The sequence below is a fragment of the Cellvibrio sp. pealriver genome (assembly GCF_001183545.1).
Taxonomy (GTDB): domain Bacteria; phylum Pseudomonadota; class Gammaproteobacteria; order Pseudomonadales; family Cellvibrionaceae; genus Cellvibrio.
Map to the genome: position 1 here is coordinate 4,084,150 of NZ_KQ236688.1, position 57,671 is coordinate 4,141,820.

The following is a 57,671-nucleotide window of genomic DNA, read 5'->3' on the forward strand; positions in this document are numbered from 1 at the left end:
TAGCTCCGCATATCGCAGCACAGCAAGAAAAGCGCATTTTATCGGCAGATCGGTTAGCGGGTTTTTGTCGCGGCAGTTTGGGGCAGGCCGATTTCACGCTAATAGAAGGTGCGGGTGGCTGGCGCGTACCGTTAAACCCGCAAGAGACGCTGGCTGATGTGGCCAAGTTATTGCGCGTTCCGGTTATTTTGGTTGTCGGTGTGCGATTGGGGGGCATCAATCACGCGCTGCTCACTGTGGAGGCCATTCGTAACGATGGTTTGTTGTTAGCTGGTTGGGTCGCCAATTGTATTGATGCCGATATGCCGGTGTTGCATGAAAATATCCAGAGTTTGGCTACGCGCATTCCCGCCCCCTGTTTAGGTGTCATTCCCTGGTTGGCCGATGCGAAACCCGAAGCGGTGGCTGCCGAATTTATACCTGAATCGCTCTCTCAATTATTTTCATCATGATGCCTGTTTTTGCTATTGCATGTATTGCGCGCGCGTTGCGATTAAGCGTGTTGTCTGCCTTGCTGTTTTTAATAGCAAGTTGCACATCTGTACCTGCAAAGCAAAAAATACCTGTCGCCAATACGGAACACATTATTCATTTTGTTTATCGCGAATGGCACACCAGTATTTTGATCGATGCAAATACCGCTGCGCTTTACAGTAAGCACTTAAAAGCAGAGGCGTTGGGGCAGCGTTATATCCGCATCGGTTGGGGCGATGGCAATTATTTCACTGGGAAAAGTAAATCGGTCGGTGCAGCAACCAAAGCCTTAATCGCCTCCAGCCATTCAGCGTTGCAGGTGATTACTTACATGCAATCGCCTTTCGCATCCATTCCGGAAGAGACGCGTGTGGCTATCGCAATCAGTGACAAAGGTATGCGCAACTTGCTTCGTTATCTGGATGAGTCGTTTGCGCTGGATGAGTCCGGGCAGCCTATTCCCCTGCAGGCCTATGTTGAAGATGCGGGGCATTTTTATCGAGCGAGCGGCCATTACAGTGTGTTTAGTAATTGCAACACCTGGAGTGGTCGCGCGCTTCAAGCTGCAGGGTTGCCGGTGCGCAGCAGTTTGCAGTTAACGGCGCAGAGCGTATTCGAGCAGGCCAGTTATATATCCCATCACCAACAGGCACTTGGGTTGGTTGATCAGCTGGAATAGTCCCCGGTTATATCACTGCACTTTTTAAAGCTAACTCGTCTTAAAATCCCTATTTTGCATGGCAAATTCGCCTGTTTTTTAAGCGCATTGCGGCGTAAACTGTTAATAACAGTGGGGAAGTCTTTCTGATAGGTTTTTCCCGCGCCCCCAATCCACGTACTACTAACCGAGAGGGTATGCTGATGGACGTAGGTTCTGTCGTTAATCAAGGTTTGATTGGCATGCAAAAAAGCCAGTCATCCATGCTGCAATCTGCCCAGCAAATTGCTCAGGCAGGTACTACCCAGCGCGATAACCCGCAAGCGAACGATGTTGCTGAGCCGCTGATCAATATCAAAGTGCAAAGCCAGTTATTTGACAGTTCAGCCAAGGTAGTTAAAGCCGCCGATGAAGCCATCGGTACCTTGTTGGATGTGCGGGCCTGATACATCAGGCCTAATCGGGAGGTGAGTTGAGTGATCAATAATATCCAGTCTAACTACGCCAACACTGTTGCGCCTTTTGCGCCTGTGGGTCGTGCACCTGTTAGTCAGGAAACCACTGATCTGAAGTCATCTACTTTTCGCCCGGCCGAGCAGCTCGCGGAATCAGGGCGCGCACTTAATCGCCGCTTTCCTGATGAGCGCCCTAATGATGATGTGGAGCGTGACCGTGTCGAGCGCGGTGCTCGTAATAACGGTGATGACCCGGCGGCTCGCGAAGCTGCAGCAAAAAATAGAGCGGAGCAAGAGCGCCAGCAGGCGGAGCGTGACCAAATCGAAGTGCTCGCTGCGCGTGATCGTGAGGTGAGGGCGCATGAGCAAGCCCATGCTGCTGTTGCTGGCCAGTATGGCAGTAGTCCAACTTATTCGTTTGTGCGCGGTCCGGATGGTGTCAGCTACGCTGTCGGTGGCGAGGTTCAGATTGATACCAGCCCCATCCCCGGTGACCCCGAAGCTACCTTGCGCAAGGCTCAGCAATTGCGTCGTGCGGCGAATGCGCCCGCCGAGCCATCTTCGCAAGATGGTCGTGTGGCAGCGTTGGCGGCGCAAATGGAGCTGCAGGCGCGTACTGAATTGGCCGAGTTGAAGTCAGCAGAGGCGGAGCAGCGCCGCGAAGAAATTGCCGGTAGCGATGAGCTGCGCGAAAGTGGTCAGAGCGGTCAGAGCGATAGTGCCACGCAGCAAGCCACTTCCCGTGAGGCGAGCGATGCTGAGGTGCGTGCTCGTGACGAGCGTGAGCGCGAGAAACAGCGTATCGAAGAGGAAGAGGCTCGTTTGCAGGCGGATCAGGAGCGGTTCGAAACAGAGCAGCGCCTACTGGATCAGCGGCAAGCGCGGGCAGAGTTTTTTAATGAAGGTGCCCGTCGCAATATCGACTTGAATAGACGCTTGATTGAAATTGGTGTGCTGGGTTCTGATACCGGTATTGGGAGCTTCCTGAATAAAACAGTGTAAGGTTCATCTAATGGTCACTTTGCTGTTTTATGGTGTGGTGATTGTTGCAGTGTTGGCTTTTTGCTCGTATCGATCAATTAAACTGCCAGCCTGAGAAATATCCGACTTTAATGGCTATTTTCCTTGACCGCACCAATATCGCTCCCTATAATTCGCGGCCTCACTTGAGCAGTTGGCAAGTTTGAGTTTCAGTCGCGGGGTGGAGCAGCTTGGTAGCTCGTCGGGCTCATAACCCGAAGGTCGTTGGTTCAAATCCAGCCCCCGCAACCAAATTCTTTGCTTCTTGTTGTTTTCTTAAACAAGAAACAGGTAGAGAAAAAGGGATTTCCCGGCTCTCGCCAGAACCAAGAAGTATTGAGTTTGCTTCTCCATGAGGCAAACTCAAGTCGAGAAGCCCCTTTATGGGGCTTTTTTGTATTTGTTGTTTTCGGGGTTGGTGGTTGTCGGCATTAACCCTCCATCGTGCAGGCCTGCGCGATGACAACTGTAAACGTTCGAATGGGCCTTGTGCCCATTTTTGTTTTCTGGGCTGCCGCTTTTTGCAGCGCTTGATCTGAATGCGGACCAAAGCATGGCTTCCAAGCAAGAATTGTTAGAAAACCTTATCGCTCCTGTTGTCTCATCTCTGGGATGTGAACTTTGGGGGGTGGAATATTTGACACAGGGGCGTTACACCACTGTGCGAATTTTTATTGATGCAGCCAACGGCGTGTCACTTGATGATTGCGAGCGTGTCAGTCGTCAGGTTAGTAGTGTGTTTGATGTAGAAGATCCGATTGATGGTGAATATACCTTGGAGGTTTCATCTCCAGGGCTGGATCGTCCCCTTTATACAGAAGCGCATTACGCGCGTTATGTAGGTGAAACAATCAGTGTGCGTTTGCGTATTGTACGTGATGGCCGTCGCCGCTTTAAAGGCGTTATCACTAAAGTTGAAAATGGCGATGTGTTTTTGCAAGTGGATAATCAGGAAGTACAGGTGTCTATCGATGTTATTGATAGAGCCAATGTAGAGCCGCGCTACGAAGAATTGATGCGCGCACACAATTTAAGTGACAAAGACTAAGCGTTTAAAGGCAGCTTGTTTTTTAAACGAATGTGTAAAACGTGAGATGGAAAACGTAATTATCTAGAGCACTTATTTGTTGCGCTAGCTTGAGGAGTTAACAGAGGCAAACCAATGAACAAAGAAATTTTGCTGGTCGCTGATGCGGTATCCAATGAAAAAGGCGTTGATAAGGAATTAATTTTCCAGGCGATTGAAACTGCACTTGCTACTGCTACCAAAAAGCGTTTCGATGAGGACTCAACGATAGAAGTTAACATTAATCGCGCTACTGGCGATTACGAAACTTATCGCAGCTGGGAGTTGGTTGCTGACGATGTGATGGCCGAGCTGGGCACCCAGCTGTATTTAGATGAAGCACGCGATAAAGATGCTTCATTAAAAGTAGGCGACATTTATCGCGAAAAAATTGAGAACGCAGAATTTGGTCGTATCGCTGCGCAAACTGCAAAGCAAGTTATTGTGCAAAAAGTACGTGAAGCTGAACGTGCGCAAATGGTTGATGAATACCGTGACCGCATGGGTGATTTGATCAGTGGTACTGTGAAAAAAGTAACCCGTGACAGCATTATTGTTGACTTGGGTAATAACGCAGAAGGTGTGTTGCCACGGGATCAATTAATTGGTCGCGAAATTTTCCGTATGGGTGACCGCATTCGTGCTTTGTTGTTGGAAGTGCGCACTGAAGCGCGCGGCCCACAATTATTGCTGAGCCGCTCCAATCCACAGATGTTGGTGGAGCTGTTCAAAATTGAAGTGCCAGAAATTGCTGAAGAAGTTATCGAAATCAAAGGCGCTGCGCGCGACCCTGGGTTACGTGCAAAAATTGCAGTAAAAACGAATGACGGCCGCATTGATCCGGTTGGTGCTTGCGTTGGAATGCGCGGTTCGCGTGTTCAGGCGGTATCGAACGAATTGGGCGGTGAGCGCGTAGATATTGTGTTGTGGGATGATAACCCGGCGCAATTCGTGATCAATGCAATGTCTCCTGCTGAAATTGAATCCATTGTGGTTGATGAAGATGCCAATTCAATGGACTTGGCGGTGAATGAAGAAAATCTGGCGATGGCAATTGGTCGCGGCGGTCAAAACGTGCGTCTTGCATGTGAATTGACTGGCTGGAACATTAATGTGATGAGCATTGCTGATTGGCAAGCGAAACAAGAAGCGGAATCAGGCAGTTACATCAATATGTTCATGAGCGCACTGGATGTCGATGAAGATATCGCAGGTGTTCTCGTAGAAGAAGGTTTCACTACGCTTGAAGAAGTTGCTTACGTTCCACTTGAAGAAATGTTGGCAATTGATGGTTTTGATGAAGACATCGCGGAAGAATTGCGTGCACGTGCAAAAGATGCGCTGTTAACGCAAGCACTGGCTTCCGAAGAGCGAATTGAAGGTGTAGCGCCAGCGGAAGATTTGTTAGGTATGGAAGGCATGGACGGTGTGCTGGCCGCTGAATTGGCGCGCCGTGGAATTGTCACCATGGAAGACTTGGCAGAGCAATCCATTGATGAATTGGTGGATATTGAAGGTGTTGATGCGACTCGTGCCGCCGCACTGATTATGAAAGCGCGCGAGCCCTGGTTTGCCTGAGTGTGAGCCACAAGCGAAACCCAGTAGGCAACGAACAATCCCTGAGGAAAAACAATGGCAGAAGTAACCGTTAACGAACTCGCCAAGTCGATAGGTGCACCGGTCGAGCGTTTGCTCAAGCAGATGCAGGAAGCTGGTTTGCAACACAAGAATGCCGAGGCAAAAGTTTCTGATGATGAGAAGCAACGCCTGTTGAATTTTTTAAAGAGCAGTCATGGTGAAGCGGCTCTGGAACCTAAAAAAATTACTTTGCAGCGCAAAACCACTACCACCATCAAAACCGGTACAGGTAATGCAAAGAAAACCGTGAATGTTGAAGTGCGCAAAAAGCGCACTTACATCAAACGCGAGGATGAAGTGGCAGAATCCGCTGTTGTGGTTGAGTCTGAACCGGAAATTGAAGTGGCTCCTGAGCCAGCAGTTGTTGCTGAGGTTGCGCCTGCGCCAGTGCCAGAGCCTGTCGAGGTTGAGGTTTCTGAAGCCGTCGCCGCTGAGCCTGAAGCTGTGGATACGCCATCTACAGAAGCACCTTCACACCGTATTTCCTTTACTGATGGTATTGAAGAGAAGCGTCGCGCAGCAATTGAGCGTCGTCAGGCCGAAGAGGCTGCACGTCTTGCTGAGATAAAGGCACGTGAAGAAGCCAAGCGTGAGGCTGATGATAATCGTCGTAATTCTGCGCGCACGGAAAAGCCTGCTGATAAACCTGCCAATCAGGCTCCCGCTAAAAACACCAAACCAGACAATCGTGGTGCAGGTGGTGCGAACAAAGGTGCTAAGCCGGCAGTCGCGGTAATTGCTCCACCGGCAGAAAAAGAAGATACGCGTCATGGTCATGGGCACAAGAAACACCACCATAACCGTGATGATGATTTCGATGAAGAGGGCGGTGGTAAGCGCGGTGCAGGCAAGCCTGTTAAGAAAGGTGCAGCAACCCCGAAAAAAGCAGCAAAAATTGATCTGCTGGATTTTGTTGGTGATGACGGTGAAGACAGTGATGTATTAGCACGTCGTAGTCACATTCGCGCGCATCATAAAAAGACCAACAAGCACGCCTTCAAAAAGCCGACAACGCAAATCGTGCATGAAGTTGATGTGCCGGAAATGATCCCTGTTACCGAGTTGGCGCAACGGCTTACCATCAAAGTAAACGAGCTGATCAAACGCCTGATGAAAATGGGCGTGATGGCTTCTATGAACGAGTCTATCGATCAGGATACTGCGGTATTGATCGTGGAAGAATTGGGCCACAAAGCCAATCTTGTTAGTGAAAACGATATTGAGCATGCATTGGAAAAATCGCTGGAGACTGAAGGTGAGTTAACGACGCGTGCGCCAGTGGTAACCGTAATGGGTCACGTTGACCATGGTAAGACCTCACTGCTTGATTACATCCGCGAAGCCAAAGTGGCAGCAGGTGAAGCGGGCGGTATTACCCAGCATATCGGTGCTTATCGCGTATCAACTTCACGTGGTGAAATCACCTTCCTGGATACTCCAGGTCACGCCGCGTTTACCGCAATGCGTGCCCGTGGTGCCAAGGCGACTGACGTGGTTATTCTGGTAGTGGCCGCAGATGACGGTGTGATGCCGCAAACTGAAGAAGCAATCCTTCACGCCCGCGCTGCAAATGTGCCTATCGTGGTAGCGATCAACAAGTGCGATAAGCCATCGGCTGATCCTGATCGTGTAACCAATGAATTGGTTGTTAAAGGTGTTATCCCGGAAAACTACGGTGGCGATACCCAATTTATTCAGGTATCTGCCCATACTGGTCAAGGGATCGACGAGCTGCTGGAAGCTATTTCCTTGCAAGCAGAAGTATTGGAGTTAACGGCGGTTACTAATGCAGCCGCTAAAGGTGTGGTGATTGAATCGCGCGTCGATAAAGGCCGCGGTACTGTTGCGACAGTGTTGGTACAACAAGGCACTTTGAAGCAAGGTGATTTGTTGCTCGCAGGTCAGAGTTATGGGCGTGTTCGCGCCATGATGAACGAGCGTGGCGAACAAGTGAAAGAGGCTGGTCCATCGACTCCAGTTGAAATTTTGGGTCTGGATACTCCGCCGAGCGCTGGTGATGATTTCGTGGTGCTGGATGACGAGCGCAAAGCGCGTGAAGTGGCTGCATTCCGTGCCGAGAAAGAGCGTAAAGAGAAACTTGCGCGCTTCCAGGCTGCCAAGCTGGAGAATATGTTCTCCAACATGGAAGCTGGCCAGAAGAAGACACTGACTGTTGTCGTGAAAGCAGACGTACGTGGTTCTCTCGAAGCTATCCAGGCATCGTTGGCGGATATCGGTAACGAAGAAGTACAAGTGAATGTCATTTCTTCCGGTATTGGTGGAATCACTGAAAACGATGTGAACCTGGCGATTACCTCAGGTGCCATCATCGTGGGCTTTAATGTGCGTGCAGATGGTGCTACCCGTCGCTTGGCAGAGACCGAAGGCGTGGATATTCGCTACTACAGCATCATTTACCAATTGCTAGACGAAGTGAAAGCTGCCCTGAGCGGTATGCTTGATCCTGAGCGTGTGGAGACCATTGTTGGTATTGCCAACGTACGCGAAGTATTCAACTCGCCCAAATTTGGCCAAGTGGCGGGATGTATGGTGGTTGAGGGTACCGTGTACCGCAATAAGCCAATCCGTGTATTGCGCGACAATGTAGTGATTTTCACCGGCGAATTGGAATCGCTGCGCCGCTTTAAAGATGACGTTGCTGAAGTGCGCAATGGCTTCGAGTGCGGTATTGGTGTGAAGAACTACGACGTGAAAGTCGGTGATCAGATCGAAGTTTACGAAGTGAAAGAGGTTGCCCGTCAGCTTTAATGCATGAGGCAGTACCTGCGCCCCACCCCTGCGAGGGGGTGGGGCTTTGTTATTTTTAAATCCTCCCTAACCCTCCTTTTTCAAAGGAGAGAAATTAACTCCTCCTTTTTGAAAAAGGGGAGGTCGGAGGGGATTTTTACTACTGAGGTTAATGGCGAATGCCAAGAGAATTTACCCGTTCAGACCGCGTATCCGATGCAATCCAGCGTTTGTTGGCGCAAGTGATTCCGGCTGAAATCCGCGATCCGCGTATTGGTATGGTCAATATCAATGAGGTGACTGTCACTCGTGATATGGCTTTTGCCAAGGTCTATGTGACCTTTGTTGGTCGCGATGATGAAAAAGAAAGCCTAGAGGCGGCAGCTATCCTCAACAAAGCGAGCGGCTTCTTACGAACCTTTCTCGCAAAAGAGTTGAGTATGCGTACTGTGCCCAAGTTGCAATTTATTTATGACAAAACGTCAATCAAGGGACAGGTTTTGTCATCCCTGATTGATCGCGCGATGAAAGAAGATAGCCTGCATCAGCATGATGATGAGCCTTCATCAGATGGCGTTTCCCCATCATCAAACGATAAGGGCGAGTAAGCGGATGGCACGTAGAAAAGGCCGTCCTGTTGATGGCGTGTTGTTGCTGCATAAACCTGCTGGTATGACGTCTAATCATGCCTTGCAGCGAGCCAAGCGATTGTTTTTTGTGGAAAAAGCCGGACATACCGGCGCGCTTGATCCCTTGGCAACCGGTGTGTTGCCTCTGTGTTTTGGTGAAGCGACCAAATTTTCGCAGTTTTTGCTGGATGCCGATAAAGGCTATCGCACCTGTATTCGCTTGGGTGTCACCACTGATACTTGTGATGCTGATGGTGAGATCATCGAACAAAAGTCCACTGCAGGTATTACACTTGCCCAAGTAGAGGCTGCACTAAAACCCCTGCGCGGCGATATTTTACAAGTGCCTCCCATGTATTCTGCGCTGAAACTCAATGGCCAACCGCTGTATAAAATGGCGCGCCAGGGAGTTGAAGTGGAACGCGCGCCTCGCCCGGTCACTATCCACAAAATGGACATTCTGGCATTTCGTGCAGGTGAGGCGGCTGAAGTTGAGCTGGATATCCTTTGCACCAAAGGCACCTACATTCGCTCGATTGCGGTAGATTTGGGTGAGGCTCTGGGGTGCGGAGCCCATGTGAAAACCTTGCATCGCTCTCAAGCGGGGCTATTCACTGAATCCCAATGCGTCACCTTGGAAGAATTGGAAGCGCGCTTCGCTGCGGAACAAGAAGCCAAAGGTGATGATGCGGGCTTTGCTGTTTTGGATAGCCACCTGCTCAGTGCTGATGCGCCTGTCGCCAGCCTTCCCGCGATTGAGCTTCCTGCAAATAGTGCCTATTACTTTCGCTTGGGGAATCCGGTAATGGTCTCCAAGGTCTACCGATTTGGCGAGCAAGGTGCTATTGTGCGCGTCTTTTGTGCAGAAACCGAACAATCACCCCGCGTGTTTCTCGGGTTGGGTAGCATCACCGGTGAAGGTGGTGTTGCCCCCAAACGAATTTTGGCCAACCGCTCGGCAAACGAGGTTTAGGTTGGATAAGGATTTATCGATACGGCATTGCCCATCGATAAAAAGCCGCGGATGACATCCATTTTTTATGGAATGGATAATCACCGCAACAACCCTCCTGTAAATATGCACGGGCGGGCTGTAATTGAATCGCATATTAATGAGGAAAACATCATGGCACTGAGTGCTCAAGAAAAAGCGGCAATCGTTAAAGAGTATCAACAAGCAGAAGGTGACACTGGTTCACCTGAAGTCCAGGTAGCTCTGTTGACTGTAAACATCAACAAACTGCAAGGCCACTTCGCTGACCACAAGGCAGACCACCATTCACGTCGCGGTTTGATCCGCATGGTTAACTCCCGTCGTAAATTGTTGGACTACCTGAAAGGTAAAGACTCTTCTCGTTACGTTGCCCTGATTCAAAAATTAGGTCTGCGCCGTTAAGTTTGTCCAGTGCCCGCTCTGCGGGCACTTTTATTTTGTAACCTGATGTTCCGAGATGAAAAGTAGTAAATGGAGACGCGCTGGTGAGAAGGTGATTGGCGCAGCTGCAGGATGCACAGGTTGTTTTATTTTTATTGTGATGATGAAAAAGCAAACTTAAGACGCGTAACAATTAACGCAATTGATTTTTAGTGAAAACAAAGGATAAAAGAGTGAATCCGATTATTAAAAAGTTCCAATACGGCAACCAAACCGTAACCCTCGAAACTGGCCGTATCGCACGTCAAGCGACCGGTGCAGTACTGGCAACCATGGGTGAAGTGTCTGTACTTTGTACCGTTGTAGGTGCAAAACAAGCATCACCAGGCCAAGATTTCTTCCCACTGTCTGTGCATTATCAAGAGAAAAGTTATGCCGCTGGCCGTATTCCTGGCGGATATTTGAAGCGTGAAGGCCGTCCCTCCGAAAAAGAAACCCTGACCTCGCGTTTGATCGATCGTCCAATCCGTCCATTGTTCCCCGAAGGTTTCCTTAATGAAGTGCAAGTGGTTTGTACGGTTGTATCCACCGACAAACAATATGATCCCGATATCGTTTCTATGATTGGTACTTCAGCAGCGCTGGCGATTTCCGGCATCCCGTTTAATGGCCCGATTGGTGCTGCGCGTGTGGGGTACACCCAGGATGAAGGTTACATCCTCAACCCAAGCTTCAAGCAACTCGAAACCTCTGAGTTGGACATGGTAGTAGCGGGTACCAAAGACGCAGTATTGATGGTGGAATCCGAAGCAAAAGAATTGCCGGAAGACATTATGCTCGGTGCCGTTCTCTATGCTCACCAGGAGTTACAAGCTGTTGTGCAGGCGTGTGCAGAGTTGGCGCGCGATGCAGGAAAGCCGCGTTGGGATTGGCAGCCACCAGCGCCAAACACCGCTCTGACCGATGCATTGGTGAAAAACTTTGGCGATTCAATCGGCATGGCTTATCGCATTACCGACAAAGCCAAGCGTTATGACCGTTTAGGCGAATTGCGTTCCCAGGCTGTTGAAGAGTTGGCAACCGAAGCGACCGGCTTCTCTGCTGATGAGGTCAAAGCTGAATTCGGCATGGTGGAATACCGTTTGGTGCGCTCACGTATCGTAGCGGGCGAGCCACGTATCGATGGTCGCGACAACAAAACCGTTCGTCCAATTCAAGTAGAAGTGGGCGTACTGGGCAAAGCCCACGGCTCTGCACTGTTCACTCGCGGTGAAACACAAGCATTGGTTGTGGCGACCCTGGGTAACGCGCGCGATGCACAAATCATCGACTTCCTCGAAGGCACCAAAAAAGATTCCTTCCTGTTGCACTACAACTTCCCACCTTTCTCGGTAGGCGAATGTGGTCGCATGGGGGCAACTGGCCGTCGCGAAATTGGTCACGGCCGTTTGGCGCGTCGCGGTGTTGCCGCCGTTCTTCCTGCAGAGTCAGATTTCCCTTACACCCTGCGTGTAGTGAGTGAAATTACCGAATCTAACGGTTCAAGCTCTATGGCTTCTGTGTGTGGTTCTTCATTGGCACTGATGGATGCTGGTGTTCCGCTGAAAGCCCCGGTTGCTGGTATCGCGATGGGCTTGGTGAAAGAAGCCAACGGTTTTGCGGTATTGACCGACATTCTCGGCGACGAAGATCACCTGGGCGATATGGACTTTAAAGTAGCCGGTACCACCAGCGGTGTAACTGCACTGCAAATGGATATCAAAATCGAAGGCATCACCGAAGAGATTATGGAAATCGCACTGGAGCAAGCTCTGGCCGCACGTTTGCACATTCTCGGCGAGATGAACAAAGTGCTTGCGAAATCACGCGATGTGGTTAGCGAAAATGCACCGCGTTTTGAAACTATCAAGATTCATCCGGACAAGATCCGCGACATCATCGGTAAAGGCGGCGCGACTATCCGTGCAATCACCGAAGAAACCGGTTCTTCTATCGATATCGATGATGACGGTACCGTGAAGATTTACGCTGACAATACCGACGCATTAAACGCTGCAATTTATCGCGTACAAGGCATTGTTGCCGAAGCAGAAATTGGTGCAATTTACGAAGGCACTGTAGTGCGCATCGTAGACTTCGGCGCATTTGTTAACTTCCTGCCGGGCAAAGACGGCTTGGTTCATATCTCTCAAATCGCCGACGAGCGCGTAAACAGCGTGAGCGACTATTTGAAAGAAGGCCAGGTTGTTAAAGTGAAATGTTTGGATGTAGACCAACGCGGCCGCATCAAGCTTTCTATCAAAGAAGCCTTGGCGGAAGAATCTGGCGCAGCTCCTGCACCAGCAGCGGAAGTGACTGAAGAGTAATTCTTCTTTCTCTTTTCACTGGGTTAAACAAAAACGCCTGCATCGAAAGATGCGGGCGTTTTTATTTGCGAAGTGTTTTTAATTCCACGCCATAAACGGATTTAATAGCCGATACCAGCCGGTAAATTTCAGTGGTGCGTTTAATACGGTTAAGCAAATGCAGTCTTCATTTTGCAATGCGGTGGGGCTGTGTTTGTGGGTGGCATCGCGGGCGATGAAATCGCCTTGGGAATACACGCCCAGTTCATCGGAGAAGCTGCCGCTTAATATAACGGTGTATTCAAAACCTTTGTGGGTGTGCGTGGGAACTTTTGCGCCGGCGCTGATTTTTTGTAGCGCAACCTGAAAACCTTTCACATTAATAATTGATGTGAGATCGAACTTGCTGATTTCTTTGGTTTGGCGTTGCCAGGGCAAATCCTGTAACGATGCAGGCAAGTAGCGTAGCAATGGATTGGTATAGTGCTGCGTAATTCTGGCATCGTCCTGCACTTCCAGCTTGGGTTTCGGTGCTTGCGAATGGTCATGCGGCTCAAGCGTTGCCATGAGCGCATCAAACGCATCCTCTTCGGTGCTGGCAGGCTTGATGGTTTCCAATAATGCGCCACCCAAGTGATTGAAATTTTTCACCAGATCGCGGCATTCATGACAAAAACAAAGATGTACCGACACCGCCAATGCCTGCGGTAAGCTCAAGCTGCCCGCAGCATAGTTCATCAATGTCATATCATCGGGATGATGAGCGCTCATATCTCTTTAGCCTCAAACATAACGCGTAATTTCTGCAGAGAAAGGCGCAAACGGCCTTTTACTGTACCCAAAGGAATATTCAATTCCTCTGCCACTTCCTCGTGGGTTTTACCTTCGTAATACACTTTGCGCAGCGCGATCATTTGCTCTTCCGGTAAATGGGCAATGGCAGATTTCACAAACTTTTCAGTCGATAAATTCTGGATCGAACAAATGGTGGTATCTTCTGTTGGAATTTGCCACAACTCTTCGGTTTCGATCACCACTTCTGCGCGGGTGCGATTTAATTTACGTAACATGTCGATGCGTTGGTTGCGTGTGATCGTAAAAATCCACGTGGGAACCGACGCGAGCGATTCAGAATATTTTCCGGCGTTACGCCATACACTGGTCATCACTTCTTGTACCAGGGCTTCTGCATGTTGGCTGAAACCCTGATTGACCGCGTAGGCTTTAATGCGCGGTGCAAAATATTGATAGATCTGACGGAATGCCGCCTTGTCATCGCTCTCGGCGACGCGTGCCAAGAGTGCTCCCCAGTTGGGTGCATCGCTGTGGGCGGTAGAGTCATTCATCGACACGGCCTTGGTTGTTGTCATGTGAAGTCTCATTATCGCTTACCGTTAGGATTTATGTAGCTTTTTGCTCATAGTCAATACGCTTTGCCTCAACTGCCAGATCATTCCTGCTACTACTCCATTTGAACTTTTTCACATTTGGCCAACTTTCCTGGATTTTTAGTTTGTAAATTGATCGTTAAAAAAATCCCTCGCGTAAATCAACTCGCTAATGCTGCCCTGCACTTGCAAACCAAGTGCAGGGATTCCCTTTGATAACACATTAACAAGCTGCTGAGTTGATCAGTAGGAGGGTAAGGAAATGAAGCTAATGAAAGGCTTTTTGCTCGTGCTACTAAGCATATTCATGGTCGCCTGTGGTGGCGATGATGATAAAGATAAAGTGAGTATTTCGATCAACCCCGCTACCGCCACCATAAAGGCGGGTGCAACTCAAAGTTTCACTGCCAGTGTGACCGGCACCAAAAACACAGCGGTATCCTGGTCGGTGGTTGAAGCTAACGGCGGTAGTGTGACTTCAGCGGGTGTTTACACCGCACCTGCAGCAGCCGGTACTTATCATGTCACTGCAACCAGTGTTGCGGACAAGAAAAAAAGTGCGACTGCAACTGTCACCGTGACACCGTTGGAAAAAACCATGGTGCGCGTGTTCCATGCATCGCCCGATGCTCCCAAAGTGAATTTGTGGGTGAACGACGCGGTGGTGGCTTCTGCGTTGGATTACCAAAAATCAACTGGTTATTTGACGCTTGATGAAGGTACTTACAAGGTTGCTGTGGAAGGCATTATCCCTGGCGGTAATGCTGTGGTTATCGGCCCTGTGAATTTGTCCTTGGCGGGTAAAACAGATTACGACGTGATCGCAGTCAACAGCGTTAGCGCTATTGAACCTCTGGTGCTGAGCGATACCGGCAGTTTGAGCGATAACACCAAAGTGCGTGTGCGTGTTGCGCACTTGGCTGCAGCTGCACCGGCGGTAAAAGTATTCGTTACTGCGCCCGGTGCTGACTTGGCTTCATCTGCAGCGCTTGGGACTTTTGCATTTAAAGAAACCCTGGGTGCGGTAGAAGTAGCGGCGGGCGATTATCAAATCCGCGTGACTCTGGAAGACAACACTGTGGTGTTCGATTCCGGCACTGTAACCCTTGCCGCGGGTAAAGACTTGTTGGTTGGTGCGGTGCCTAATGTTGGTACTGGTTCATCACCCATCCAACTGGCGGTACTGGATGGTGATGCTGTGGCAATGATCAGCGACAAGAGCGCTGGTGCTGATTTGCGTGTCGTGCACAACTCTGCAGATGCACCTGCGGTTGATGTGACCGCGAACAATGGTGCAACTCCTGCAATTGCCAATTTGGCATTCCCTGAATCAACGGGTTATATCAATCTGCCAGCGGCCACTTACAACTTCAAAGTGACCCCTAACGCAGCAGCTGCTCCGGTGGTGATCAATGCCGATGTGCCACTTGCCAATGGTGCAGCCTATACCCTGATTGCAATGGGTTCATTGGCGACTATCGAGCCGGTATTGCTGACCGATGACAATCGCTCAGTTGCTACCGAAGCCAAAGTGCGTTTGGTGCATGGCTCTACCCTTGCGGGCAATGTTGATATTTATGTGACTGCCCCGGGTGCAGGTATTGCCAATGCAACACCGGCGTTCACTGCAGTTCCTTTCAAAGCGAGCACTGGTTATGTCAGCCTGGCAGCAGGTGACTATGATGTGGTGATCGCACCTGCCGGAACCAAAACCGAAGCCATCAAAGTGGATGTTGCGCTGGAAGCGGGTGGTGTTTATACCGCGATTGCCCGCGACGGTGCTGGCTTGACTGCCGCTTTGGGCGTTATTGGTCTGGATGGTCTTGCGCCCAACAAAACCCATGTGCGTGTATTCCACGCCTCTGCTGACGCGCCCAAAGTGAACCTGTGGGTGGATGGTGCTGTCGTGGCCTCCGGCCTTGATTACCAAAAATCGACTGGCTATCTGGAGTTGGATGCTGACACCTACAACGTTGCCGTTGAAGGCATTATCCCCACCGGCAATGCAGTAGTGATTGGCCCTGTGGATCTGGCACTGGAGCGCAATACCCGTTACGACGTGATCGCAGTCAACTCGGTTGCCAATATTGAGCCTTTGATCCTGACCGATATGGGCAAGCTCGCCAATGCTAACAACGTGCGTGTACGTGTCGCGCATTTGGCTGCCGCTGCGCCTGAAGTGAAAGTCCATGTGACCGCTCCTGGCGATGCCATCTCTGATGCAACCTCATTGGGTAGTTTCGCCTTCAAGGAAACCCTGGGCCCTGTGGAAGTGCCAGCCGGTACTTACCGCATCCGTGTGACCCTGCCTAATAACACTGTGGTGTTCGATTCCGGTTCAGTTGCGCTCACCAGCGGTAAAGACCTGCTGATTGGTGCTGTGCCTAACGTAGGTACTGGTTCATCGCCCATTCAATTGGCGGTGCTGGATGGTGCGAACGTAGCGGTATTGAGTGATGCAGCAGCCGGTGCCAAGTTGCGTGTAGTGCATGCATCAGCCAATGCCCCAGCGGTAGATGTAATTGCGAATGACGGTGCAACACCTGCTGTAAGTAATCTGGCGTTCCCGTCATTCACTAACTATCTGAACCTGCCTGCGGCTACCTACAACTTCAAAGTGGTACCCACTGGCACCACCACTCCGGTTGTTATCAATGCCAATGTTCCTCTGGCGAACGGCACTGAGTACACCTTGTTGGCAGTGGATGCGCTGGCGAACATCAAGCCACTGCTGTTAACTGACAACAACCGCAAAGTGGCGACTGAGGCGAAAGTGCGCTTGGTGCATGCATCAACTCTAGCGGGGAATGTGGACATCTATGTGGTGGCTGCAGGTGCTTCTATCGCTAATGCAACACCCGCATTCAGCAATGTGCCATTCCAGGCTGAAACAGGTTATGTATCGCTCGGGGCAGGTAATTACGATGTGATCATCACCCCAACCGGCACCAAAACTGAAGCGATCAAAGCCACGCTCACCTTCGCCAATGGCATGGTGTACACCGCCGTCGCGCGCGATGGTGCTAACCTGACCACACCTTTGTCTGTCATTGGTTTGGATGGATTAGCCCCTTGATTCTGACGGGCTCGCACTGAGCCCGTTATTCCGTTACCGATTCCCTCTTTTGCGCCCGGATACGTCCGGGCGTTTTTTATTTTCAGACTGGTATTTTGTTAATGGGCCGGGTTGCTGTTTTTATTTTTGTGTATTAGTGTAGTGATACACATAGATAAAAACAGGACGTTCCCATGAACCCATCCATTTCATTACAACACCTCCAGCGCGGTATTGGTGGTACCAGCATCCTTAATGGCCTTAATGTCGATGTTTATCCAGGCCAGGTTATCGCTTTGCTCGGTAAAAATGGCGCGGGCAAAACTACGTTGCTGGATACTATTTTGGGGTTTGGTTTTCCCTCGTTCGGCCAGGTCAAATTGTGGGGCGTGGATGCAACGGCTATTGCTGGCGATACCAAACAGCGCATCGGTTTTGTCCCGCAGCAGGATGAGTTGCTGCCGAGCCTTACCGTGGTTGAGCATCTCAACTTATTCAAAACGTTTCGCAGTAATTGGAATGATGCGCTGGTGAACCGTTTGCTCAATGAGTGGTTAATTCCATTGTCTACACCCGCGGGAAAAATGTCGGTAGGGCAGCGGCAAAAATTATCGATTCTATTGGCGATTGCGCACGAGCCGGAATTGCTCATTCTGGATGAACCTGTCGCGAGCCTTGACCCTCTGGCGCGCCGACAGTTTTTGCAGCAATTAGTGGATATTGCAGCTGACGAAAATCGCACCGTGATTTTTTCTACCCATATCGTCAGCGATGTGGAACGCGTCGCCAATCAGGTGTGGATGCTGCGCGACGGTAGCTTTTCGTATCAAGGTGAATTGGATGCGCTAAAAGAATCGGTCGCGCGTGTCAGTTTGGTTGCAGATGCGCCATTTCCAGAGAGTGTTAATTTGCCGCATTTGCTCACACAAAAAATTCACGGCAATCGCGCGCAGCTCACGTTTAAAGCTTGGGAGCCGGAGCGTGCCGAGCGGCTTGCGCAACAATTTTCAGCGCAAGTTGAAGTCGAGTATTTAGGTCTGGAAGATATTTTTCTGGAGATGAATACATGAGTGCGCCGTTGGTATTGCAACAATATTGGCAGCTGATACGAACACTCATGTTCCCATTGCGCGCAACGCGTTGGATGACTATCGGTTTTATGGGGTTGCTCGCACTGGGTGGTTTACTGCTATGGTGGTTTGACCAGCCGATTGTATTGATGATTGGCAGTGGTGCGCTTGTTGTGATCAGCATTCTGATTGGTGTGATGGTGCCGCCGCAAATGTTGTCGCTGGTTAGCAGCAAACAGCTGTCATGGATTCCCGGCTTGCGCAGTAAAACATTTTTCATTTTATTGTCGCTGTACAGCCTGATTGCATTAACTTCTGCGTTATTGTTTTCTTTTAAACCAAATGGGTATCCATTTTTAACCAGTATGGCTACCGCAATTACGCTGGTGGCAGTAATTGCTGCCGCAATGCTAATAACCAGTGTTTATTTTCAGGGGTTTCAGCCATTTATTTTTGCCTCTATTTGGCTGCTGTATTTCGCGGTAGAGCAGTTGGTACAAATTAATGCCCTTGTCTGCATTGCAGTGGGGTTGCTTGTGTGGGGCGCGCTCTATTGGTGGTGGTGCCGATGGATTCCCAAGAAATACCTTGTTAACTATATGACGTTATCGCCTGCAAAAATGCGTGAAATGCAGGAGCAAAAAGTGGGCGTGGTACAAGCGTTTAATTATTGGATGTCATCCACACCGAAAAGTCTGTGTGGAACCTTATTGATCGGCACCTCAGATGGATTAAAAGCGCAATTAAAATACGAATTGGGTCAGGTGATTGCGCTGTTGTTGATGGTGCTGCTGTGTTCATTTTTACTGCGCGGTATGACCGAGGCATTTTTTCTGAAGATGGCTCCAGTAATCATTTTTACGTTCATGTCCATGCGCAATGTACAGTTTCAGGTGCTGATTTATCGCAACCTGAATCGTGCCTGGATTTATTTTGACGGTTCGCGCATGCGTTTTTTTAATTACGTGGAAAGACAATATTTTCAGCATGTCGGCGTTGCCTATGGAGCTATGCTGTGCATTATCGTGGGCATAAATTTTGTGTTCGGTAATACCTTATCACTGTGTTTTCTAGCCACCATAGTAGTGATTAGTGGTTTATTTGCCGCACCACTATTTTATCTTGGTTGGATTATTTACCACAAAACAACTGCCAGCCTGAGTTGGTTGGGGTGGCTCTCTGGCATTATGGTTATCCTATTTATATTGCTGCTGACTTCGTTAAGTTTATTCTGGCAACCAGCCGCTGGTTTAGAATTGCAAAACAATTGGCGGCTGACTCTTGGAATGTTGATCGTATTGGTATGTATGCGTTACTGGGCAATGCGGGTGTGGAGTCGCATGAGTTTCTATCGGGTGAAAAATTAATGTTTACCCTTAACCCCCAATCCGGCATCCCCATCTATCGCCAGCTGGTAGAGCAAATTCGGCGCATGGTTGCCGGTGGTCAATTAAAAGCAGGCGATGAATTGCCTTCGGTGCGCGATCTTGCTGTTGAACATGCGGTAAATCCCATGACGATTTCCAAAGCCTACAGCCAATTGGAATTGGAAGGGGTACTGGTGCGCCAGCGCGGCAAGCCTATGCAAGTTGCCGCACAACAACACAGTGCCAATTCAGAGTATGCCCGCTTGCAGCATTTGCAGCCGCACATCGAACAATTGGTATTGGTTGCGAAGCAATTGGAAATTTCCGATAAAGTGTTGCTCGCCAGTTTGCGTGAGCAATTGGCGAAAAAATAATTCAATATTTCATAGGGATTTAGCGAATGAATATAAACAGGTTTGGCTCTGCGGCCTTGCTGCTACTGACAACACTTTATGGTTGCAGCCCCGCACCAGAGCATGCGGCAGGTAAAGCGGGGTTTATGAAAGCTTGCCCCGGTTTTGTGGAAACCGGGAAGCCGCCTTTGGTGTTTGGTGCCGAGTGCGGTGAGTTATCTGTTAAAGAAAATCCGGATGACCCTGCGAGCGCCGATATTCAATTATCGGTTCTGCGCTTACCGGCAATCAGTCCGGTGCCTAATACTGATCCATTGTTTTTAATTCAGGGTGGCCCCGGTGGTTCATCGATTGATATGGCGAACCAACTTCACGGATTTTTTGCCGATGTACGTAAAAATCGCGATCTGGTATTTGTGGATCAGCGCGGTACGGGTAAATCCAATCCATTGCGCTGCGAATCATTAAGTACAGATGACCAACTCTTGCCCGAGTCAGAACAACATCAAAAATATCTCAGCTTGTTAAAAAACTGTGCCGAAAAATACGCGGGGAGCAGCGGTTTTTATACCACGCCTTATGCAGCGCAGGATCTGGATTTAGTACGCAAGGCATTGGGTTACACGAGTATCAATCTCTGGGGTGGTTCTTATGGAACACGCGTCGCATTAGAGTACTCGCGCCGTTATCCGCAGCACGCACGCACGCTCATACTGGATGGTGTTGCACCGGTCAGCATTGCGCTGCCGAAATATTTTGCGCGCGACACCATGTTGGCATTGCACGCGGTGAATGATGAGTGTCTTGCGCAGCCGGATTGCGCTTCGGAATTTGGCAATATCGTGCAAAAAGCGGAATCCGTTTTTCAGTATTTGCAATCCATACAAGCTGACACAGGCGCTCTATCGATTTCATATGAACATCCACGCAATCAGCAAACCGAAACCCTGATGCTATCCCCGCGCACATTTTCATCACTGTTATTTATGTCGCTATATTCACGCGACCTGACCGTATTATTGCCACGTGCGATCAGTTATGCCGAACAAAAAGATTATCGTTTACTGGCTGCGCTTTCGGCATTGGCGAATGAGCAAATGCAACAAATGAATATCATGGAAGGTATGCGCTACAGCGTGATTTGCAACGAAGACTGGCCGCAAATATCCGCTGACGATATTGCCCAGAGCGCTCCATTTTTTGGGATGCACTTTGTAAAAGACATGCAGGCGATTTGTGAGTTTTGGCCCAAAGCAACACTGCCTGCTGATTATTGGGAACCAATAAAAAGTGAAGCGCCTGCACTGTTATTGTCTGGCAAGCATGATCCGGTTACGCCGGAATCCTGGGCAAAAGCGGTTGCTGAACACCTTCCCAATGCGCAGTTGCTGACAGCGAGCGGTGGCAATCATTCTATTTTTACTGAAGGTTGTATCCCGCAATTGATTGCACAGTTTATTGAACGCGCCTCCATGGAGGGTGTTAATAGCGAGTGTGTCAGCCACATCAAACCACTGCCGCTGGTGTTGGGAGCCAACCAGAAAAAATCAGCCAGCTCATCATCTGCAGGGAGCGAACAACCATGATCCGTGTTGAACATCTCAGTAAACATTTTGCGGCAAAAAAACTGTCTGGTTTTCAACTGCCGGTGTTTAAAAAATCGCATCAACCTGAAGTGATTACGGCATTGGATGATGTCAGTTTTACGTTGCGCGACGGTGAAATTACCGGTTTGTTGGGTTTGAATGGCGCAGGTAAATCGACATTGATGCGGTTGATTTACGGTTTGTTGCAGCCCAGTGCGGGCGATGTATGGGTGAATCATTTTCGGGTGAGCGATAACGCCAATGCGGCGCGCCAGCAATTAGGTGTGCTACCGGATGATACCGGATTGTATAAGCGTTTAACCGCGCGTGAAAACATTCGCTACTTTGGTGAATTGCAGGGAATGGCAGGGCAATCTTTGGAGCAAGCGATTGACCAGTTAATTGCATTGTTGGGAATGGAGTCTATCGCGGATAGGCGCGCGGAAGGGTTTTCATTGGGTGAGCGAATGAAAACCGCATTGGCGCGCGCGATTGTGCACCAGCCACAACATATTTTATTGGATGAGCCCACCAATGGTTTGGATGTGATTACCACCCGCGCGGTGCGGCGCTTGCTACATGAATTAAAACAGCAAGGGCGATGTGTGATTTTTTCCAGCCACTTGATGCATGAAGTCAGTGGTTTGTGCGACCGTATTATTGTGATTGCGCGCGGAAAAATTCTTGCCGATGGTTCATTGGCTGAAATATTGGAAGTAGGAAAATCCCATCAGTTAGAAGAGGCGTTTGTCAATCTGGTGCAACCGGAAGAGGAATATTCCCATGCGTGAATGGTTTATGAATATGCGGATCGTGTTGCGCAAAGAATGGTGCGATGCACTGCGCGATAGCAAGAGTTTGCGTATGGCGCTGTTGATGCCGGTGTACTTTGTGGGCGTTTTTGTTGCGTCATCGTTATTTATTATCCATATGTCAAACCAATCGCGCGCCACCACCAGTGAGCCGATTAAATTGGCTGTAGTTGGTGCAGAATTTTTGCCTCCCCTTATCGATTGGTTGCAAGAGCGCGGTGTCAAAGTAGACGCGGTGGATGACGATGCTTACCAACAAGTTGAGCGTGGTGATTTGGGTTATGCGTTGATTATTCCAAACGATGCACGTGAAAAATTTGCAACCGGTGAATCGATTGAGTTGGCATTGGTGTTCGATGCAACCAATAGCAAATTACAAGGCAGTTTGCATTTTGTGCGGCAACAAATCTGGAACTGGAATGCACGCATGGGCAGTTTGCGGTTGTTATCGCGCGGTATATCGCCGGGTATTACCAATCCGGTGTATATCCGCGATCTCAATATCGCCAGCGATGAAAAAATGGGATTCTTTGTGATGGCCAGTTTGCCCATGTTGTTAATTCTCACCGCATTTATTTCCAGTGTCGGTTTCAGCGCAGATATGACCGCAGGTGAGCGCGAGCGTCGCTCGTTGGAATCATTGCTGATCACACCGGCATCCTCTGCTGCATTGGCTATCGGCAAATGGTTCACCAGTTTTTCACTGACCTTATCCGTATTGTTGGTGGAAGTTGTATTGCTTGCAGTCGCGTTCGCTTACGTTCCATTTAAAGAGTTGGGCTTGCGCGTTGATGTGTCTGTGGTTGATCTTGCCTGTGTGTATGTGGTGTTGATATCGGTCGCGCTGCTGGCAACCGCGCTGCAATTTGTGATTTCACTTTTTGCGCGTAATTTTAAAGATGCCCAGACCTATATGGGGTTAATGGTGTTCCTGCCGATGGTGCCACTGTTTTATACAATGTTTAACCCAAGTGCGTATGAGGAATGGTTCCGTTGGGTGCCGGTGCTAAGCCAGCAGGTGTTGGTCAAAGATTTACTCTTGGGTGGTGATGTTGCGCCATTTCATTTTTTCCAAGCCTGGATTGTGGCAATACTGCTGGCGATACTATTTTTGTATTACACGGCAAGCCAATTGCGAAAGCCGAAAATTGTTTACGGTATTTAATCCGGTCTTTAAATAAAGCGCCTGATTAATAAACCGGTACAACATATCGCTAAAAAATACCTTTAAAAACATAACTTTAAAACATGCCAATTAAAAAGCGCAGACACCCTAAAATGTCTGCGCTTTTTTTATTGGTGTTTTTTAAGATGCATTGTTTTTTTGTTGTTAACTTTGTGGTGGTTGTGTGGCCTGAAAATGCGGATGCTGATTTGCATTCACATAAAATTGTTCCAGTGCGGGGTAAACCGAAAAATCCACTTGGTTGCGCAATTTTGCCCAGCCAATAAAACAAGCCAGGCGTATGTGCGCATCGGTGTAGGGCGCTGAATTTGGCAGTGGTAATTGGTTTAATTCCTTCAGTGTTGTATGGATGCGCGCCGCTTGCCGCTGCAGATAAGGAATGCCGCTAATATCAACGCCATCGCGTTTGATAAAAAATAAATTCACGGTGGCATCCATCAGCGTATTTACCAAACACAGCTCATCCAATTCTTTGGCTGTTTTGCAGTAATCTTGGCCAACCCGCTCGCGCAGGTATTTAATAATCGATGCAGAGTCCGTTAAAAAAATATCGCCATCCTGTAAAAACGGAACGCGTTGCGTGGGCGATTGTGCAGCACTGCCGGTCTGGTCTGTTTCAATAAATTCGCAAGCCAAACCGGTTTCCAGCAGGACTATGCGCACATGGCGTACAAACGGCGATGTATAGCTTCCATAAAGTTTCATGGTGCGTTCTCCCGATAATTATAGTGTTGTCTGCGGTGGATACTTGAATGCCTGGCGGGCGAGCAGTTTCCAGTCGCCGGATTGTTTTTGCCACACCAACAAAATGCCTAAATGAATGGTGTTTGGTACTCCGCCATCCTTGATGTCGGCTTTCAAATCGTGGCGCACCAGTGCGGTATCGCCTGAAATACGGATGCTTTGGTTACTTAACTCCATAGTGACAAAATCGGATTTGCCACTGCTGATTTTTTCAATAAATGCCTCTTGGTCTTCCATGACTCCACTTGAATGACCGTAGCTCAGTTGCGCTGCTGACAAGTTGCGCAATACCTTGCTGTCGCCGTCAATCATGGCTTGGCGCAGGGCTTCCACTTTCTGGGCAACCTGTTGGGAATCGCTTGTATCGGCCGCCGTCACAGTTGTGCAGCAAACGCTGCTGATGAAAAGTGTCCACGCTCCAAGACGCTTGGCTAACTTATTGAAACTCATATGAAAACTCCTATAAAAATCCTGCAGTAGAGTGATTGGGTGACCGAGTGATTATGCTTGTTATGGTTGTTGATTCTAGCGGCTCTTATGGTGTTTCGGGTGTTGTCATTATGTAAAAGCATGCTTACGGGCTGGCTGGATATTCCAACACGGTTTTTGACAAGCGTGATAATTCTCACGACACTGGTGTGAGGTTGGTCACACATGTTGTGATTGATGCCACTGACGGTATCAGTAGGCAGTAGCCAATAGGCAGTAACAAATAAGGGAGTTGCATCATGCCGGAGTTAAGCCCATCCAAGTCTTCACTGAAAACCACGTTAGCTGAACGTTTACAGCATGTTGTAGATGATCGGCGCGGGGGTCAAAAAGCGGTGCCTATCGATATAGGGCGCTATCTAAATGAATCCCAATTGCTCGCGCTGCACAGTCTGGAAAGTTTTGGCTGGCATTTGTGGTTTGTGCGGCGGCCGCTGTTTATGCAGCCGGTTGTGGTGGTTGCCAATGCCGAATCTACCCAGCATGCGTTGCTTGAGGAAGATGGTTCTGTCAATTTAAAACCCGCGTTGCATTTTCGCCACTGATCGCTAACAGTGCATCGGTTATGCAGCTTATGTTTATCCGACTGCGTGTTGTTTTAGTCGTGTTGTGTTAATGCAGTAGCGTAGTTTTTTATTCAGGCATCATTCAGTGCCTCGGTCATAGCATCAGCTCCATATTCCCCCCGCGGAGCTGTGTTATGAAAAAGTTGCTGCCTGCTATTGGTCTTCTGTTGTGTGTAAATTTTTTATCGGGTTGCGGCAGCGAAACAGTTGCAGCCGATGATCCGCATGAAAACTACGTCCCTGAGTTGCGCGCGTTCGATATTATCGATAGTTACGATACCGATACCGCAACACCTAACCATCCTCCGCTAATTCTAGATCCCTATCTTTACGATGGCTTGTTTGAAGTTTTTTGGGATGTCGATAGCCTTGAGGATTATCGCGTGTCTGTGCGGATCAATGATCGCAATACGATTGAAAATAGTATTGTGGTGCATTCACAGTGGTGCGGAGCAGGGCGCTCATGTGACCAAAGCGGCAATTTGATTTGTGAGTACACATCAGACTTTTTTATGTCCTGCGGTAATGCAGCGCAAGAGCGGGATATTTACCCGTTAATCGACCAAATCCCGCAAAAAGTCTATTTGTTTATTGAAATCTGCGATTACAACTCTGGTTACTGTGAATACGATTATTATCCGGTTGAATTGCATTAGCGCTTTGCGCACAAGCTGCGCGTAAAATTTTATCTTGCGCAAGGATAGCGCTGGATAAATTGCCCCCGCTTCGCCATGCTAGTGTCTTTTATTTCTTACAAAGACTGTCGGCATGATTTCTGACCCTCTGTTTTATTGTCTCGCTATTCCTGTTGTGATCCTGGTTGGGATGTCCAAAGGCGGCTTTGGTGGCGGTTTTGGTACGCTTGCTGTTCCCCTGCTGGCATTAATGATCGACCCGCGCCTGGCTGCGGCAATTCTGCTGCCGATTTTATGCAGTATGGATGCATTCAGCTTGTGGAGTTTTCGCGGTGCCTGGGACAAACTCAATTTAAAAATTCTTTTGCCTGGCGCATTGCTCGGCACCGTTGCGGGTGCGTTGACATTTGAGATGACCAACGCTGATTGGATTCGTGTGTTAATTGGTTTTTTATCGATTTACTTTGTGCTTCATTATTTATGGGGCAAAAAATTTCTGGAACAATTGCGCGAACAAAAACCCAATAAAATCGCTGGCACCTTTTGGGGTGGCGTTGCCGGCTATGTCAGTTACATCGCCCACGCCGGTGGGCCGCCAGTGGCAATTTATTTATTGCCGCAACATCTCTCTAAATCTGTGCTTGCCGGAACAACCATTTTATTTTTTGCCATCATTAATTTTATTAAGTTAATTCCCTATGTGTGGTTAGGGCAAATTACCCAGGCCTCGTTTTTCACATCGCTGATGCTTTTGCCATTGGCACCATTGGGTGTGTGGCTGGGGGTTTATCTGCATCATCGCGTGTCTGACCGTATTTTTTACTGGGTCAGTTACGGCTTTTTATTGTTGGCGGGAATTAAATTAACCTACGAAGGTATGTTGGGATTGTGGGGGTAAGCTCTCCGGCTGGAATTTATAGGCAAATTGGGTATGATGCTCACGCACATGACTGGGCGATGATGGTGGATAACAACGCTATCGCCTCAACACACATCCATTAAAGGACTCAAAAAAATGAAAAAGTGGTTAGCTGCCTTGGCGTTAGGTTTACCGATGGTTGCCGTTGCGGGTGATAACTCTACCGGCGGTTTTTATGTAGGTGGAGGCGCGGCAGATTTAAAAATGCGCTTTGATGGAGGCGGTGACTCTCTGGATTGGACAACAGGTGAGATCTTGGGAGGCTACAAACACAGTCCTTTTGTCGGTGGTGAGGCTCGTTTAGGTTATGGTTCAGAAGATGGCCTTGATCTGCTTTATACGTCTTTTTATTACCGCACCGAAAGCTCGAACGATACCGCTAAAACCTATCTTTTATTTGGCTATACCTTGGGGCAGGTTAAATTCGATGGTGATGTAGGTGAAGATGATTCTGTTAACTTGAATGGTTTTTCCTATGGCGCAGGTGTTGGTTTTCCTGTTACACCGCAGTTGAACTTTAATTTGGAAGCCCGGATGGTTCTTGATGGTGATGCCAAATTTGACGGTGACTCAGAAGGTATTGAGCTCAGCGGTGTTTCGTTGAACGTTGATTACCGTTTCTAATTCTGCTTTTTTGCACTTGGGCATTTTTATTAAGCGCCCAAGTGCACTTCCTCATTCAAGTTTTTGCGTTACAGTTGTCCGTTGTTTCCGCTTTGAACCATGTCTGCACTATTAGCTGAGTGCTCTGTGTCATTTGATGAATGCGCCGCGCTACTCGTTTGCAATGTGCAATATTGGATAATTTTCTCTTCTATTTTGGCGGTAGCACTGGAGGTTTTTTGCTGCTGCTTCCAGAATTTGCATTCCATGCTTTTTTCTTTAATCGCGCGCAGTTTTGCAAGCCGCTCTGCTTCTGCCTCGTCGATCAAGCGCTGTTCGCGGCGCGCTTCTGCTTGGGCTAAAAACTCATCATGAGTGAGCTCAGTTTGCTCTTCTGTCTGGAGTGATGTACTTGATGTCGTTGTTGTGCCAGAGATTGTTGTGTCAGCGGCTGTAGTGTCAGAAGCAGTAGTTTCAGGTGTATTGGCGGCATTATTCGCGCGTAATTGCGCTATGGCTTCTTGCATAGCGGCGGGCTGTTGGCTTGCCGTTGGTGCTGGTGCTGGTGCTGCACCAGAGTGGCTCGCCATGATTAAATAAACACTGAATCCACCCAGAAAAAATAAGCCAATTCCGGCTGCGATTGTTTTTTTACCAATTTCCATTGCGTGCTCCTGTATGCAATTGGTTTTACTTTATATGTGTAGCGTTTGTGCGCCACTTTTTTGTGATTATGCCTTTTTAACAAATTCTGATTTCAGCATCATGGCACCGTGGCCATCCACTTTACAATCCAGATTATGGTCGCCATTCACCAAGCGGACAATTTTTACTTTGGTACCGACTTTCAATACGGAGGAGGTGCCTTTGATTTTTAAATCTTTTGCGACTGTCGCGTTGTCGCCATCGGCCAGCAAATTGCCGTTGGCATCGCGCACGATTAATTCATCGTCACTCGCCACATCGGTAGCATTTTTAGGCCATTCGTGTGCGCATTCGGGGCAAATTAATAACTCGCCATCTTCGTAGGTGTATTCGGAATTGCATTTGGGGCAGTTGGGTAAAGTGCTCATAATTGTTTCTGCATTGAGATAGTGTCGTGCTTGGCCGCCATTCTCGCGCAGCGAGAATGACGACTCCCTTTTTTAATCATTCACCAAGCTCAGCTTGGTGTGACTATTGTGGACAACTAACTACTTTTTCTTCATCGCCTGTTGCAACAGAGCACCCAAACTGCCGGTGCTGGCCGGTGCAGGATTATTTTTCTGCGCCGCGCGTTGTTGGTTTTGCGATGGTGAGCGCTCGCCACCCTTTTTACCCTCTACTTTTTCACCGGGCGTATCATCCAAACGCAATGAGAGGGCAATGCGTTTACGTGGTACATCCACTTCCATCACTTTCGCTTTGACGATATCGCCTGCTTTTACCGCCTCGCGTGGGTCTTTAATAAAATTATGTGAGAGCGCAGAGATATGCACCAGTCCGTCCTGATGTACACCAATATCCACAAATGCGCCGAAGTTGGTGACGTTAGTGACAGTGCCTTCCAAAATCATACCGGGAACTAAATCGGTAATTTCTTCTACGCCATCCTGGAATTGCGCCGTTTTAAATTCAGGGCGCGGGTCGCGGCCTGGTTTATCCAATTCTTTAATGATGTCGGTAACCGTCGGAACACCAAATTTTTCGTCAGTGTAGTCTGCTGCTTTTAAGCTGCGCAGGAAGGATGAATCGCCAATCAAGCCTTTTAAATCGCGGCTATTTTTCTGTGCGATTTTTTCAACTACGGAATAGGATTCCGGGTGAACGGCAGACGCATCAAGCGGATTGTCGCCACCGGCAACGCGCAAAAAGCCTGCCGCTTGCTCAAAGGTTTTTTCACCAAAGCGTGGTACTTTTTTCAGCGCGGCGCGTGATGCAAACACGCCGTTTTGGTTGCGGAATTCTACAATGTTATTGGCGAGTGTAGTGTTCAAGCCGGATACACGTGCAAGCAGTGCAGCCGATGCCGTGTTCACTTCTACGCCCACCGCGTTTACGCAGTCCTCTACAACCGCATCAAGCGAGCGCGCCAATTGCGATTGCGAAACATCGTGTTGGTATTGGCCAACACCGATGGATTTTGGATCAATTTTTACCAATTCGGCGAGCGGGTCTTGCAAGCGGCGCGCAATAGAAATCGCCCCGCGAATAGTCACGTCCAAATCCGGAAATTCTTTCGCTGCGTATTCTGATGCTGAATAAACCGATGCACCGGCTTCACTAACGATTACAGCGCTGGCTTTGATTTCCGGATGGCGTTTGAGTACATCTTTGGCAAATTTTTCGGTCTCGCGCGATGCAGTGCCGTTACCAATTGCGATCAAACCGACATTATGTTTGTTGCACAGGTGAACCAGAATCGCTTCTGACTCGGCAATTTTATTGAGCGGCGGCGTTGGGTACATCACGCAGTGGTCAAGCACTTTACCGGTTGCATCTACCACAGCGACTTTCACGCCGGTGCGCATGCCTGGGTCTAAACCTATGGTGGCTTTTTGGCCTGCAGGTGCGGCGAGCAACAAATCTTTTAAATTGGATGCAAATACTTTTATCGCTTCTTCTTCGGCTTTTTCGCGCAGCTCACCCAGCAGATCAGTCTCCAAATGCGTGAGCAATTTTACTCGCCAGGTCCAGCGTACCACTTCAGCTAACCAGCCATCGGCGGCGCGGCCTTTATCCTGAATTTGCCAATGTTCGGCGATCATGGTTTCACAAGGATGGCCGATGCGTTGTTCTTCATCACCTACTTTAATACTGATGCTCAGTACGCCTTCGTTGCGACCGCGGAACATGGCCAGTGCGCGATGCGAAGGCACCGATTTAAGTGCTTCATCGTGCTCAAAATAATCGCGGAATTTTTGTACTTCTTGCGATGTGTCATTGGCTTTTTCGGGTACAGCACGTGCCGACAAGGTGGCTTCGTTGTGCAGGAAGTGACGCAGGCGGCCGAGCAATTCTGCATCTTCACTGAATTTTTCCATCAGGATGTATTTGGCACCGTCGAGCGCCGATTTCACATCATTAATGCTGTGCTCAGCGTTGAAATACTTGGCGGCTTCTACTTCAGGAGCGAGTGTTGGGTCGGCTAGCAGTGCTTCTGCCAGTGGCTCCAGCCCCGCCTCTTTGGCGATCTGGCCTTTGGTACGGCGCTTGGGCTTGTAAGGCAGGTACAAATCTTCCAGGCGGTTTTTGGTATCGGCGATGGATACCTCATGTTCCAGTTCCGGCGTGAGTTTTCCTTGTTCGCCGATGGATTTCAGGATCGCCGCGCGGCGCTCTTCCAGCTCGCGCAGGTAGCGCAGGCGCTCTTCCAGTGTACGCATTTGCGAATCATCCAGCCCGCCGGTCACTTCTTTACGATAACGCGAAATGAACGGCACGGTCGCGCCTTCATCCAGTAGCCCTACGGCTGCGCTAACTTGTTGTTCCTGAACGTTTAATTCATCGGCGATGCGTTTGGCAATGCTGGGTAAACTGGTCATAACGAAATGGCTCATATTGCGGCTTGAATCGGAAAGGGCACCATTATCGCCAAATAACGCGCCACTTCCAGACTTGTTTTTAGCCGGGGTTTATGGGTTGGAATCATGAATTGCCAATAATTTTTTATTGCAACTGAATCTGATTGTGCGTTCCCTGCGTCTCAGGATTTAGCTAGCGAAAAAACGCAATACAAGTCCGATAAAAGCAAATCAGGTTAAAGGCAAAAGGTGAGGGTATGAAAATCGTAGTTGCCGGGTTGTGTGTGGCAATGGCCTGCAGTGTGCAGGCCGGCCAAAGCTGCAATATCAACGTGCAGGGTGATTTGAGTATTTCCAAAGACGCGATCCGCGTTGCGGAAGAAGGGCGGCCAGTTTATGAAATTACCCGCGACAACACCCTGTTTGTGGATGGTGTGGCAGTGGTGTTGGATAGCGAACAAACCGCACTGCTGGGCCGGTATGAATCGCAGTTGCGTGCACTGGTGCCGCAGGTGTAAAGGCGTGGCGGTGGAAGGCATCAATATGGCAGTGACAGCGCTTTCGATCACCATTGATGGGTTATTGGGTGAAGGGAATAAAGTGTCGCAGCAATTGCGCGATGAACTGAATGGTTTGAAGGGTGATGTGCAGCAATATTTTTCACCGGACAATACCATCAGGTTTAACGCCAAGGGTGATAGCACGCCCGATTTGTTAGGTGATTATTTTGCAACGCGTGTTGAGCGAATAGTTGAAACATCCGTACAGGAATCATTGGGTGATGTGTTGTTAGCCCTGGGTAGGGAAGTATTGGCCAGTGGTGGCGATATGGAAGCATTTGGCGTGCGGATGGAAAAGTTTGGCCAGCAAATGGAGCAGCAGATGAATGCAAAATCAGCTCTGCTTGAAACACGCGGCGCGGCCTTGTGCGACTCCATCCGGGCACTGGATGTGATTGAGGAGCAACTAAAAGTGAAGTTGCCGCAGGCGAGCCAATTTAATCTGTTGCAGGTGGAAACGCCTGCGCAAGTACACACAATTTAAGTTCACCTAATGGTGCAATTTGTTGGTTATCCGTTGATTATTTTTTGAGGTTTATTATGTTAATTCGCTCTCTATCATTTGCACTGGTTAGCGTGTTTGTCGCGGCTAATGTGCAAGCAGAAATCGTTGCCAAAACCTATCCCGTAAAAGATTTTTCTGAATTTGTCAGCGGTGGAAATACCTCTGTTGAGATCACCCAGGACGGCACTGAGTATTTGCGTGTCGAGGCAGAAGCAGAAGTGATGAAGCGTATCAAGGTCGATCAAACCGGAAAGCGCGTCAGCGTGTGGGCAAAAGGGGAGCCGGGATTTTTCAATTGGTTTAATCACAGCAATGAGCCCGTGCGCATCGTATTGCGTGTTAAAAAATTGGAATACCTGGAAATTTCCGGTGGCGCACGCGCTAATGTAGGTGATTTACAGAGCGATATTTTCCGGCTTGGCGTGAGCGGTGCGGGCAATGTGGAATTTGCCGGCCTTAATGCTGGGGAGTTGATTGTGGATTTGTCGGGTGCGGCCAATGTAAAACTGAATGCACTCAACAGCAAACGTCAGGATTTTGATTTATCCGGTGCATCAAACGTGGATATACGTGCAGAGGGGAACACCCAGTCATTGGAAGTGACTGCCAGCGGCGCGAGCAATTTCCGCGGCAGAAAATTAACTGCAAAAGACGCTAATTTGGGTGCGAGTGGTGCATCGCATGTTGAAGCATCAGTCACTGATGTGCTCACGGCAGAGGCGAGTGGCGCATCCAGTATTGATTACTACGGCGATCCAAAAGCAAAAACCAATTCCAGTGGTGCCAGCCACGTCAATGCACATTAACCGCGTTTTGTTTTGCTGCGTACATGGCGTTATCGGCATGGCGCAGCAAGGCCTGGTCGGTGTCACCGTCTAACGGATAGTGTGCGATTCCTATGCTGGGCATGATGCGTACCATTTGCCCTTGTAGATCAAATGCTTCTTGAAAAACATCCCGGATTTTTTGCACAACCGTAATGCTTTGTTCGGGGTAATCCAGATTTTCCAGCAATATGACAAATTCATCGCCGCCAAACCTGACTACGGTATCGCACTCGCGCACACAGGATTCCAAACGGCGCGCTGCCTGCTCTAGCAGAACATCACCTGCAGTGTGCCCGTAGTTGTCATTCACGGCTTTGAATTTATCCATATCCAAATACAGCAGTGAAAAGATGACTTGATGGCGTTTGGCGCGCGCCATGGCCGAATGAATACGATCATAAAATAAGGTGCGGTTGGGGAGCTTGGTCAGTTGGTCGTAAAGCGCAAGATGCTCCAGTCGCGCCATCATTTGTTTGCGCTCAACCGCAGCGGCGATTTGTGTAGAGACAAATTGCAATAATTCCAGATTTTTTTCGCTGTAATGCTGTTGTGCAGAATAACTTTTTAATACCAGTGCGCCCAACACGCCTGAGTGTGATTTCAGTGGTACACCCAGCCAGCTTTGCAGTGCCATACGCTCATGCATGGCGTTGTAAAGACAGGCTTCGTTTTTATGTAGCACTTTATTTAACAGTTGATTGCTCGTTTCGCTGCTGTCATTGCCAAAATCCATCACCACTTGTTCGCGTGAATAAGGAAGGCTGACAGCAGCAGAAGATTTATCGCGCAATGCAATCGCGAAATTATCGGCCGGTAACAACTCACTGATAATGCGATGGATTTGCGCGAAGAGTGTGTTTAAGTCCTGCGTATTATGGGATGCCTCGGCAATCGCAAACACGGCTTGTTGAATGCTTTCGGCATGTTTGCGTCGGGTGATATCGCGCGCTACAGCTACCCTGCATTGGTCTGCTTCTGACCACCGTGCCGACCACATGATATGCACTATTTCGCCGTCTTTGCGGATATAGCGATTTTCAAAATGAGGTTGGGGTTCGCCCGCCATAATTCCGGCAACTGTGTGCAGTGTGCGTTGACGGTCATCCGGGTGCATCAAGTCCAGCATTTGCCTGCCCATCATCTCCATTTGGCTGTAACCGAAAATTTGTTCGGCACTGGGGCTCACATACAAAAAGTGACCTTGTTTATCCACCACGCAGATGGCATCAACCAGCAGGTCAACATATTTGCCCAAGGCAGGGAAAGAGGGGGCATTCATAATCTACATCCATCAGAACGGCCAAGGTAAACAGGCTGGCCTCATATTCTACATAGCATAGTCAGGCACACGGCGGATTAAAACCTGGCGGCCAACTTTTATGTTAGGCGGTGTATTGGGCTTGGTGAAATTGGGGGGTTGTTTTAATCTGTTATGGTGTTATATTTGTGTATAACACCAGTTGGTGTGAAATGTGTTGATTGGTCTTCATCATAAGGAGCGGGATATGTCGGATGTGGTAGTGGGAGTAACAAAAGTGCAGATGATATTGCTGAGGGCAATGTATCTGCTGATTGTGGTTGGGTTGGGGTTAACTATTTGGCCATCGATTATTGTTCCGGACGCGCGTATTGCTGATCCGCATTCGGTCATCCAATCCATGTTGGGCGCGTTTTCTCTATTGGCGCTGGTCGGGCTGCGTTACCCATTACAGCTGTTGCCTATTTTGTTGTTTGAATTGATGTGGAAAACCTTATGGGTGTTGGTATTTGCACTTCCAGTGTGGTTGCAAACAGGGCTTGATGAATATGCCAAAGGTGTTTTGTTTGCGTGTGTGATGGGTATTGTGCTGACGCCTTTTATTATTCCCTGGCGTTATGTAATGGCGAAGCTGCGTTAGTGTGAACGCACACGGCTGAATGAATGCGGATGAATAGGCACTTATTGCTAGAGGAGTTGATGTAATGAAGGAAATGTTCTTGTTTTTAAATAAAAAAATCAGTGTTGGCGCAAGCGTGTTTTTGTTCCCGGCAATGGTAGTTGCGGCGGATTCGTCGCATGTCGCTGATGCAGAGGCAGAAAATACCAATGCCGGAGTTCAGGCTTATCTTGAAGGGCGTTATGACGATGCCGAGCAGTTTTTTTTAGGTCATACGAAAACCGCAGCAAGTAAAAATGAGTCACTTATTTTTCTGGGCAGGATCGCCATTATGCGCGGTGATACGGAATTGGCGGTAAATTACGTTGAGCAAGCTTTGGCTATTGGCCCTAATTCAGCGGAAGAAGTGAAAATTTCTGGCGATGTTTATTGCAATCAGGCGCAAGGGGCATCGATTTTTACTGCACTGAAATTAGCAAAAAAATGTGCGGCACAATATGAGGCTGCATTACAGATAGATGCTAACAATATAGAGGCTTTAGCTGCTGCGGCACGCTTTTATCTCAGCGCGCCCTCTATTGCCGGAGGATCAACCAAAAAAGGTGCCGAGTATTTACAGCGCTTGCAGCAGTTGTCTCCTGAGGATGCAGATACTTATAAAATTCATAGTCTGGAGCAAGACGGAAAAACCGATGCTGCGCTGCAATTAGCAGATGAGTTAAGCGGTAAAACATTCAATTCGGCAATTAATCAATATGAAGTTGCGCATTTTTATCGGGATAAAAAAGTATTCGACAAAGCAAAACGTCTGTTTGAATCCGTTTCCAATACGCCCGTTAGCGTCAAAACCAAATGGCATATCCATGACAGCCTGCTCCAGTTAGGGGAAATTGCCATTATGGAAAACGACTTTGACAAGGGCATTGAGTATATTGAGCGGTATCAATCGAAGAACAAAAACCCAAAAGATCCGCATTATTTTTGGGCATCCTGGAGTTTGGCAAAGGCGTATAAGTCGGTAGGCAATACGGAAAAATATGCGCTGTTGGTTAATAAAATAAAGTCGGAGGACTATCAAAAAGATAAGGCCTTCTCCAAAGAGTTTGAAGCCAATATATAACCTTAGTGACAAGGATGTCGATCAGCCATGAGATGCAAATGACAATGAATTGGAATGATGACCAACCTATTTATCGACAGCTGCGCGAAAAAATCGCAGCGTTGATCTTATCCGGCGCGATTAAAGAAGGGGAGCCTTTACCTTCGGTTCGTCAGGTATCGAGCGATTATCAAATTAATCATATTACCGTCAGTAAAGCTTATCAGGAGTTGGTAGATATGGGACTGGTTGAAGCGCGGCGCGGTATGGGTATGTATGTGCTCGATGGTGCACAACAAAAACTACACGGGATTGAAAAGGAAAAATTCATTTCTACCGAAATTCCGGCGTTGGTGCAACGTATGCGTCAGCTGGGCGTGAGCAAAAAAGAATTGATCGCTGCATTGCAAGCGGTTCAAGGAGAATAAGGTGAATCAAGTCATTAGTGCACAAGGTGTCAGCAAGCATTACGGAAAAAAGGTAGCGCTTGATAATGTAAATTTGCAAATAGCATCAGGAAAAATCGTTGGGCTTATTGGCCCTAACGGTGCGGGCAAAACCAGTTTGCTGAAAGGTGTTTTGGGCTTGGCTCCTGTTGACGGCGAGCTTAGTGTTTTAGGAATGAACCCCCAGCGCGAGCGAGTGAAATTATTAGAGCGCGTTTCCTTTATTGCCGATACCGCCACGCTGCCGCAGTGGATCAGCGTGCGCGAGTTGATCGCTTACACCGAAGGCGTTCATCCGCGTTTTAGTCGTACGCAGTGTTTAAAATATCTTGCGGAAACTTCTATTGCACTGACCGATAAAGTCAGGTCGCTCTCCAAGGGTATGGTTACCCAATTGCATTTGGCATTGATTATGTCGATTGATAGTGAGCTATTGGTATTGGATGAGCCGACCTTGGGCTTGGATATTCTCTATCGCAAACAGTTTTATGAAAACTTGTTAAATAATTATTACGATGACCAGAAAACCATTTTGATTACTACGCATCAAGTAGAAGAAATCGAAACTATCTTGACGGATCTGGTGTTTATCAATCAGGGTAAAATTGTGTTGGATACCAGCATGGAACAAGTTGCTGCGCAATATGTGGAGTTGCATGTGGATGCCAATTACAAAGATCATGCGTTGGCGCACAACCCTATTCACAGTCGTCGCTTATTGGGCGGGTTCAGTATGTTGTTTGAACCTAATGAACAACAGCGCGAATCGCTGGCGCAATTGGGTAAGCTCACTACGCCGAGCTTAAGTGAATTATTTGTGGCAAAAATAAAACCACAGCATGTGGCGAAGGAGGTTGCGTAATGTTTGCAAAGCGTGTGGCGGTGCAGTTGAAACGTGAATACTGGGAGCACCGCAGTTTATTTGTGTTTTTGCCTTTGGTGTGTGTGTTATTGGTGACGGGTTTTTGGGTGTTGGCGGTTATTAGTGATCCCGTCATTACCCAGCAAAAAGGATCAGATTTTCATTTTCTGGATCCTCGCGTTCAGGAAATGTTAAAGCCGGACGAAACCGGTAGCGGTTATAAAATCAATTATGACAATAAATCCGTAGTGGGTTTTATTGTTGCGTTTCAGCAGTTTATAGGATGGTGGTTTTTTACTGTCATCAGCGTGTTTTTAGCCTTGTATTACTGTTCATCTTGTTTGTTTGCTGACCGCAAAAGTCGCGATATTTTATTTTGGCGCTCCATGCCTGTGAGCGAACCATTCAATGTGTTGATTAAATTGGTTGTGGCTGCAGCGAGCGTTCCTCTGTTGACCTTGTTGATGAATACACTGACGAGCCTGGTGTTATTGCTGGTGATGAGTGCGTGGTTGGGTGACTTGGGGCAATTCACTACAGCGTTACAAGCATTGCCACTTTTAGGTAGCTATTTCCTGGGAAGTGTTGGGTTAGTGCCACTGTTACTGCCTTTATTTGCCTGGGCGATGCTGGCATCGGCCTATACCAAAAAATCGCCTTTTTTAGCGGCAACGTTTATTCCGTTGCTCTTGTTGGTTGCCGATCGTTTTCTTCATTATTTTATGGGAATCAACATTCATATTTATGAATTGGTAAAAACCTATTTTAAAACGATTGCCGAAGCCATACAGATGTCGTTTGGCGATGCCGGTAATGGCTATGTGAGTTTTACGTTTAACTACTCTATAGATGTCGCAATCTATTGTGTGATTGTGGCGATGTTGTTGGGTGTAGTGATATGGCTGCGCAATAGCCGCTACGAGATTTAACCATCATTAAAATGGATTATATTTATGAGTGCATCCAGTTTGGCAAGGTTGGCAGGGTTGATTTATCTGGTGCTGATTGTTACAGGCATATTTGGTTTGGTTTATGTGCCTGCTACATTAATCGATTGGGCTGACCCGGCAGTAACGGTTGCGAGAATTAATGAGCAAAAGCAGCTGTTCCGGTTAGCGGTAGTTGCCGATGTTATTTGTTTCGTGTGTTTTATTTTTTTACCTCTAGTGTTGTATAAGTTGTTGGGGTGGGTGAATCGCCAGATGGCAATACTGATGGTTGTTTTAGCGTTGGTCAGTATTCCGGTCACAATGGTTAACGTTACCAAGTTAGTGGATGTGCTCACCTTGCTTCATGGTCATGCTTATTTATCTGCAATTGCAGGTGAACGGCTACATGCACAGGTCATGTATTTGTTGGTGTCGTTTAATAACAATACCTTGGTTGCGAGTATTTTTTGGGGTGCTTGGTTGCTGCCATTTGGCTATCTGGTATTTAAATCCGGCATGTTGCCGCGCTTTTTGGGCGTGTGTTTGGTGTTGGGTGCTGTGGGGTATCTCGCGGAGTTTATATTGAAATTTGTATTCTCCCTGGAATCTGTCCCCTTCTATGTTGGGTTGCCGGGTACTATTGGTGAGTTCGGAATTTGTTTGTGGATGCTTGTCTTGGGTGCACGGAGTGCGCCATCGCCCCCAGAACTATCAAATCACTAGAGTGTCTACAGCGGGGTGAGATACGCATTGGCGGTTCATCGATTGTATGCGTGCCCATTTCAATAGCCATTAAAAGAGGATGCGTTGTGTTGGCAGTGTGGAGGTTTAAGCCAAAGAAGTTAAAACAAGACAAGCTCAAGCAAAAATCGGCGACCTGTTTTTTGTCTGTCGTATTGTTGTATTGTTGTTCGGTTTTATCTGTAACAGCAACTGCAAACGGTGTAGAAGATTTTCGTGCTGCGCTTCCACTGCTGAAGTCGTCAACGCCGATTGTGCTTAATGCACAATTCAAATTGTTCGGTCGCAGTGGTGAGCACGACGAATTGATTGAGCGTGAAGGCTTGATTAATGTTCGTTTGGAGGATGGGGATGGTGGGTTGCGAGCAACCTATTCGCCAGAATTAATTGCGCAATTGCACACCGAAGAGCTGGCCAAGATTGACGATGAAAACGTAAAAAATTCAGCGCTAAATGCGGTCGGGCAATTTGAGTATTGGGAGTGGCGGGAGATATTGTACCCCGCAGCGCAAATGGAATTAATTTTGGGGCGCTACCATTTTGTAAGCGAAAAAATGGATAGGTTTAATGGTCTGCCTGCCCGATTGCTTACCTTCAGTATGCCCAAAGAAAAAATCGATAAAAGTTTTCGCAAGTACGTTAAAAAATATAAGAATCATTTTTTAGTGTGGATTGATGCGAATGGTGTTCCGCTTGCAAGCAAAATAACGGAGAAAGGTTCAGGGCGTGTATTTATTGTAATTGGTTTTAGTTTCAAAAATGAAATTCATACTGAGTATCGCCAACACAACGGGCGGTTGATTGCCATTAAGCGCGAAGTGAATGATGAAAGCACGGGTGCAACCATGCGCAGCCAACGGCATTTCATTACCACTGCGAGCCCCATAAATTAATCGTACAGGAGCCTTTGGTTAGGAACCTCTTGTTTATCCCCAATGTCTCACGCTACATGCACACCTCTGTGCTAGCTCCAACAAAGCTGCTAGGCTTTGCCCGCACATAAAATCTCTCTAACCCTAAAGGAACTACGCCATGTTAAAGCGCTACTCGGCCTATGCTTTCAGTTTGCTATTGCTGGGCGGAATCGGTTTGGTGGGCTGTGAATCTACCAGCAGCCCCAAACCGGTAGTACAACAACTTGAGCAGGTCACTATCACCAAAAGCCCTAATGATGACCGCCAATATGCGGCATTAATGCTGCCTAATGGTTTGCAAGTGGTGCTGGTGTCTGATCCCTCATTGGAGAATTCTTCGGCATCGCTCGCGGTGGGTGTGGGCAGTGCCCATGATCCAAAAGACCAGCTTGGACTTGCGCATTATCTTGAGCACATGCTGTTTTTAGGCACGGAAAAATATCCCGAGCCAGATGGCTTTATGAAATACACCCAAGCCAATGGCGGTATGACCAATGCGTTTACGGCTTACGATAAAACCAATTACATGTTTCAGATCAACGCCGGAAAATTTGATGAAGCCTTGGATCGTTTCAGCGATTATTTTAAAAAGCCGACGTTTGATCCGCACTTCAGCGATAAAGAGCGCAATGCAGTAAATAATGAGTGGTCGCTGCAAAAAGCCCAGGACAATTGGAATCTGTATGCATTGCAGGGATACACTGCAAACCCCCACAGCCCCAGCGCAAAGTTCACTATTGGTAATCTGGATACCTTGAAGGATAAACCAGGCTCTGTGCTCAATGATGAAATGAAAAAATTCTACAATACTTATTACTCATCCAACATCATGAAGTTGGCGTTAGTAGGTAAGCAATCTTTGCCAGAATTAAAAGCCTTGGCTGAAAAACATTTTGCAGCCATCCCCAATAAAAATGTAACGCTACCTGAAATCACTACGCCCGGTCTTACCAAAAACGAAATGGGTAAAAGTATTCATTACAAACCCATTAAAGAATTAAAAGTGTTGTACGTGGATTTTCCGGTTAAATCCAATAAAACCCAGTGGCGATTAAAGCCCAATCAATTCATTCATAGCCTGCTTACCTCTGAAGAGCCGGGTACTTTAGGTGAACAATTGCGTGCACAAGGTTTGGTGAAAACCTTGACCGCCTATTTTGATGCCGAAGCCTATGGTCCCGATGGGTTTTTGCGCGTGCAGGCCGATTTGACCGATGCTGGTTTGCAAAAGCAGGATGAAGTGATTGCAGCCATTTTTGCTTATGTTGATGTCATCAAACGCAAAGGGCTGGATAAAAATTATTATCGCGAATTGCAAGCTATGCGCACCAAAGATTTTGCCAATGCCCCCAAGCCTGATCCACTACAACAGGCAGTTGGTTTGGCGATATCGCAGTTTGATTTGCCTGTTGAAAACCTGATGAATTCAGAATACATCTACGAACGCTATGATGAAAAGTCAATCAATGCGGTACTGTCGCAATTGGAAGAAAAGCGCGCGCGTATTTGGTACGTTAATCCAAACGAAAAAGCAGACACTCCGGTTCCATTTTTTGATGGCGTTTATTCAATCCGCGATATTACCGGCGATGAATACAAACGCTGGGAGTCATTGAAGAAAAATTATGCGTTTAACTTGCCGCCGCTTAATGATTTATTTACCGATACCCAAGCGCCGATTGTTGACAATACTTATCTCAAGCCGCATCAGGTAGTGAGTCAGGCAGGTGTTGAGGCCTTCCTCGTGCATCCGGAATTTTATCGTGAAGACAAGGGTAAACTCGCATTGCAGATCAATGTAGATTTCGCAATGAAATCGCCAAGAGAGGCAGTATTGGCCAGTTTGGTGAATGACATTTATGCCAAGCAGACAATGACGTTGTCGGATCGTGCCGGGCGCGCCTCTTTAGGGATTTCAACCTCGGTAATGGATGCGGTTAGTCAGGGTATTTTTATTTCGGGCTACACCACCAAGCATCCGCAATTGTTGCAAAAGATGTTAAACGAATTTGTGACGTTAGATATTAGTGACAAACATTTTCATGAAGCTATGGATAGCTTCCAGCAGGGCATGTCCAACAAGAAAAAGAATCATGTATTCCGCCAATTGTTTGGCCATGCACAGCGCTTGATTTCCAAAACACCTTGGACCGATGAACAAATTCTGGCGGCGGCTGAAAAAATTACTAAAGCCGATGTGATTGCCTATCATCAAGCTGTTAAAGCTGATCCATTATTACGTTTGCTCGCCGTCGGCAATTATACCGATGCACAAGTCCGTGCTATGGCAGAAGCAGCGGCAGCGATATTGCCGGGCAAGCGTTTGCCGGAGTCGCGTGCGGTCAACCAATACGTCACACCTGCTGCTGGCAAAGTGGTGAGCTTTAATGATGATGTCGAGTTGGCGGATAGTGCGCTTTTGCAAGCCTGGTTTGGTAGCGCCAAATCTGACGATGAGCAAGCACAATTAGCGGTATTGAATTCGTTATTCGGCAATGATTTCTTTATGCAATTGCGCACCCATGAGCAGTTGGGTTATGTGGTGACCAGCTTTAATTATCCGGTAGATGATATTCCCGGTTTTGTGATGCTGGTACAAAGCTCCAACACGGATTTGCCAGGCATTAAGGCGCGCATGGATAAATTCCGCAAAGAATATTTAGCCAAATTAAAAACAACGGACGAAGCCGAGATTGAACAGGCAAAACAGGCATTGATAGCGAATGCGCTGGAAAAGCCAAGCGATTTCTATTCCGAAGCGGATAGATACAGTGGCGAGTTCTGGCATGGTAAATACGCATTTGATGGCCGCGACCGTTATCTGGCGGCATTGAATAAAGTCACCAAAGCGGATGTAATCAAAATCTACGAATCGCTTCTGTTAAATGAAAAAGCAGGTAAAGGCTTGTTGCAATTGCGCGGTACCAATTTTAAAGCCAAGCCATTTGCACACTGACTCTGTAAAAGTCTCTGCTGTTGGCAATCGTTGCGCTGACAGCAGAGGTGTGGCGGCTTATAATGCCCCTCTATTATTTCTTGATTGTGAGTTTTCCATGAGCACTACCGACGACGATATTTTTTGGGAATTGGTTGAAACGTTTATCAATAATGCCAACGATGCTTGTGACAATGCCGACCCGGGTATTGTGAGTGCTGCGTTGATGAATGCGGCGGCGCGTTTTAATGCTTATGCAGTTGCGCAGAGCTCGCTGGATAAAAATGAATTTGCCGAGGATGTGGAAGGGACAACCAACTACTTGACCGGTCGCTACCGTGATTTTCTTAAAGAGCATATGGAAGACTACCGCGATAACTACACAACGCTTATTGGCAACCGGGAGCTGCCCGAAGAATAAGCCTTGCGTTAGTGCGTTATGAGAAAAAAGCAGCTTCGGCTGCTTTTTTATTGTCTGCTTAATGGTTTTGGTTTTGTTTGGCGTTATCGGTAATCGTCTGCAAACGTTCAATATTTGTAAAGATCTGGCGTGGGCAAAAATCTCGGGTTTATCTTTGTCTGGTATACAAGTATATTAAATGGCCAGCATATGCTGGCGATAAGCATAACAATTCATAACGACAATTATAAAAACGAACATAACCATTAGTCTAACAACCACTACAATACCTTTACTTGTGAACCTGACTATGAACAAGCCTCTCTCTATTAATAAACAATTATTTTTACTGCTTTTTTCTGCACTGTTTTCTTTGAATACGGTTGCCGATGTGTCACTGCCGCGGTTGTTAAGTGATGGCGCAATCCTGCAGCGCGATAAACCGCTGACGATTTGGGGTTGGGCGGATGAAGGTGAAAATGTCTCGGTTACTTTTGCAGGAAAAACATTATCAGCGGTGGCGAAAGACGGACGTTGGTCGGTCACTTTTCCTGCGTTGAAAACAGGTGGCCCTTATGAATTGAAGGTCAGTGGCAACAACCAATTGTTGCGCAAAAATATTCTGATGGGCGATTTATGGATTGCGGCGGGGCAATCCAATATGGAATTGCCATTGAATCGCGTGAAATACCAATACCCGGATTTGATTGAATCGACCAACCAGCCGAATATCCGCGAATTCAATGTGCCTGTTACTTATGCGTTTAAAGGGCCGCTGCAAGATTACACCCAAGGCCAATGGAAAACCGCAACGCCAGAAAATATGGCAACATTTTCTGCTGTCGGATTTTTCTTTATGCAAAAACTCCACGCCGACAATAATGTGCCGATTGGATTGGTCACTATTCCGGTAGGTGGTTCACCTGCGGAGGCGTGGGTGAGTGAATCGGTATTGGAAAAATATCCGCACTACCAACAAAAATTGCAACCCTTTAAAGATGATGCTCACGTGCAGGCGACTATCGCAAACGATAAAGCCAACAGCAGTAAATGGTATGCCGATCTGGATGCGGCCGATGTCGGTTTGAAAAATAATTGGCAACAAGAAAATATCAACACCGAAAATTGGAAAACCTTGCAGGTACCTGGCTTTTTAAAAGAACAGGCGGTGAGTAAAGAGGATAAAGAATTTACCAATGGTGCCCTCTGGGTGCGCAAAACAATCGAATTGACGACAGCACAAGCGGCGAAAAAAGCGGTGCTTTGGTTGGGTTGTATTGTGGATGGCGATCAAGTGTATGTGAATGGTCAATTGGTCGGCCAAACTGGCTATCAATATCCACCGCGTATTTATGCAGTGCCTGCAGGTTTATTAAAAGCGGGTGCGAATAGCATCAGCATCCGTGTCACCAGCTATTCATCGAATGTGGGTTTTGTTAAAGATAAACGCTATGCGCTGTTGTTGGGTGATGGTTTGTTTGGTGATGAGGCTGTTGATCTGAAAGGCGAGTGGAAATACCAAATCGCGGCGCGCGTAAATGCGATGCAGCCGGGAACAACATTGCATTATTTGCCATCCTCTTTATTTAACGCGAAGTTGGCGCCGGCGTTGCCGCTGAAAATCAAAGGTGTTATTTGGTATCAGGGTGAATCTAATGTGGGTCGCGCTGCGGAATATCAACAACTAATGGCCGATTTAATTAGCGATTGGCGCGCGCAATTCCAACAAAAAGAATTACCTTTTATTTATGTGCAACTGGCTAACTTTTTACCTGCAGCGAAAGAGCCGGGTGAGAGTGGTTGGGCCGAGTTGCGCGAAGCTCAGCGGCAATTACTTGCGATAAATAATACCGCGATGGCGGTGGCGATTGATGTGGGTGAGTGGAACGATATTCATCCGCTCAACAAGCAAGCGGTGGGCGAGCGGTTGGCGTTGGGGGCATTGAAGGTCGCGTATGGGAAAAAATCTTTGTTGGCTTCCGGCCCGCGCCTGAAAAAAATAAAGGCCAGTGGTGAAAAATTGGAACTGAGTTTTGCAGATGTCGGTAAAGGCTTGAGCGTGCGTGGTGAGCAGCTGGGGCATATTGCGATTGCCGGTGCGGATAAGAAATTTGTGTGGGCCAAGGCGCAGGTTAAGAAGGATAAGGTGATTGTGTGGGCGGATTCTATCGCTGAGCCAAAATGGGTGCGTTATGCATGGGCGGATAACCCTGAGGGGGCAAATCTGTATAATAGCGCGGGTCTGCCTGCATCGCCGTTTGAGGCTCGCGTATCAGATTAGTCTTTGTTCCCCGCGCAATGGTTCCGGCGTTTACTCTGAGACTCGCCGTGAACCCGTCCGTGGGGGCTCGTCGCCCGCATCCCTGCGGGCTACGGTCTCCGAGTAAACGCCGGATCCATTCCGCTACCTCTGTGACGAATAGAGAATGATTGAATGCGAAAACGCCGATGTAGAATTAATTTCTCATCGGCGTTTTTTATTGTGAATCGTTTGTGGATCCTATTGTGAATCAGCTCGATATTTTTGATCTCCCTCCTGAAAAAACCGTAGCGATTATCGGCGGCGGCCCTGCGGGTTTAATGGCAGCTGAAGTGATTGCATCGGCTGGGCATAACGTCTCGGTCTACGATGCAATGCCGTCGGTGGGGCGTAAATTTTTATTGGCGGGTGTGGGGGGAATGAACATCACGCACGCTGAAGCCAAAGACGATTTTCTTTCGCGCTACTCCGCGAGCAGCCAACTCATTAATAGCCTGAATGCATTTGATGCGGATGCGCTGCGCAACTGGATTCATGGTTTGGGTATTGAAACATTTGTGGGCACATCGGGCCGTGTGTTTCCGCGCGATATGAAAGCAGCGCCGCTGTTGCGTGCGTGGTTGCATCGTCTGCGTGAATTGGGTGTGACGTTTTATCCGCGCCATCGCTGGCTGGGTTGGGGTGAATCGCAAGGCAATGGTCAGGCTCCGTTACTTTTTTCAGCGCAAGAAAATGATGCAACCCTAAACAAAACAGTAACGGCCGATGCGGTGTTGTTAGCACTGGGCGGTGCCAGTTGGCAGCGTTTGGGGTCCAACGGTGCCTGGGTGCCGCTGCTGCGCGAGCGCAGTGTGCAAGTAAATGATCTTGTGCCGAGCAATTGCGGGTTTGATGTGGCATGGAGTGATGTTATTACCAGCCAGCATGCAGGCGCGCCTTTGCATGGTGTTGGTTTGAGTTGTGCTGATGTGCATGGGCGGACGCGCACGGTGCTCTCGGAGGCGATTATCAGTGCCTATGGAATTGAAGGCACAGGTATTTATGCGTTATCCAAAGAGCTGCGCGAACAAATTGATCAGCAGGGATCGGCGTTACTGAATATTGATCTGCTGCCGGATTTATCGCGCGATAAAATTATCCAGCGCTTGAATAAACCGCGTGAAAAAAATTCACTGAGCAATTTTTTACGCAAGCAGTTGAATTTGTCGCCGGTTAAGCTCGCATTGTTGCGTGAGCTGACGGCAAAAAATACCTATGAAAATCCCGAGCTGTTGACGCTAGCGATTAAAAAATTATCGCTGACGTTAACCGCAACGCGCCCTATTGATGAAGCGATTAGCAGTGCAGGTGGCGTTGCTGCCAAAGAGTTGGATAGTTTATTCATGCTCAAAAAAATGCCCGGCGTATTTTGCGCAGGCGAAATGCTGGATTGGGATGCACCTACTGGCGGTTATTTGCTAACAGCGTGCTTCGCCTCTGGCCGCACGGCAGGGCAGGGGGTTGTTAATTTTTTGCAAGGCGGTGCGCCAATATTGAAACAGAAGGCGCAGCGATGAAACGCGCACTGATTATTGGTTATGTATGGCCCGAGCCGAATTCATCGGCGGCGGGCACGCGTATGTTGGAGCTGGTGCAGCTGTTATTGGATATGCAATACGATGTCACTTTCGCATCGGCTGCCGCGTTATCGGAGCATCGTTTTGATTTGAATTCGCTCGGGGTCGCTGAACAAACAATTGCGCTGAACTGCAGTAGTTTTGATGCCTATGTGCGGGAACTGAAGCCGGATTTGGTGTTGTTCGACCGTTTTTTTACCGAGGAACAATTTGGTTGGCGTGTAGCACAAGAATGTCCGGATGCGTTGCGCGTGCTCGATACGGAAGATTTGCATAGCCTTCGCCATGCGCGCCAGCAATTATTAAAAGCAGCGCAAAAACATGGCGCGAATGAAAAAGAAAAACAATCGGTTGCGCCAGTGATTGCCAGCAGCGAATTGCTTTACCAGCAAATGTGTGCAGATGACATGGCCGTACGCGAAGTGGCTGCTATTTTTCGCTGTGATGTGTCGCTCATGATTTCCGAATTCGAAATGGAATTATTGCAGCGGTATTTTTCAGTTCCTGCACAATTACTTTTTTACTGTCCATTCCTGTCGCAGCCAGACACAAACCTTGCATCGCTGCCCGATTTTTCTGCGCGACAACATTTTATTGCGATCGGCAATTTTCGCCACGAACCCAATTGGGATTCGGTGCTTTGGTTAAAGCATCAATTGTGGCCAATGATTCGCGTGCAACTCTCTGCTATAGGAATGGCGCAGGCTGAGCTGCATATATATGGCGCTTATCCGCCACCCAAAGCGACGCAGCTACATAACGCGAAAGAGGGCTTTCACATCAAAGGCTGGGCGGCAGACGCGCGCGCGGTCATGCAATCGGCGCGCGTGTGCCTTGCGCCTTTGCGTTTTGGTGCGGGTATCAAAGGAAAACTGGTCGATGCTATGCGTTGCGGTACGCCATCTATTACTACCAGTATTGGTGCCGAATCCATGAGCGGTGGATTGCCCTGGTGCGGCGCTGTGGCGGATACCGCAGAGGCTTTTGTTGCGGCGGCAGTTGAGCATTATCGGCAAGAGGCGCTGTGGCAGCAAAAGCAACAGCAGGGGCTGACGATTATGCGCGATTATTTCTACCGCGCCGATTATGCCAATACGTTGCAGGTTCGATTGTCGTCTCTCGCTGCCAATCTGAAAAACGAACGTGGTAATAATTTTATCGGCCAAATGCTGCGTCATCATCATCACAAGAGCACCCAGTACATGGGGCAGTGGATCGAAGCAAAAAACAAGTAATTCTTTTCTCTTTTTGTAGACCTGGTTAGCACTTTTTCTTCCCACTTTCATCGTGTAAAAGTGCGACCGACCGATCTTGCGCAATTGTTTGACAACGTTGTCCTGCAGGAATAGCCTGCTTCCGGGTATGTGGTAAAACAATAATCAACCATTCTCCTGCAAGGAGATAAACCGGTCGGGTGACTTTACTATGAGCATCAAAAAAATCCTCGGGATTACTTCCGTATTCCTGTTATCAACACAGGCTTATGCCTATAACTGTACTGGCGTTGCCCAGTATGTGGATGGACGTTCCTACAACAACAACGCAATTGTGCAGAACGCAGGTAGCGCGTTCAGCTGTAAGGTCAGTGGTTGGTGTTCTATTGGCGGCCCTTATGCGCCGGGTACGGGTTGGGCAGCGGGCGATGCCTGGACTAACCTTGGTTCTTGCGGCACGACTACTGCGAGTTCAGTCGCAGCAAGCTCAACGCCACGTTCAAGCGCCCGCTCCAGTGCGGCATCAAGCACGCCCGCAACCGGTGGTAACTGCCCTAACTGGGCGGCAGGAACCAATTACCAAGTGGGTGTAGTGGTGCGATACAACGGCGGCTTCTACCGCGCGAAGAATGAAAACCCGGGTTACGATCCGGTGATCAGTACCTGGTTCTGGGAGCCGGTTGCGTCTTGCCCCGGCGGCACTACTTCATCCAGTAGTACAGGCAATAACGGCACTTGTGCCGCTTGGGTTGCTGGCAGAATGTATTACGCAGGCAACACCGTGAGCTACAACGGCGCAAGCTTCCGCGCGAAATACGATAACCCCGGTTACGATCCGCTGATCAGTACCTGGTATTGGGAGCCGACCAGCACCTGTAATGGCACGGGTACCAGTTCCAGTGTGTCATCCAACACCAATAACGGTACTGGTTTTGGCGCAGTGGTGAGTGAAGCGCAATTCAACCAAATGTTCCCCGGCCGCAACCCCTTCTACACCTATGCCGGATTGGTTGCCGCGACCCAAACTTACCCGGCATTTGCCGGTACGGGTGATCTCCAACTGCGCAAACGCGAAGCGGCAGCTGCATTGGCTAACTTCTCGCACGAAACCGGCAGTTTTGTGTATGTGACCGAGATTGCGAAAGGGTTGTACTGCAGCGATTGGGGTAATTTGGCAACTTGTCCTTGTGAGCCCGGCAAGCAGTATTACGGTCGTGGTCCTATCCAATTGAGTCACAATGGTAACTACTGTGCCGCGGGCGCTGCCTTAGGTTTGGATCTGCGCCGCAATCCTGAAATTGTTGAGCAAAATGCAACAGTTGCCTGGCAGACCGCACTTTGGTTCTGGATGACTCAAAGTGGTTCTGGGTATCGCCCTGCGCACAGCAATATTGTGAACAACTATGGCTTTGGCGAGACTATCCGTACCATCAACGGTGCACTCGAATGTAACGGCGGAAACCCTGCCCAGGTGCAAAGCCGTATCAATGAGTTCAACCGTATCCTCCAGATTATTGGTGGAACTGCAGGTAATAATCTGGGCTGTTAATGAGCCCGGTTGTTAATGTGCCGGTTGTTAACGCACTTGTTTAATGTTGTGATTTAAAGAAAGACGCCGCAGCGATGCGGCGTTTTTTTGTGCCTGTAAAAAAACAATAAATAAAATGCTGATACAGATCGCTTGCCCTTGAAATAAACGCCTTGGCCACAAACTCCCTGACATCCCAGCGCTGGTTAGCACTATGTCAGTTCCCCATCATCCATTAGTACTCGATTCCCGGCGCATATTGCGTTGGGTGGGTGTTATGGGGATCTTGTGGCTGTTGCTATTGTGGAAGTGCGTGGGGTTTTCTGCGCAAAATTTTTATCTTCACCAGCAATCGCAACCCGCAATTCCGGTTGATGCTCATGCGCATATTTATGTCGCGGGCGATCATCAGTTTTCGCCGCGCCGAACGTTAAATGCGCTATCGCCACCTCCGCTTTCTGATTATCAGGTTCCACTTGTCAGTACGGTGTTTTTTAGCCTGCTGGCTCTTTTATCACCGCAAAAGAATTCAGTTGTTTATGCAACAGAATTTTCGTTTGCTGCACACCAGTTGCAGTTAGCGACACTGAATATTTCCCGCGCTCCACCTGCTTTCCACTAACAAAATCCTCAACCATCAATTGATAATTTTTTTGCTTTCACTATGAAGGCAGAGTGGAGTGTTGCTTATGAAATCCCTTTCAACCAGGGCGGTAGTCTACTGCCTGATTATTTTATTGGGGCTGCTGTTTGCCGCTCCCAATGTGTTGCCAGATTCCTGGCTAAAAAAATTACCGGATAGTTACAGCCAACAAAAAATCACCTTGGGCTTGGATTTGCGCGGCGGCTCGCATTTATTGCTGGAGGTGGATACCAGCGAGTTGACGCACAATAAAAATCCAGCGATGCACAACCAGATTATTCATGATGAGGTCGAGCAAAGCCTTGAGGTTGTGCGCCGTCGTTTGAATGAAACCGGCATGGTGGAGCCGATGATTACCCGTCAGGGAAAGGACAGCATTCTGGTGCAAATGCCTGGTGTAAGTGACCCGCAGCATATCCGTGAATTATTGGGTACTACCGCAAAAATGACTTTCCATTGGGTGGTAGATGCAAAAACCCGCGCAGCTACCCAGCAGATTAATGTGAAAGGTGAAAGCGAAGGTGTGAGTTATCCATTAGAGGCCCCAGTCGCGCTTGAAGGTAAACATATTAGCGATGCGCGTTTGGCATTTAGCCAGCAAAGTAATGAACCTGTGGTGAATTTTAAATTGGATAGCGAAGGCGCACGTCGCTTTGGCGATTTAACCAAACATAATGTTGGTCGCGCATTGGCAATTGTGTTGGATGACCGTGTTATTACAGCGCCGGTAATTCGCAGTGCAATACAAGGTGGTAGCGGGGAAATTAGCGGATCATTTACCAGTGCATCGGCGAATGACCTTGCGTTGTTATTGCGCGCGGGTGCATTGCCTGCGCCTTTGAAAGTAATTGAAGAGCGCACGGTTGGCCCGGATTTAGGAAGCGATGCGATTGCGATGGGCGTGACTACCGGTATCGTCGGTGCACTATTGGTATTGGCGTTTATGGTAGGGATTTACGGGCGCTGGGGATTCATTGCCTGCGTTGGGTTGGCGATCAATATCGGGCTGACAATCGGCGTGTTAAGTGTGTTGGGAGCAACACTGACGCTACCAGGAATTGCCGGATTAATTTTAAGTATTGGTATGGCAGTGGATGCGAATATTTTAATTAATGAACGCATCCGCGAAGAAACGCGCAGCGGTCAATCGGCAATGGCCTCATTGAATGCGGGCTTTAGCCGCGCCTACGCCACTATTCTCGATTCCAATCTCACTTCTTTAATTGCTATCAGCTTATTGTTTTTATTTGGCAGCGGCCCAGTGCGCGGCTTTGCGGTGACCATGGCGGTAGGCGTATTAATTTCCATGTTCACCGCTATTTCGTTTACGCGTTTGGTGATGGAGTGGCGCGTGCGGAAATTGGATAAGCAGCCGCTGAAAATTACCGGCATTCAATGGTTGGATACGCTCAGTGAAAATACCATTCCATTTATGCGGGCGCGTTATGCAGGGTTAATTGCCTCTGCGGTGTTATCCCTTGCGTCTGTGTTCTTATTTTTTAAACCGGGTTTGGAATACGGCATTGATTTTAGTGGTGGCAGTGTGATTGAAGTGCAAGCGCCTGATGTCAGCGTGGCAAGTTTGCGCGAGCAATTATCGGCAAAGGGTTTTCATCAAATTGCGCTGCAAGAGTTTGGCGGTGACGGCCATTATTTAATGCGTTTGCCGTTGCAGTCAGAGCAAGACGTTGCAACTGGCAATATCGTACAGGCTGTGAAAAACAGTGTGCAGCAATTATCGCCCGATGCAACCTTCCCGCGCACTGAAATGGTGGGGCCACGCGTGAGTGGCGATTTTGGCGATGCTACCATCCTTGCAATTATTTTGGCGGGCTTGGGCATGCTGGGTTACTTATGGGTGCGTTTTGAATCGCATTTTGCGCTAGCCGCAACCTTGACGCTGGTGTTGGATTTGACCAAAACCATCGGCTTTTTTGCGTTAATGGGCATCGAATTTAATTTGACGGCAGTTGCCGCATTGCTCGCATTAATTGGTTATTCGGTGAATGACAAAGTCGTGGTGTTTGATCGCATCCGTGAAAAATTACGTGCTGACCCAACCAAACCGCTGACGCAAACCTTGAACGAAAGTATTACCTCAACCCTGACACGCACTATTTTTACCTCGGTAGTGACCTTCCTGGCGTTGTTGCCGATGGGAATCGCCGGTGGCAGTGCCGTGTCCAGCTTTGCCTTGCCAATGTTGTTCGGCATTGTGATCGGCACCAGTTCATCAATTTTAATTGCAGCACCGATTGTGAATTGGTTGGGAATAAAACGAAGTAAAAAAGGCTTGTCACAAATACGCACTCCAATCGCACAATCCGGAGTGGACAACTTGCCATAAGAACATCAGCGCCTGCATTTGCAGGCGCTTTTTTTGGATAATCAGAATGATTTTTGGTGGGAAGCTTTTGGTTAAAAGCGCTAAAACGCAGCCAATATTTTTTCGTCGTAATCATTCACCGATAAGGTTACGCCGAATTTTTCTGCGAGGTGATCAAGCTCATGCTGTTTAATCGCCAACGCATCCAGCGTGAGTGTGTTGTCGTCTAGCTGCCACACCAATCTCGAACCTGCATAACTGTATTGCATCGCCAACATTGCATTTCTATCGCCGTTAAGTGCAGCCGCTTCCAGCTTTTGCATTTTCCGGGTTATCTTATTCAGCGCCTGCTTCAATTCCCAAACGTAAGTCACCTCACGCATGAAATCATGCTGGCGATATTTATTAAGTAGCCAACCAATTGTGATTGCACTAACGACTACTCCCAATAAGTTCCAATGAAAATGGCTACCACTTTCATCGGGGAAAATAGCGATCAATGTCTGCGACAAAGCCAAACTACCTACTGCCAAACTAACAGCGCAACCAATAAACACCATTTTTAAATGCTTGCGATAACGCGCTTTATCAATATTAATGAGCTGCATAAAATCCAGAATAAAAAGTGAAATATATAACGATTGTGAGAAACGCTGCTGATGTTTAATGGTATAGAACAATACTTCAGAAAACGACCAGAGGTAGACCTTGGTGCAAAATGTAAGTTGGGCAGCAATGCTCAGCCTACGCACTGAATTTATTGATTTCTCATGCGTACGATTACGCTGCGCTAATCGTACCTACGGGCTATTTTTTTACCGCATCGCTTGTTATGCAAGACCCCACAAAATTTCAAATAAAGAGAGTAAATAAATAATGGTGTTAAAACAAATACATTAAATGACATTCCCCATGCTGCGGTAGCGATAGGACCAAGATTAGAAAATTCTATATTGAAAAGGTAGCAAATCGGCATGATTGGAAAAAAGAAAGCCACAATGCTAATGATTAACGTCATTAGCATTAATAGGATGTAAGTACATAGAAGTCGTAGAAAACTACAACTCTTAACCCTTTCTTTAAACTGCACAATCTCTCCAAGAGGTTGCATAACGCCGCATTCAGAGCGGTATCTCCGCTGCCTTGAATTGTTAGCACAAATACCTTTAAGATAAGGAAAGCTGAACGGCTCATGCTTCTCAGTGTGTAAGTAGCCATTATTTATAGCAATAGCAAGATTTGGAATAAAGTTACTGAAATCAAAATTCGGTGGATCTTTTTTAGTTCGGTCATGATAGTAACGCACATCCATAAAAACCCTAGACCACTGCTTTAGCTCGTTCTCGAAAGCTTCTTTTCCGGATTTTGCTACCAGTTCACCATACATTTTTACAACCCATATTTTTTTATTATCAGGTAATTTCTCATACAATTTATATAGGTTGTGCTCTTTTCCGGGATCTATGCTGCATGATGCAAGAAGAGCTTTGGTATGGAGCTCAATAGCGAAAGAAAAGCAAACCATCGTGGGGGCAATATACCTGGTGTCAGTACACAAACTCCCCAGATGTACCCCCGCCAGAACAAAATCTTCAGCTGTCCCGTCTGCCATTCCGTGTTGCAATTCAAAAGACACGAGAGTGCGCCCTCCTGATAACATTATTACTAGATGGAAAATTTCCATCTATCGCGTTTGGATTTTTTTTCGTCTAAGTTTGAAAGGTAAATTTTATAGCTACTTGGTGATTTTTAAGTGGCTTTCGCGTGTGATTACCTTAATATCGTTTAAACAATTGTTCAATTACAGCACATAACTACGATAGGTTTTTAGTGGATTAATCATCGTAATGATTAAGGGTGTTCAGGCGCAGTACCCGGCGGTTGGGGTTGTGTATTTCTTTATAGCCTTGTTCAAATCCGGGGGTGCTAAAAAATAATTGTTCGAAGCTGCCATCTTCAATGGCTATTTGTAGACCTCGTTCGATTCGCTCTGCCAGGCGAGTATTTTTTTTGTTCACGAAAAAATAAATCGGTGCGGGGTAGTGAAACATCAGGGTGTCTTCAATGATAAATCCTTTGTCTGCATGGGCTTTTTGTTCTGTCCATACTTCATAAACGCCACGAGGGAAGTAATCAAAGCGTTTGCGTTGCAACATGGTAAATAATAATTCGTAGTGCGCTGATGTAACCACGGGTAATCCATTGGTTTGTAGTATTGCCGTATCTGGCCAGACACTGCCCGAACCGGCATTAAATTTTTTCAAATCTTCCAATGTGGTTACAGCACGAAATTTTTCTTTGTCTTCCTGACGGATTAAAAAAACACGATAACTATTCATGCCGCGCAGCAGGGATATTTTGACGGGGAGTAACTTTTTTTCCCGTTCTTCATCAATCATGGTCCAGGTGACATCAATAATTCCGTCATCCCTGCTCACCTCAGCGATATAACGCTGGTTGCTGAGAATGCGTTTAAGCCGTTCCAGCTTGTAGGGGCCGTGAGTGTCGCGGGTTTTTTCCAGCGCTAATTCCAGTAGTTTATAGAAGTAAATTTCGTGAGCCTGGGCGGTCACTTCCAGTGGCTGGGTGACGATATGAAGAGGTGCTTCGTCTGCGGCAAGCTCCGCTGTAATTGCAGGTGCTGTCATCGCAGATGAGCTGAAGCCCAATAGCAATAGCGTGCAATAGCGCCATGACGTGCAATAAAGCCGTGATAGGCAATAACGCCATGAAAAGTTACACAATATGTGGCCAGGTATCATTTTATTTATTGAGAGGTCGTTTTATTGGCAGCCAGATTGAAGGCTGTTGGCACATTGCCGGCACAGGTTTTTACAGGTCTTGCAGTTGAGTATAGCTGCTATTTGCGCCCTGTGGTTTGCGTTGAATGCTGTGGAGAAAGCCGCCTCGGGTATAAAGAAATGATGTCTATAAATAACGGCTATAAACAACAACGCCTGCATATGCAGGCGTTGTTGTGGGGGTTTTTCTTGATGTGCGTTAGAACGTAATAGCGCTGGAATCCTCGCCAAACCAATGAGGTTTCTCATCGCCGCGCGCATATTCCACGGTAAAGCCTGAGTTACCAAAGCCCTGGAAGTAGGAGATGTTTACTTGGTGCTGGCCTTTGCTTAAATGGATCATGCAGGGCTGTACCGAGTAGGGGCGATCCCCCAAGTGTTCGCACACCAGTTTTCCATCAATGCTGAGTGAGAAGCCATCATCACTGCCCATCAAGAAGCGATAGTTATCTGCTTCATTCACGGTAATGGTGTGATTAACATCGACAAAAAAATCATCGCTGTACGTCGCAACATTACCTAATTTTGGGTGGCTGAAACGGTTGCTATCGATCAGGTTGAGTTTGTCCACCATCACTTCGCGCGTGAATTCAATATCGCGCGGTTGGTAAATGTTGCCGATGGATACACGATTTTTGCTGATTACCAATTTGACGACCGGATCGACACTTACTGGGGTGATGCGCACCAGAATAATAATCGTGACCAGTGCAATCAGCGCAGTGAAAATACTATTTTTATTAATAAGCTGTTGGATATTCATGATTATCTCACCACCTGCAATTTCCAGAAGCTATACCAGTTGCGCAATTCAAATTGGTCTTCGGTCAAACCAAATCCATAAGTAAAGGGGGAGAAGAATGCGAACACTGCAATCACAAGCAGTGCAAACAAGCTGGCGTTAATGATGGTGTGTTTATTGTTGGCGATGACGTCGTCGCGATAAATGTAAGTAAATACCAATGCAAGATTAATTGCGCCGAATAACAATGCCATTAAATAGTGGTAGAGATACATTACCCGTTCAATTTGTAGTATCGACAGCATGTAAATGATGTACAAACTGGTGAATGCGCAAATCCAATAAAACAGTTTTTCATCTTTAATCGGATTGCCATACACATAGCGGCCGATAATCAGACCAGCCGATAAAATAATGCCGCCAATTACCGAGAACCAGACAATAGGATTACCAATCAAGTATTTGTATTTGGTAACGGTTTTGCCGTCGATCACTTCGCGATCCCAACGGTAGCTGATGGTTTTGCTGCTCAATGGCCAGTTCATCACGTAACTGCCATTTTCATCGGGTTTGCATTCATCCAAACGCGGTACGCCGTCTGCGTACTCCGACATGTATTTCCAGTTGTCGCGCATCCCCAATGAAAACGTTTTGAGTGACCAGGTATCGCCCATGCGAATTTGATTAAGGTATTCGGGGGATGCTTTATAGGTGCGCTCTTGATATACCTTTTCACCCAAGCCGATATGCACGTAAAACACGCCCAAAAATACCAGTGCAACAGGCACTACCGCCGCAGGCACTGTTACCGCAAGGCGCTTTGTGAGCGCTAACCAATTCCAGCGCTTGATGTTGCTCCATTGGTCAACGCCGTACAGCATCACAAACAGCACCAATAAAATGGCGGCCGTCACTTTGACGCTGGTACCTAATCCAATCAACACGCCGAGCAATGCGTATTGCTTCCAGGTGATGGGTATCTGGTGATTGATATGGCGAGTGATAGCGCGGGTGAAGTAATACAGCGCGGCAAGTACAAAAAATAACTGGATGCCGTCCAAGTGCACGGCGCGGGAATGGATCACCAATGCATTATCAAAAATCACCAGGCTCGTGAATGCAGCCGCAAGCCAGGCGCGTTGGGTAATGCAGTTGAGAATGCCGTAAAAAAACAACACCGATAGCGCCATCATCACCGTTGACGGCCAGCGAAATCCTTTATACGTCATCTCGGGTGGTGCGTTATCACCGGTGAGATAATCCGTTTCCAGCAATTTGGTTTTATTGACGCTTTCATTACCGCCAAACAATGACTCACCCACCGCCATCAGCATTTTGCCGAGGGGTGGGTGAGGCTCCATATACATCACGTTATCAATATATTTTTGCGCATTGGGAACGTGATAGTTTTCATCCCAGAACATCGCTTGTGGCGAGCCATAAAAAGGAAAATAAACTCCCAGCGAAATGACCAGAATGACAGCTGGATAAATAAATTGCGCGTATTTCTTTAAGAAGCTCTGTAAGAAAATTTTCATAATGTTATTGGTTATGGTTGATGTTGTTGTGAATTTTTATTTTTTGCGCAAACCCTTTCCGGTCGCTGCCCAGTAAAGCCCGCCATAAATGTGCTCAAGGAATAGGGCATCACTGTAAGTGGCAGGCATGTGCCCCAGTGCAGTGTAAAACGCACGTCCGCCATCGTAATTGTGATACCAGGCGATAGGGTGGAATTTGCCCATGCCATTACTTTTTTTGCTGC

General features: G+C 47.9%; 54 protein-coding genes and 1 tRNA gene (2 of these 55 only partly in view). 41 read left to right on the forward strand and 14 right to left on the reverse strand.

Going from position 1 to position 57,671, the window contains the following annotated elements; translation table 11 throughout:
- From bioD to pnp, 12 genes are all read left to right on the forward strand, one after another.
- Positions 1 to 452 carry the 3' portion of a dethiobiotin synthase gene (bioD, locus tag VC28_RS17735; protein WP_049631814.1) on the forward strand. 244 nt of this gene lie to the left of the window's left edge, so only the last 452 of its 696 coding nucleotides appear in the window; its start codon lies beyond the left edge, outside the window; the stop codon is at positions 450 to 452.
- Positions 449 to 1,153, forward strand: coding sequence for a DUF2459 domain-containing protein (locus VC28_RS17740; RefSeq protein ID WP_231591834.1), 705 nt, complete (start codon positions 449 to 451; stop codon positions 1,151 to 1,153). The genes bioD and VC28_RS17740 overlap by 4 nt, the downstream gene beginning before the upstream one ends.
- A gap of 176 nt (positions 1,154 to 1,329) precedes the next feature.
- Complete coding sequence (locus VC28_RS17745; RefSeq protein WP_231591843.1) at positions 1,330 to 1,578, forward strand: hypothetical protein; 249 nt, start codon at positions 1,330 to 1,332, stop codon at positions 1,576 to 1,578.
- Positions 1,579 to 1,608: 30 nt separating this feature from the next.
- Entirely contained in the window at positions 1,609 to 2,589 is a 981-nt protein-coding gene (locus VC28_RS17750; RefSeq protein ID WP_049631815.1) for a putative metalloprotease CJM1_0395 family protein, read from the forward strand.
- A gap of 193 nt (positions 2,590 to 2,782) precedes the next feature.
- Positions 2,783 to 2,859: transfer RNA gene (locus VC28_RS17755), tRNA-Met, on the forward strand.
- A 301-nt stretch (positions 2,860 to 3,160) separates the two neighbouring features.
- Positions 3,161 to 3,655, forward strand: coding sequence for a ribosome maturation factor RimP (rimP, locus tag VC28_RS17760; RefSeq protein WP_049632518.1), 495 nt, complete (start codon positions 3,161 to 3,163; stop codon positions 3,653 to 3,655).
- A gap of 114 nt (positions 3,656 to 3,769) precedes the next feature.
- Complete coding sequence (gene nusA / locus VC28_RS17765) at positions 3,770 to 5,251, forward strand: transcription termination factor NusA (protein ID WP_049631816.1); 1,482 nt, start codon at positions 3,770 to 3,772, stop codon at positions 5,249 to 5,251.
- A 54-nt stretch (positions 5,252 to 5,305) separates the two neighbouring features.
- Entirely contained in the window at positions 5,306 to 8,080 is a 2,775-nt protein-coding gene (gene infB / locus VC28_RS17770; protein WP_049631817.1) for a translation initiation factor IF-2, read from the forward strand.
- 158 nt (positions 8,081 to 8,238) lie between these two features.
- A complete protein-coding gene (gene rbfA, locus VC28_RS17775) occupies positions 8,239 to 8,667 on the forward strand; it encodes a 30S ribosome-binding factor RbfA (protein WP_049631818.1) in 429 nt (142 codons plus the stop codon).
- 4 nt (positions 8,668 to 8,671) lie between these two features.
- Complete coding sequence (gene truB, locus VC28_RS17780; RefSeq protein WP_049631819.1) at positions 8,672 to 9,661, forward strand: tRNA pseudouridine(55) synthase TruB; 990 nt, start codon at positions 8,672 to 8,674, stop codon at positions 9,659 to 9,661.
- Between the two features lie 153 nt (positions 9,662 to 9,814).
- Positions 9,815 to 10,084, forward strand: a complete 270-nt coding sequence (rpsO, locus tag VC28_RS17785) for a 30S ribosomal protein S15 (RefSeq protein ID WP_049632519.1) — start codon at positions 9,815 to 9,817, stop codon at positions 10,082 to 10,084.
- Between the two features lie 212 nt (positions 10,085 to 10,296).
- Positions 10,297 to 12,429: a polyribonucleotide nucleotidyltransferase gene (pnp, locus tag VC28_RS17790; RefSeq protein WP_049631820.1), complete on the forward strand. Its 2,133-nt coding sequence runs from the start codon at positions 10,297 to 10,299 to the stop codon at positions 12,427 to 12,429.
- A gap of 78 nt (positions 12,430 to 12,507) precedes the next feature.
- Here pnp and VC28_RS17795 read toward each other — a convergent pair whose 3' ends face one another.
- Both VC28_RS17795 and VC28_RS17800 read right to left on the reverse strand, forming a co-directional pair.
- On the reverse strand, positions 12,508 to 13,179 hold the full coding sequence (locus VC28_RS17795; protein ID WP_049631821.1) for a ChrR family anti-sigma-E factor: 672 nt from the start codon (positions 13,177 to 13,179) through the stop codon (positions 12,508 to 12,510).
- Positions 13,176 to 13,778, reverse strand: a complete 603-nt coding sequence (locus VC28_RS17800; protein ID WP_049631822.1) for a sigma-70 family RNA polymerase sigma factor — start codon at positions 13,776 to 13,778, stop codon at positions 13,176 to 13,178. Before VC28_RS17800 ends, VC28_RS17795 begins: the two co-directional genes overlap by 4 nt.
- Positions 13,779 to 14,058: 280 nt before the next feature.
- Here VC28_RS17800 and VC28_RS19355 point away from each other — a divergent pair, with 280 nt between their 5' ends.
- The 7 genes from VC28_RS19355 to VC28_RS17835 all read left to right on the forward strand — a co-directional run bounded on the left by VC28_RS19355 (position 14,059) and on the right by VC28_RS17835 (position 23,204).
- Positions 14,059 to 16,872, forward strand: coding sequence for a DUF4397 domain-containing protein (locus VC28_RS19355; protein ID WP_082191608.1), 2,814 nt, complete (start codon positions 14,059 to 14,061; stop codon positions 16,870 to 16,872).
- A gap of 173 nt (positions 16,873 to 17,045) precedes the next feature.
- Positions 17,046 to 17,921 carry an ABC transporter ATP-binding protein gene (locus VC28_RS17810; protein ID WP_049631823.1) on the forward strand — a complete coding sequence of 292 codons (876 nt, stop codon included), beginning with the start codon at positions 17,046 to 17,048 and terminating at the stop codon, positions 17,919 to 17,921.
- Positions 17,918 to 19,288, forward strand: a complete 1,371-nt coding sequence (locus VC28_RS17815; RefSeq protein WP_049631824.1) for a hypothetical protein — start codon at positions 17,918 to 17,920, stop codon at positions 19,286 to 19,288. The genes VC28_RS17810 and VC28_RS17815 overlap by 4 nt, the downstream gene beginning before the upstream one ends.
- Complete coding sequence (locus VC28_RS17820) at positions 19,288 to 19,662, forward strand: GntR family transcriptional regulator (RefSeq protein WP_049631825.1); 375 nt, start codon at positions 19,288 to 19,290, stop codon at positions 19,660 to 19,662. The genes VC28_RS17815 and VC28_RS17820 overlap by 1 nt, the downstream gene beginning before the upstream one ends.
- A 26-nt stretch (positions 19,663 to 19,688) precedes the next feature.
- Positions 19,689 to 21,227 (forward strand): alpha/beta hydrolase, encoded by a 1,539-nt coding sequence (locus VC28_RS17825; RefSeq protein ID WP_231591844.1) that lies wholly within the window; start codon positions 19,689 to 19,691, stop codon positions 21,225 to 21,227.
- Positions 21,224 to 22,018, forward strand: a complete 795-nt coding sequence (locus tag VC28_RS17830) for an ABC transporter ATP-binding protein (protein WP_082191609.1) — start codon at positions 21,224 to 21,226, stop codon at positions 22,016 to 22,018. Before VC28_RS17825 ends, VC28_RS17830 begins: the two co-directional genes overlap by 4 nt.
- Positions 22,011 to 23,204 carry an ABC transporter permease gene (locus VC28_RS17835; RefSeq protein ID WP_049631826.1) on the forward strand — a complete coding sequence of 398 codons (1,194 nt, stop codon included), beginning with the start codon at positions 22,011 to 22,013 and terminating at the stop codon, positions 23,202 to 23,204. The genes VC28_RS17830 and VC28_RS17835 overlap by 8 nt, the downstream gene beginning before the upstream one ends.
- Positions 23,205 to 23,369: 165 nt before the next feature.
- Here the strand turns inward: VC28_RS17835 and VC28_RS17840 are convergent, their stop codons facing one another.
- The gene (locus VC28_RS17840; RefSeq protein ID WP_049631827.1) at positions 23,370 to 23,930 is read right to left on the reverse strand and encodes a glutathione S-transferase family protein; all 561 of its coding nucleotides are present in this window, start codon (positions 23,928 to 23,930) and stop codon (positions 23,370 to 23,372) included.
- A gap of 18 nt (positions 23,931 to 23,948) precedes the next feature.
- Entirely contained in the window at positions 23,949 to 24,419 is a 471-nt protein-coding gene (locus VC28_RS17845; RefSeq protein WP_049631828.1) for a nuclear transport factor 2 family protein, read from the reverse strand.
- 278 nt (positions 24,420 to 24,697) lie between these two features.
- Here VC28_RS17845 and VC28_RS17850 point away from each other — a divergent pair, with 278 nt between their 5' ends.
- The 4 genes from VC28_RS17850 to VC28_RS17865 all read left to right on the forward strand — a co-directional run bounded on the left by VC28_RS17850 (position 24,698) and on the right by VC28_RS17865 (position 27,202).
- On the forward strand, positions 24,698 to 25,003 hold the full coding sequence (locus VC28_RS17850; protein ID WP_049631829.1) for a hypothetical protein: 306 nt from the start codon (positions 24,698 to 24,700) through the stop codon (positions 25,001 to 25,003).
- A 155-nt stretch (positions 25,004 to 25,158) separates the two neighbouring features.
- Positions 25,159 to 25,680: a hypothetical protein gene (locus VC28_RS17855; protein WP_231591845.1), complete on the forward strand. Its 522-nt coding sequence runs from the start codon at positions 25,159 to 25,161 to the stop codon at positions 25,678 to 25,680.
- A gap of 112 nt (positions 25,681 to 25,792) precedes the next feature.
- Positions 25,793 to 26,557: a sulfite exporter TauE/SafE family protein gene (locus VC28_RS17860; RefSeq protein WP_049631830.1), complete on the forward strand. Its 765-nt coding sequence runs from the start codon at positions 25,793 to 25,795 to the stop codon at positions 26,555 to 26,557.
- A 117-nt stretch (positions 26,558 to 26,674) separates the two neighbouring features.
- Positions 26,675 to 27,202, forward strand: coding sequence for a porin family protein (locus VC28_RS17865; RefSeq protein ID WP_049631831.1), 528 nt, complete (start codon positions 26,675 to 26,677; stop codon positions 27,200 to 27,202).
- Between the two features lie 68 nt (positions 27,203 to 27,270).
- Here VC28_RS17865 and VC28_RS17870 read toward each other — a convergent pair whose 3' ends face one another.
- The 3 genes from VC28_RS17870 to VC28_RS17880 form a co-directional block, all read right to left on the reverse strand.
- On the reverse strand, positions 27,271 to 27,846 hold the full coding sequence (locus VC28_RS17870) for a hypothetical protein (RefSeq protein ID WP_049631832.1): 576 nt from the start codon (positions 27,844 to 27,846) through the stop codon (positions 27,271 to 27,273).
- Between the two features lie 66 nt (positions 27,847 to 27,912).
- Entirely contained in the window at positions 27,913 to 28,254 is a 342-nt protein-coding gene (locus tag VC28_RS17875) for a zinc ribbon domain-containing protein YjdM (protein ID WP_049631833.1), read from the reverse strand.
- Positions 28,255 to 28,374: 120 nt separating this feature from the next.
- Positions 28,375 to 30,720 carry a Tex family protein gene (locus tag VC28_RS17880; RefSeq protein WP_231591847.1) on the reverse strand — a complete coding sequence of 782 codons (2,346 nt, stop codon included), beginning with the start codon at positions 30,718 to 30,720 and terminating at the stop codon, positions 28,375 to 28,377.
- A gap of 221 nt (positions 30,721 to 30,941) precedes the next feature.
- Here VC28_RS17880 and VC28_RS20050 point away from each other — a divergent pair, with 221 nt between their 5' ends.
- From VC28_RS20050 to VC28_RS17895, 3 genes are read left to right on the forward strand one after another with little or no spacing between them, the layout of a single operon-like run.
- Positions 30,942 to 31,202 (forward strand): DUF2884 family protein, encoded by a 261-nt coding sequence (locus tag VC28_RS20050; RefSeq protein ID WP_049631835.1) that lies wholly within the window; start codon positions 30,942 to 30,944, stop codon positions 31,200 to 31,202.
- Positions 31,203 to 31,206: 4 nt separating this feature from the next.
- A complete protein-coding gene (locus VC28_RS17890; RefSeq protein WP_049631836.1) occupies positions 31,207 to 31,728 on the forward strand; it encodes a DUF2884 family protein in 522 nt (173 codons plus the stop codon).
- Between the two features lie 56 nt (positions 31,729 to 31,784).
- The gene (locus VC28_RS17895; RefSeq protein WP_049631837.1) at positions 31,785 to 32,555 is read left to right on the forward strand and encodes a head GIN domain-containing protein; all 771 of its coding nucleotides are present in this window, start codon (positions 31,785 to 31,787) and stop codon (positions 32,553 to 32,555) included.
- Here the strand turns inward: VC28_RS17895 and VC28_RS17900 are convergent.
- Complete coding sequence (locus VC28_RS17900; RefSeq protein ID WP_049631838.1) at positions 32,542 to 33,855, reverse strand: sensor domain-containing protein; 1,314 nt, start codon at positions 33,853 to 33,855, stop codon at positions 32,542 to 32,544. The genes VC28_RS17895 and VC28_RS17900 overlap by 14 nt on opposite strands.
- Positions 33,856 to 34,081: 226 nt before the next feature.
- Here VC28_RS17900 and VC28_RS17905 point away from each other — a divergent pair, with 226 nt between their 5' ends.
- The 15 genes from VC28_RS17905 to secD all read left to right on the forward strand — a co-directional run bounded on the left by VC28_RS17905 (position 34,082) and on the right by secD (position 52,387).
- On the forward strand, positions 34,082 to 34,474 hold the full coding sequence (locus VC28_RS17905) for a hypothetical protein (RefSeq protein WP_049631839.1): 393 nt from the start codon (positions 34,082 to 34,084) through the stop codon (positions 34,472 to 34,474).
- A gap of 64 nt (positions 34,475 to 34,538) precedes the next feature.
- Positions 34,539 to 35,573 carry a tetratricopeptide repeat protein gene (locus VC28_RS17910; protein ID WP_049631840.1) on the forward strand — a complete coding sequence of 345 codons (1,035 nt, stop codon included), beginning with the start codon at positions 34,539 to 34,541 and terminating at the stop codon, positions 35,571 to 35,573.
- Between the two features lie 38 nt (positions 35,574 to 35,611).
- Positions 35,612 to 35,980, forward strand: a complete 369-nt coding sequence (locus VC28_RS17915) for a GntR family transcriptional regulator (RefSeq protein WP_049632524.1) — start codon at positions 35,612 to 35,614, stop codon at positions 35,978 to 35,980.
- Position 35,981: 1 nt separating this feature from the next.
- Positions 35,982 to 36,860 (forward strand): ABC transporter ATP-binding protein, encoded by an 879-nt coding sequence (locus tag VC28_RS17920; RefSeq protein WP_049631841.1) that lies wholly within the window; start codon positions 35,982 to 35,984, stop codon positions 36,858 to 36,860.
- Positions 36,860 to 37,789: a hypothetical protein gene (locus tag VC28_RS17925; protein WP_049631842.1), complete on the forward strand. Its 930-nt coding sequence runs from the start codon at positions 36,860 to 36,862 to the stop codon at positions 37,787 to 37,789. The genes VC28_RS17920 and VC28_RS17925 overlap by 1 nt, the downstream gene beginning before the upstream one ends.
- A gap of 24 nt (positions 37,790 to 37,813) precedes the next feature.
- Positions 37,814 to 38,512 (forward strand): DUF4386 domain-containing protein, encoded by a 699-nt coding sequence (locus VC28_RS17930; RefSeq protein WP_049631843.1) that lies wholly within the window; start codon positions 37,814 to 37,816, stop codon positions 38,510 to 38,512.
- 86 nt (positions 38,513 to 38,598) lie between these two features.
- Positions 38,599 to 39,423, forward strand: a complete 825-nt coding sequence (locus VC28_RS17935) for a hypothetical protein (RefSeq protein WP_049631844.1) — start codon at positions 38,599 to 38,601, stop codon at positions 39,421 to 39,423.
- A 139-nt stretch (positions 39,424 to 39,562) separates the two neighbouring features.
- Positions 39,563 to 42,400, forward strand: a complete 2,838-nt coding sequence (locus VC28_RS17940; protein WP_049631845.1) for an insulinase family protein — start codon at positions 39,563 to 39,565, stop codon at positions 42,398 to 42,400.
- Between the two features lie 97 nt (positions 42,401 to 42,497).
- The gene (locus VC28_RS17945; protein ID WP_049631846.1) at positions 42,498 to 42,800 is read left to right on the forward strand and encodes a DUF3144 domain-containing protein; all 303 of its coding nucleotides are present in this window, start codon (positions 42,498 to 42,500) and stop codon (positions 42,798 to 42,800) included.
- Positions 42,801 to 43,089: 289 nt separating this feature from the next.
- Positions 43,090 to 45,060 carry a sialate O-acetylesterase gene (locus VC28_RS17950; RefSeq protein WP_049631847.1) on the forward strand — a complete coding sequence of 657 codons (1,971 nt, stop codon included), beginning with the start codon at positions 43,090 to 43,092 and terminating at the stop codon, positions 45,058 to 45,060.
- Between the two features lie 224 nt (positions 45,061 to 45,284).
- A complete protein-coding gene (locus tag VC28_RS17955; protein ID WP_082191611.1) occupies positions 45,285 to 46,595 on the forward strand; it encodes a TIGR03862 family flavoprotein in 1,311 nt (436 codons plus the stop codon).
- A complete protein-coding gene (locus VC28_RS17960) occupies positions 46,592 to 47,890 on the forward strand; it encodes a glycosyltransferase (protein ID WP_049631848.1) in 1,299 nt (432 codons plus the stop codon). The genes VC28_RS17955 and VC28_RS17960 overlap by 4 nt, the downstream gene beginning before the upstream one ends.
- A 190-nt stretch (positions 47,891 to 48,080) precedes the next feature.
- Positions 48,081 to 49,418 carry a glycoside hydrolase family 19 protein gene (locus tag VC28_RS20020; RefSeq protein WP_049631849.1) on the forward strand — a complete coding sequence of 446 codons (1,338 nt, stop codon included), beginning with the start codon at positions 48,081 to 48,083 and terminating at the stop codon, positions 49,416 to 49,418.
- Positions 49,419 to 49,611: 193 nt separating this feature from the next.
- Positions 49,612 to 50,019 (forward strand): hypothetical protein, encoded by a 408-nt coding sequence (locus tag VC28_RS17970; protein WP_049631850.1) that lies wholly within the window; start codon positions 49,612 to 49,614, stop codon positions 50,017 to 50,019.
- A 67-nt stretch (positions 50,020 to 50,086) separates the two neighbouring features.
- Positions 50,087 to 52,387: a protein translocase subunit SecD gene (secD, locus tag VC28_RS17975; protein WP_049631851.1), complete on the forward strand. Its 2,301-nt coding sequence runs from the start codon at positions 50,087 to 50,089 to the stop codon at positions 52,385 to 52,387.
- Positions 52,388 to 52,467: 80 nt separating this feature from the next.
- Here secD and VC28_RS17980 read toward each other — a convergent pair whose 3' ends face one another.
- From VC28_RS17980 to VC28_RS18005, 6 genes are all read right to left on the reverse strand, one after another.
- On the reverse strand, positions 52,468 to 53,118 hold the full coding sequence (locus VC28_RS17980; RefSeq protein ID WP_197085562.1) for a DUF3087 domain-containing protein: 651 nt from the start codon (positions 53,116 to 53,118) through the stop codon (positions 52,468 to 52,470).
- A 38-nt stretch (positions 53,119 to 53,156) separates the two neighbouring features.
- Positions 53,157 to 54,002, reverse strand: coding sequence for a hypothetical protein (locus VC28_RS17985; protein ID WP_049631852.1), 846 nt, complete (start codon positions 54,000 to 54,002; stop codon positions 53,157 to 53,159).
- A gap of 199 nt (positions 54,003 to 54,201) precedes the next feature.
- Positions 54,202 to 55,014 (reverse strand): type 2 periplasmic-binding domain-containing protein, encoded by an 813-nt coding sequence (locus VC28_RS17990; RefSeq protein ID WP_049631853.1) that lies wholly within the window; start codon positions 55,012 to 55,014, stop codon positions 54,202 to 54,204.
- 352 nt (positions 55,015 to 55,366) lie between these two features.
- Positions 55,367 to 55,930: a PA14 domain-containing protein gene (locus VC28_RS17995; protein ID WP_049631854.1), complete on the reverse strand. Its 564-nt coding sequence runs from the start codon at positions 55,928 to 55,930 to the stop codon at positions 55,367 to 55,369.
- A 2-nt stretch (positions 55,931 to 55,932) separates the two neighbouring features.
- Complete coding sequence (locus VC28_RS18000; RefSeq protein ID WP_049631855.1) at positions 55,933 to 57,447, reverse strand: phospholipid carrier-dependent glycosyltransferase; 1,515 nt, start codon at positions 57,445 to 57,447, stop codon at positions 55,933 to 55,935.
- A gap of 36 nt (positions 57,448 to 57,483) precedes the next feature.
- Positions 57,484 to 57,671, reverse strand: the 3' portion of a protein-coding gene (locus VC28_RS18005) for a ThuA domain-containing protein (protein ID WP_049631856.1). It continues 586 nt past the right edge of the window; 188 of the gene's 774 nt are visible here — the last part of the coding sequence; its start codon lies off the right edge, out of view — the gene reads right to left on this strand; it ends in the stop codon at positions 57,484 to 57,486.

What these genes read in the sequence shown, in the direction of transcription:
- VC28_RS17740 (WP_231591834.1), top strand. Translation starts at nt 449, where the DNA reads ATGATGCCTGTTTTTGCTATTGCATGTATTGCGCGCGCGTTGCGATTA.
- VC28_RS17745 (WP_231591843.1), top strand. Translation starts at nt 1,330, where the DNA reads ATGCTGATGGACGTAGGTTCTGTCGTTAATCAAGGTTTGATTGGCATG.
- rimP (WP_049632518.1), top strand. Translation starts at nt 3,161, where the DNA reads ATGGCTTCCAAGCAAGAATTGTTAGAAAACCTTATCGCTCCTGTTGTC.
- nusA (WP_049631816.1), top strand. Translation starts at nt 3,770, where the DNA reads ATGAACAAAGAAATTTTGCTGGTCGCTGATGCGGTATCCAATGAAAAA.
- infB (WP_049631817.1), top strand. Translation starts at nt 5,306, where the DNA reads ATGGCAGAAGTAACCGTTAACGAACTCGCCAAGTCGATAGGTGCACCG.
- rbfA (WP_049631818.1), top strand. Translation starts at nt 8,239, where the DNA reads ATGCCAAGAGAATTTACCCGTTCAGACCGCGTATCCGATGCAATCCAG.
- truB (WP_049631819.1), top strand. Translation starts at nt 8,672, where the DNA reads ATGGCACGTAGAAAAGGCCGTCCTGTTGATGGCGTGTTGTTGCTGCAT.
- rpsO (WP_049632519.1), top strand. Translation starts at nt 9,815, where the DNA reads ATGGCACTGAGTGCTCAAGAAAAAGCGGCAATCGTTAAAGAGTATCAA.
- VC28_RS17795 (WP_049631821.1), bottom strand. Translation starts at nt 13,179, where the DNA reads ATGAGCGCTCATCATCCCGATGATATGACATTGATGAACTATGCTGCG.
- VC28_RS17800 (WP_049631822.1), bottom strand. Translation starts at nt 13,778, where the DNA reads ATGACAACAACCAAGGCCGTGTCGATGAATGACTCTACCGCCCACAGC.
- VC28_RS19355 (WP_082191608.1), top strand. Translation starts at nt 14,059, where the DNA reads ATGAAGCTAATGAAAGGCTTTTTGCTCGTGCTACTAAGCATATTCATG.
- VC28_RS17810 (WP_049631823.1), top strand. Translation starts at nt 17,046, where the DNA reads ATGAACCCATCCATTTCATTACAACACCTCCAGCGCGGTATTGGTGGT.
- VC28_RS17815 (WP_049631824.1), top strand. Translation starts at nt 17,918, where the DNA reads ATGAGTGCGCCGTTGGTATTGCAACAATATTGGCAGCTGATACGAACA.
- VC28_RS17820 (WP_049631825.1), top strand. Translation starts at nt 19,288, where the DNA reads ATGTTTACCCTTAACCCCCAATCCGGCATCCCCATCTATCGCCAGCTG.
- VC28_RS17825 (WP_231591844.1), top strand. Translation starts at nt 19,689, where the DNA reads ATGAATATAAACAGGTTTGGCTCTGCGGCCTTGCTGCTACTGACAACA.
- VC28_RS17830 (WP_082191609.1), top strand. Translation starts at nt 21,224, where the DNA reads ATGATCCGTGTTGAACATCTCAGTAAACATTTTGCGGCAAAAAAACTG.
- VC28_RS17835 (WP_049631826.1), top strand. Translation starts at nt 22,011, where the DNA reads ATGCGTGAATGGTTTATGAATATGCGGATCGTGTTGCGCAAAGAATGG.
- VC28_RS17840 (WP_049631827.1), bottom strand. Translation starts at nt 23,930, where the DNA reads ATGAAACTTTATGGAAGCTATACATCGCCGTTTGTACGCCATGTGCGC.
- VC28_RS17845 (WP_049631828.1), bottom strand. Translation starts at nt 24,419, where the DNA reads ATGAGTTTCAATAAGTTAGCCAAGCGTCTTGGAGCGTGGACACTTTTC.
- VC28_RS17850 (WP_049631829.1), top strand. Translation starts at nt 24,698, where the DNA reads ATGCCGGAGTTAAGCCCATCCAAGTCTTCACTGAAAACCACGTTAGCT.
- VC28_RS17855 (WP_231591845.1), top strand. Translation starts at nt 25,159, where the DNA reads ATGAAAAAGTTGCTGCCTGCTATTGGTCTTCTGTTGTGTGTAAATTTT.
- VC28_RS17860 (WP_049631830.1), top strand. Translation starts at nt 25,793, where the DNA reads ATGATTTCTGACCCTCTGTTTTATTGTCTCGCTATTCCTGTTGTGATC.
- VC28_RS17865 (WP_049631831.1), top strand. Translation starts at nt 26,675, where the DNA reads ATGAAAAAGTGGTTAGCTGCCTTGGCGTTAGGTTTACCGATGGTTGCC.
- VC28_RS17870 (WP_049631832.1), bottom strand. Translation starts at nt 27,846, where the DNA reads ATGGAAATTGGTAAAAAAACAATCGCAGCCGGAATTGGCTTATTTTTT.
- VC28_RS17875 (WP_049631833.1), bottom strand. Translation starts at nt 28,254, where the DNA reads ATGAGCACTTTACCCAACTGCCCCAAATGCAATTCCGAATACACCTAC.
- VC28_RS17880 (WP_231591847.1), bottom strand. Translation starts at nt 30,720, where the DNA reads ATGAGCCATTTCGTTATGACCAGTTTACCCAGCATTGCCAAACGCATC.
- VC28_RS20050 (WP_049631835.1), top strand. Translation starts at nt 30,942, where the DNA reads ATGAAAATCGTAGTTGCCGGGTTGTGTGTGGCAATGGCCTGCAGTGTG.
- VC28_RS17895 (WP_049631837.1), top strand. Translation starts at nt 31,785, where the DNA reads ATGTTAATTCGCTCTCTATCATTTGCACTGGTTAGCGTGTTTGTCGCG.
- VC28_RS17900 (WP_049631838.1), bottom strand. Translation starts at nt 33,855, where the DNA reads ATGAATGCCCCCTCTTTCCCTGCCTTGGGCAAATATGTTGACCTGCTG.
- VC28_RS17905 (WP_049631839.1), top strand. Translation starts at nt 34,082, where the DNA reads ATGTCGGATGTGGTAGTGGGAGTAACAAAAGTGCAGATGATATTGCTG.
- VC28_RS17910 (WP_049631840.1), top strand. Translation starts at nt 34,539, where the DNA reads ATGAAGGAAATGTTCTTGTTTTTAAATAAAAAAATCAGTGTTGGCGCA.
- VC28_RS17915 (WP_049632524.1), top strand. Translation starts at nt 35,612, where the DNA reads ATGACAATGAATTGGAATGATGACCAACCTATTTATCGACAGCTGCGC.
- VC28_RS17925 (WP_049631842.1), top strand. Translation starts at nt 36,860, where the DNA reads ATGTTTGCAAAGCGTGTGGCGGTGCAGTTGAAACGTGAATACTGGGAG.
- VC28_RS17930 (WP_049631843.1), top strand. Translation starts at nt 37,814, where the DNA reads ATGAGTGCATCCAGTTTGGCAAGGTTGGCAGGGTTGATTTATCTGGTG.
- VC28_RS17940 (WP_049631845.1), top strand. Translation starts at nt 39,563, where the DNA reads ATGTTAAAGCGCTACTCGGCCTATGCTTTCAGTTTGCTATTGCTGGGC.
- VC28_RS17945 (WP_049631846.1), top strand. Translation starts at nt 42,498, where the DNA reads ATGAGCACTACCGACGACGATATTTTTTGGGAATTGGTTGAAACGTTT.
- VC28_RS17950 (WP_049631847.1), top strand. Translation starts at nt 43,090, where the DNA reads ATGAACAAGCCTCTCTCTATTAATAAACAATTATTTTTACTGCTTTTT.
- VC28_RS17960 (WP_049631848.1), top strand. Translation starts at nt 46,592, where the DNA reads ATGAAACGCGCACTGATTATTGGTTATGTATGGCCCGAGCCGAATTCA.
- VC28_RS20020 (WP_049631849.1), top strand. Translation starts at nt 48,081, where the DNA reads ATGAGCATCAAAAAAATCCTCGGGATTACTTCCGTATTCCTGTTATCA.
- VC28_RS17970 (WP_049631850.1), top strand. Translation starts at nt 49,612, where the DNA reads ATGTCAGTTCCCCATCATCCATTAGTACTCGATTCCCGGCGCATATTG.
- secD (WP_049631851.1), top strand. Translation starts at nt 50,087, where the DNA reads ATGAAATCCCTTTCAACCAGGGCGGTAGTCTACTGCCTGATTATTTTA.
- VC28_RS17990 (WP_049631853.1), bottom strand. Translation starts at nt 55,014, where the DNA reads ATGACAGCACCTGCAATTACAGCGGAGCTTGCCGCAGACGAAGCACCT.
- VC28_RS17995 (WP_049631854.1), bottom strand. Translation starts at nt 55,930, where the DNA reads ATGAATATCCAACAGCTTATTAATAAAAATAGTATTTTCACTGCGCTG.
- VC28_RS18000 (WP_049631855.1), bottom strand. Translation starts at nt 57,447, where the DNA reads ATGAAAATTTTCTTACAGAGCTTCTTAAAGAAATACGCGCAATTTATT.